Origin of the sequence: Skermania sp. ID1734 (genome assembly GCF_007489285.1) — a bacterium.
GTDB lineage: Bacteria > Actinomycetota > Actinomycetes > Mycobacteriales > Mycobacteriaceae > ID1734.
The window spans coordinates 1-56,211 of the sequence record NZ_VLIY01000023.1 but is presented as its reverse complement, the minus strand read 5'-3'; the positions used below and the strand labels follow the sequence as shown (position 1 = coordinate 56,211).

The following is a 56,211-nucleotide window of genomic DNA, read 5'->3' as shown; positions in this document are numbered from 1 at the left end:
ATGGTGATCGGTGTCTTCTTCCTGCGAGGACGCACATACCACGGCATGTGGGTGATGCTGCTCGTACCGGTGCTGGTCTTGATGTTCGTCGCGGGCACGCTGCTCTACGCCGACGCCGCCCCAGTCGTTCCAGCCTTGCAATCGTATTGGCTGCCAATACATGTCACCATCGTCAGCACCGGAAGCGGCATCTTCCTGGTCTCCGGTGTGGCGAGCCTGCTGTTCTTGCTGCGCCTGCGTCAGCCGGTCGACGAAGAGACCGGCGGTGTGATCGGGGCGATCGCGACTCGGCTGCCGGACGCGCAGACTCTGGATCGTCTCGCCTACCGCACCACGATCATCGGGTTCCCGTTGTTCGGGACCGGAGTGATCCTGGGGGCCATCTGGGCCGAGGCGGCCTGGGGCAGATTCTGGGGCTGGGATCCAAAGGAGACCACCTCGTTCATTGCCTGGCTGCTCTACGCCGCGTATCTGCACGCGCGCGCCACCACGGGCTGGCGCGAAACCAAAGCCGCCTGGATCAACGTGGTGGGGTTCGTGGCGATGCTGTTCAACCTCTTTATCGTCAACATCGTGGTGTCGGGTTTGCACTCCTACGCCGGATTGAACTAGGCCACACGCTCGCGTCTTCGCCTTTATATGTCTGTTATCGAGGCGTCTGCGCTTTCCGGTCGAGCAACAGTGCAACAGCGATAACATCAACTACTAACCGAATTAGTAGTTGACAGCGGGGTCGCGCGTCATGTCGCCCCGCCATCGCGGGCTCAGCGCCACCCGGGCAGGAGGTGTCCGACATGCGAGAGCCATTGCGCTCGACGCGCATGCACTCTCACCGCGGAAACGCGTCGGTCCTCGACGCGGGGCAGATCCGGCGCGTCCTTGGCTACTGTGCGGCCGCGGTGGCGCTGGGGCTGACCACAGCCTGCGGGGCATCGACGAACACGACGGGAACGACGGCCGCCCCGATGTCGGCGAGTCACGCCAACTCCGGGGTGTCGGCCGGACCCGAGATAGTGATCAGTTCCTATACGTTCAGTCAGCCCGCCACGGTTCAGGCGGGACGAACGCTGACGGTGGTCAACCAGGATCAGGTAGCGCACACGGTCACCGCGGACAGTGGCAACGCCTTCAACGTCGTGGTGGGGCCGGGACAAGAAGACACCTTCACCGCGCCGGCCCGCCCTGGACGCTATCCATTCCACTGCACCTACCATTCGAGGATGCACGGCGAATTGATCGTCAGCTGACGCCGCGGCAGCCGTGGACGCCGTTGCGCTGGAGCAATGAATGCTTCCCTCACCTGTCCGTGTGGACGTGTCGGAGCGGATACTATTTCGAATAGTAGGTTCGTGACCGCATTCCCATCTACTTCGTGCGTAGAAAGCACCGCTCCGACGGTCGGCGAGCAAGGCTGTTGGGACCCACAGAGGAGTGCGCCGCGGACGACTGTGTGGTGGTCAGGAGGCGCAGATGCACGGTTTGGGTGAGCTCGAAGCTCGTGTGATGGATGTGTTGTGGCGTTCCAGCGACGTCATTCGGGTGCGTGATGTGATCGATGACTTGGACGACGACCGCGACCTGGCCTATACGACCGTGATGACAGTTCTGGACAACCTGCACAAGAAGGGATGGGTGGATCGAGAACGCAACGGTCGCGCCTATTGGTATCGGGCAACGAAAAGCCGCGAAGAAGCCGCGGCCGAGGCGATGCGGGCGTTGCTGGATTCCACCGGTGATCCCAACGCCGTGTTGCTGCATTTTGCTCGCAACGCCTCTGACACGGAATCGAAGATGCTCGCGCGTGGGCTCCGTCAGCGGGGACTGAAGCGGTGAGCGCGGTACTGCTATGGGCCGTGGGCGGCGTGTTCGTCGCGGTCGTCGCGCCGAGCGCTTTGGCGGCGATGTTGCGCCGCGGCATCGACGCGCACGTCGGTCTCGTGCTCTGGGTCGCGCTTGTTGTCGGGACCATCACCAGTCTGGCCGTGCCGGCGGTGTTGAGTCTGCTGCCTCGACACGGCGGAGTTTCGGGAATTGCCGCTGTCGCACACCAATGTTGGGCGGCGCTGCATCGCAACACCCCGCCGCGGGTCGAACTTGCCATCGGTGTCGTCGGCGTGGTTGTCATTGTCACCGCCGCGATACGGCTGGCGTACTACGCGCGGTTTTCCGCCCGCCAGCGCCGACACATCCACGATCGGCATCTGGGTTTGATGCGGATCCTCGAGAGCGACGGTCCCGATGCCGCCGATACCAAGTCGACATTGTGGCTCCCGGTCGACACCCCGCTCGCCTACGCGGTGGCGGGGACTCCTCCGCTCATTGTGGCCAGCCACGGGCTTCGGGACCGGCTCGATCCCGCGGCGATGGCAGCGGTTTTCAGCCACGAACACGCCCACGTGCGCGGGCGCCACCATTTGCTGGTCGCCGTTGCAGAAGCACTTGCCTACGCGATGCCGTGGCTGCCCGTCATGCGACGCTCGCCGATGCTGGTGCGCACGATGGTCGAAATTCAAGCCGACAACCACGCCGTGGATGTGCACGGGCGAGACGCGGTGCGCCGCGCCCTGACCGGGCTGCGCTCCCACGCGGTCCCGGCCGCGACCCTCGGAGTGGCCTGCGACAGTGTGCAACTGCGCCTGCAGCGACTATCGACCGCCTCGCCGCCTCATCCCGGCGCGCTACGAACGGTTCGGGTAATGGCCGCTGGCACCGCCGCGGCGGTGTTACCGGCTGCGCCGGTGCTGGCGTTGCTTGCCGCGATGGCCTTCATGTCGTGCGCGCTGGTCTAGCCCGACCCAGCACCGATCTCCTCGTTGTTCACCCCGTATTCACGACCCGCATCGACTCGCGCAAGCCCGGCACGAGGCTACGCGCGCGGCCGCGCCCGCATGGTGATCAACGTGAATCCGGCCAATGCAATGACACCTGCGGTGGGATAGCCCACGAGCAGATCCTGCCACTGCGGCGACGGCAGGAAACGCCATGCTTCGAGGTGGGTGAGCACGTGAAAGGCCGCCATCGCCACGGCCGCTGACACCAGCAACCAGCCCAGGCCTTTGCGGCGCCGCTCACGCCGGTAGCTGTCGGTGTACATCGCCCTTTGCTTGGCGCGAGCGGTACTACGCTTGGTGGCCACCCGCCCTCCTTCCGCCGCCGTGAACTACTATCACGCATAGTAGTTCACGGCGGGAGGGAAGGCGGCGCCATGTCGCACAAGGCACAGACCGCTCGACGATGGTCGCTCGGCGTCCTCGCCACGGCGTTGTCTTTCACGCTCGCGGTCTCCGGTTGCGCCGGATCCGGTGCCCCAGTCGGCGGCGGCAACTTCGATTTCGTCTCTCCGGGCGGTAAAACCGACCTCTTCTACGATCCGCCCACTCAGCGCGGAACCGTCGGGCCGATGTCGGGGCCGGACTTGATGGTCGCGGGCAAGACGACGTCATTGTCGGACTTCGCCGGCGACGTAGTCGTGATCAACCTGTGGGGCCAGTGGTGCGGGCCGTGCCGGGCCGAGGCGCCACAGTTGGAGCAGGTGCTCGAGGCGACGCGCAGCAAAGGCGTCCGGTTCCTCGGAATCAACGTACGAGATCCGGAGAAGGACAAAGCTCGAGACTTCGTCTCTGCCTACAAAATATCCTACCCCTCGATCTGGGACCCCTCGATGCGAACGCTGATCGCGCTCGGTGGCCGTTACCCCACCAGCGTCATCCCCTCCACTCTCGTGCTGGACCGCCACCATCGAGTGGCCGCGGTATTTCTGCGCGCCCTGCTTGCGAACGATCTACAGCCAGTGGTGCAACGAGTGGCGGCCGAATGAACCTCGCATCTGTGGGGACGAGCTTCCAGCATCTGGCGGCGAACGGACCGCTTCTACTCGCGCTGGGGGCGGCGGCGGTGGCCGGGCTGGTATCGTTCGCCTCCCCGTGCTGTATCCCGCTGGTTCCCGGTTATCTGTCGTATCTGGCCGGTATCTCCGGTGCCGACGTGCCGGCGGTCACGGTGAACGCCGACACGGTGACCGCACAGCGGACCCGCCCCCGCGGGCGGTGGCGGGTGACCGGGGCGGCGGTGCTCTTCGTTGCCGGGTTCACCGTGGTGTTCGTGGCCGCCACGGCCTCGGTCTTCGGCCTGATCGGCGCACTGACGATCGATCGTGACCTACTCCAGCGCATCGGTGGGGCGGTCACGATCGTCATGGGGTTGACGTTCCTCGGCTGGATCCAACCCTTACAGCGCGACACCCGGTTCACCCCGCGCCGCATCTCCTCCGTAATGGGGGCGCCGTTGTTGGGCGCAGTCTTCGGGCTCGGATGGACCCCTTGCCTCGGCCCTACCTTGGCCGGGGTGCTGTCGGTGGCAGCGGGAACCCAGGGGACGACAGCAGCGCGGGGAGTCGTCCTCATCGTCGCCTACTGTGCCGGCCTGGGGCTGCCCTTCATCGTCTTGGCGTACGGCTCATCGGCCGCTGTGCACGGTGTGACGCTGCTGCGACGGCACAGTCGCGGCATTGAGGTCGCCGGTGCGCTGCTGTTGATCGCCGTCGGCATCGCCCTGGCGACGGGGGCGTGGTCAATTTTCGTCGCCTGGCTCCGCGACCGGTTCGTCAGCACTGTGGTGCTGCCGATATGACCGCCACAACGCAAGCGCCGTCGAGCCAATCGCGCCGAGTTCGCCGGGCGCCGCTGTGGCGGGGCGTCCTCGCGCCGGTGCGTAACATGTGGCGCCGGTTGACCTCGATGCGCACAGCGCTGGTACTGCTGTTTTTGCTCGCCGTGGCGGCGGTGCCCGGCGCGTTGCTACCCCAACGCAGCCTCAACGCTCAAAAGGTCGCCGACTACATCGCGATGCACCCGCGGCTGGGACCGCTGCTGGATCGGGCAGAAGCGTTCGACGTGTTCGCCAGTTTCTGGTTCACCGCGATCTACGTGCTGCTGTTCGTCTCACTGATCGGCTGCGTGATTCCGCGGTTGCGTGACCACGCCGCCGCATTGCGAGCCAGGCCGGTGCGAGCTCCCCGCAACCTTGCGCGGTTGCCCCATTTCCAAGCCGGCAAGATGACTGGGACCCCCACGCAGGTAGCCGACGTCATCGTCGACCGCCTCGCTCGGTGGCGGCGGTCGGTGCGGACCGAGCCCGACGGCGTCGTGACCGTCTCGGCGGAAAAAGGCTACCTCCGCGAGGCGGGCAACCTGGTCTTCCATTTCTCGCTCATCGGGTTGTTGGTGGCCGTGGCCGTAGGCAAGCTGTACGGCTACGAGGGATCGGTCATCGTCATCGCCGACGGCGGCCCCGGCTTCTGCAGCACTTCGCCGGCCGCTTTCGACTCTTTCCGCGCCGGAAACGCCACCAATGGAACGGGATTGCAACCACTCTGTATCGACGTCAAGGATTTCACCGCCGACTACCTGCCCAACGGGCAGGCACAGATGTTCACCTCGAACATCGCCTATCAAGCCGGCCCCGATCTCGGCACCGCCACCTGGCGCGACTATCGCCTGCGCGTCAACTCGCCGCTGCGTATCGAGGGACTAAGGGTCTATCTGACCGGGCACGGCTATGCACCGCAATTCTCCGTGATCTACCCGGGCGGACAGGTCCGCACCCAGGCCCTGCAGTTCCGCCCGGACGACGCCGCGACGTTCCTGTCCAGCGGCGCCTTGCGGTTCGACCCGCCACCGGGAACCTACCGTAACGAAAACGACCGCCGCCGAAACGAAGTCGCCATAGAAGGTCTGTTCGCACCGACCGCGCTCTTCGACGGAAACCTGCTCAGTTCGAGTTTTCCCGCGATGCGCGATCCCGCCGTTGCCGTCGACGTCTATCGCGGCGACACCGGCCTCGACAGCGGGCGGGCACAGTCGATCTTTGCCCTGGACCACACCATGATCGCCGAAGGCCGTCTGGTGAAGCAGGCCCGCGTGAATCTGCGACCCGGCCAGTCGACCACACTGTCCGACGGGACTCGGGTGCGGTTCGACGGCGCGAAAGAATTTTTGAACCTGCAAGTTTCGCACAACCCGGCTCAAGGGTGGGTGCTGATCTCGGCCATCAGCATGATGCTCGGATTGGTTGTGTCCCTGACGATTCGACGCCGCCGCATCTGGGCGCGCATCCGCACCGACAGCGCGGGCCGATCCGCCGTCGAGATTGCCGGATTGGCCCGCACCGACCATGCCGGATGGGGTCCTGAGTTCACTCGACTGTGCACGTACCTGTTCCACCCCCGATGATGTCGACGTCGTTACGGCTCGGTGCGCGGAGGTGCAACTCGACGGCGATGTCCCGAACACCATAAATCCGGTGACGTTGGCGAACCCGGGGCCTAGTCGCAGCCCACCGACGGTGCTCGATGGTGGCGAGCAAAGCCGCACCACCCCAACGGTGACTCGTCATCAGTGCGGCACGAGCCACAGAATATCGGCCGCCAGCACCGCTAGACAGATCACGACGGTTGCGATGCGGCCGACGCCGGTATGCGGATCGGACCGGAAGCCGAACAACCACTGGCGCACGATCGTGTAGGCGGCCACCGTGGCAACGAACAGTCCACCTCGATAGGGACTGGACACGGCGAAGGTCACAGCGAGGGAGGCCACAGCGATGAGCGCCGCGGCTGATGCTTCGATCAGCTGAACCGGTACCCGGCGAACCGCCACCCGGCGATCGCTGGCCCACAGTCCCCAGCGCGACGCGGTGGGGCGCCCGGCGCAGCATCCGGTGAGAAAACACCCGGGCCGCCCGATTGCCATACCCACGAACACCGCCGGTGCCGTCGCATCCAGTGTCGCCGCCAGATCCTGCCCCGTGAGCCACGCGCCGCCGGCCAGAACCGCGAAGGCGACAAGCAGAAATCCTTGGATACACGCGCCGCCCTGGTGCAATGTGCGAAGCGACCGCTTGTGTAGCAGCGCATACCAGAGCTTGCCGCCGGCGAAACCGAGCAGGCAACTCAGCACAGAAATGCCCACGACGACACCGGCATCGCCGCCGCCGCGCGCGACCAGCAGCGCTTGCAGAGCCAGGGCGACAACGGCGCCGATCCCGATCAGCGCCGGCCACGCCCACAGATGCACACCGGGCCCGTAAGCGAAAGGACCGAACTGGGTGCGGAGGTGCTCGTTGTGTGGCGGAACCCAGGTCGGTAACGCTGTCCCGTTGAGGGTGCTCGCGCGCACGTCCCAGCGGCCGGGGCTGAGGTGGTGAACTCGCGCGGTGATCGCCAACCGACCGGCGCCGCGCGGTATGGCGGGGGCCGTGGCCACCTGCTCGAAACGGTCGAGCTCTCCCGGCAGTCCACCCGGCTGATACCGGGTTCCGGTGAATCGCACCGAGACATCCGAAACCGGGTTTCCATCCAGCGGTGCCTCGATCCAGCAGGACGCGGCGAGCACCTGCGGGTCCATCGCAGCAACCTCGCCCGCACACCCGCCCGCGAGCGGTGGCCCCGTCGACGTATGTCCCGGTCGGGCATCGCTGACCTGCGCTGTTGTCGACAAACCCGACGCGTTGTCGATCGATAGTGAGGCTGGCTCGCTCCGTGATTGATCTGCGGTCTCAAGGAGTGAAAGCGAGGCCATGGCGGGTTCGTGATGATCCCGCCGCTCTCGCGTGGCGCGTGCAGCCGCGCGTCGACGGGTGCGACTTGCGCGAGCGGATGTCGCGCGTTGCCGCGCTCGAGCTCTGGCCTGACGCTGTTTCGCCATCCGCGTGCCTCCGTCATCCGCTCGCCCGAAGCAGACATCTACCGTCCTGCTCCTAGGTTCGACAGTACCGATTACATACTATGGCGCTTAGTAGGTAGAGGCTGAGGCGGACGCGTTATCGGAGGCGTGCACCGCGCACGATGATCCACCGAGCTGCTGCATCTGGCGGCGCGTGACCGTACCCAATTTCATTGCGCCACTACAGGTGAACCAGTAACAGAGTCGACAACTACACGGAGTCGGATTGCAGGCCTTTCGGCGAAAACGACGCGTCATCCCCTGCGTCAGTTACTAATTACATTAGTAGTTGGTGTGCGATGCTGTGCATCACGCGCAGTGTTGCCCGTGCCACACAGGGCGACTCCTTGCCAATCAGTGACTTTCCACATGACCTCGGCTCATCCAGGTGCGGCAGGATCCTCAACGACGACACTGCGCCCAGCAAGGGGTTGCCGGGGTAGGTCTCCGGTACGCATTCGCGCGCATTGCCGCGGTGCGCCTGGCAATGGTTCGGCACCATGCCCTCGATGCTGCCGGCGCGCTGTCTGGCCCAGAAAAAGGCCTGACCGGAACGGCGTCCAACGGTTCCGGTCAGGGTGTGCGGCCAATTCCGGATGAGAGAATCTATCGCACGGACACGACGGTACCGGACGACGACGCACGGCGTTATCCTCCGCGATCCTCCGCGCGATTCTCAGTAACCTCTCAAAACGACTGGGGCAGCTAAGATAACGGAGGAGAGGACGGTCGCCTTCTCCGCGGCGTCGTCTCCGCTGGGTCGACGATGGGACTTCCTGGCTCCACCGAACTACGCACAGCCCCTGGACGACATAGCCTCGCGAGCGATCCGATCAGGAGGCGGCCACAGCATGGCCCCGAGATCGGCAGACCTCAGGACTACTATCGGTGATTTGGCGCGAAGTTTGCTCGGTTACTTGTACTTGCGAGTCACGGTTCGATCCGGCATATCTCGGTTGCGCTGTTGCGGCCGGCGGCGCGGATTGTGCTGGGCCGTTCGATCCGGAGATCGCCGTCCTCGCTGAGATTGGGTAACCGTGGACGTTGGCGCTACATGGGATTCGGTCGCGTTTCTGTGAATCTCACTCGCTTACTACTAAGTCGGATAGTAGTCAGGTAGCGTGGCTGCCGTGCTCAGTCCCGCAACATCGCTTCGGCGCCGGATTACGGCGCCTGCGGCGTTCGGTGTGGTGGGACTGGCACTTTTGATGTTTTTTCACTGGGTGCCAAACACTGGGGATGCCACCGATTCGTTGCATCCGCATGACATAGCGATCTCTCTGTCAAGTGTGGTCGATGTGGCTGCGGCCGGGGGTGCGCTGCACGGCGAGTCGGTCGACCAGCAACACTCCCATCTCGGCTCCGCATCAGCTCAAGTGCCGCATCCCGAAGTGCTCCTCGCTGCGCCGGTGCGCTTGGACCTGGTACCGGCGCTGGGGATCGCGGGCTTCTTCGTCGCGCTGTTGGTGGGTGCGGCGCTGACCGGTGAATTGTCCGCGCGCGCTCCGCCGCGGGTTTTCGCTTCCGCTTGGTCAGGGCGGATGATCTTGAACGAGCTCTGTATCAGCAGGTGCTGATCGGCGCGAGACAGGCAATTGACCCCTGGGTCGACTGCCTCTCCCGCCCGTCCTTCACCAGCGTCGATGCCGAATAAGGCTTCGCGATACAGAGATCGGATTCATCTATGACTGCCGTTTCATTGTCCGCTGTCCACCCCTGCCCGGATGTGTTCGCGTCGAGCCGTCCGCTGACCGACGCCCCGTTTCCCGCCAGATCACCGCGCTCCTTGGTGGGGGATACGCCGGTGTTGTGGATCGATGAGCCGTTCGCCGACGGCGGGCGAGGGTTTTGGGCCAAGCTCGAGGGCGCCAATCCGGGCGGAATGAAAGACCGACCAGCGCTGCACATGGTTGAACGGGCCAAGATGCGCGGCGACCTGACGCCCGGTGCGACGATCGTCGAATCCACCAGCGGAACCTTGGGTTTGGGATTGGCGCTGGCCGGAATGATTCATGATCATCCGGTCACCTTGGTCACCGACCCCGGCATGGAGCCGATGATGGTGCGCCTGCTGAATGCCTATGGCGCGCACATCGATGTCGTGACTGCGCCTCATCCGCTCGGAGGGTGGCAGCAGGCCCGCAGGGATCGGGTCCAGCAACTGCTGCGTGCCGCACCGGGCTCCTGGTGCCCCGATCAGTACCACAACCCCGACAATGTGACCGCCTACGAGCAGTTGGCGATGGAGTTGCTCGATCAACTCGACCACATCGATGTTCTGGTGTGCTCGGTGGGAACTGGTGGGCACTCGGCCGGCGTAGCGCGCGTGCTGCGAAAATACTGCCCGAGCATGCGATTGGTGGGAGTGGACACCATCAATTCCACGATCTTCGGCCAGCCCGCCGGTCCGCGGTTGATGCGAGGGCTGGGCTCGAGCATCTACCCCCGCAATGTCGACTACGCCGCATTCGACGAAGTGCATTGGGTCGCACCGGGCGAGGCCGTGTGGGCATGCCGCACGCTCACCGCCAATTACCATGAGAGCGGCGGGTGGAGCGTGGGTGCGGTCGCACTCACCGCGGGCTGGGTAGCGCGCACGAGCCCCATCGGTACCTGCGTCGCCGCGATCTTTCCCGACGGGCCGCATCGCTATTTCGACACGGTGTACAACGACGACTACTGCCGTCAGCACAGCCTGCTCGGTGCCGTTCCGCCGCCAAACCCCGACACCATCGCCCATCCGACTGAACGTGTGGTGCAGTCTTGGACCCGCTGCACAGCACCGATCAACCCGCGTCCGATGTCGGCCTAGCAACCGTCAGAACGCGGCAGTGCTCGCGCCCGCCGATTCAACCTCGGTATCTGGCAGTACCGATCCGGTGCATGCTGCGTGGGTTTCTCAGCTCTCCTCCACGCAGCGATGACTTTCGGATGGAAGGGTTCGATCGTGCAACGGCGCGGGTGAAGCCGGCCCCCAGCCACTACCGCCCCCGGTCTGGGGGCCGGCGAAACCAACGTCGGTTGAACCACTTGTGCGGTAAATCAACCATCGAAAGAAATCACTCTTGTTCGTAATTCCGGAAACCGATGTGCTCCAGTGCGCCCAAGCCGGTGACCGCGCGGCGGTCTCGAATGTCATTGCAGCGGTGCGCGATTTCGCTGTGCCCTATTGCCGGGCTCGTCGGTCTGGCTGCTGGCAACGCGAGGGCGCCGACGAGTTGGCCCAGCGGGTATGTCGCGTCGTGATGGACCGGGTGGGCAGGTCCGACACCCTGACCCCACGGGCCTTTCTGCGGTTGCTCTATTCGACCACAGCTGCCGAGATCGCTCATCGACCGCGAAATAGTATGCACACCAACGCCATAGGTGGAGCACTGGGTTCTATGCCCGAACTGCAGCGACAAACCCTCGTGTTACGGATAGCGGTAGGCCTGTCCACCGCGGACACTGCGGCAGCGCTCGACCTTCCCCTGGCCTCGGTACAGATCTTCGGGCACCGGGCGCTGGATCGGCTGCGTGCGGCGGCGGCATGAGGGGTTCGAATCCGCGCGCGCCTCCACGGGAGCCGAAACGACTGCTGCCAGTTGGCAGGCCGCGTTACCCCCGGTCGAACCTTCCAGAAGAAAGTAGAACAATCATGAGACGAGACAACTCGACGACCCGCCGCCGGATTCTGCTCGTGGCCACGAGTCTTGCAGTGACACTCGCACCGGCGATCGCGGTGGTCACACCGGCGGTCGCTGATACCGTGCCCGGCGTCGTGCAGGTCGATCGCGGCAACTACGACGTGCCGGGGCAGGGCAGCCATGGCGATGACGTCAACCGGACCAAGCATCACCGGCACCATTCGCGCCCGAATACCAACTTCAACAACCAGTTTCAGAACCAGCGAGGACCGTTGGGTAGCCTCAACTCCGGTGTGATACCTCGGCTCGGAAGTAGCTGAGCACCGAAACGCGCCGAATGCTGGGTGCGGAGTCGAGCGCTCTGCGCCCAGCGCCGGATCACCTCAGTCAGCACCGGTGGTCACATGGGCCACATCGGGAACATGTGGTTCCACCAGGTGCGAAACATCGCCATCATCTGCGGCCACATCATCGCTGCTCACCTCCTCACGCACGAACCTGCCCGGCGATGATGGTTACCCGAATGGTCGGCCCCGACACCGCCCCCGCGGACCGGAGGCGAGCGCGAGCGGGTGTCGGTCCTATCAGTGCTCCAGTGCGGTTACCGCCGTCCCACGGCAACCCGAGCGACATTCACTCCGAGGGCGGTGCGCACGGCCGCGATCAGCAGCGCGATTCCTATCGCATAGATCACCGTTCCCGCGATCATCTCTGCGGGTCGCGTTCGGGCTGTGGCCTCGGCGGGCACGTACAGCTCGCGTGTCTGGGTGATTTGTTCGGCATGCCCTGCGTTCAACGGAATCCATGCTTCCAGCTGACGGTGAGTGGACTGGCGCAGTTCGACATAGACGAACCAGCGCCCGTTTGTCGGTACCTCGATGGTGCCGGTGTATGTGCATGACCTGACCGCGTGCAGCGGCGCAACGATCGTGTCGCCCGCGCGGCGCGCGACCACGTCGGCCGGTGCCAGCGTGTTGCAGCCGTGGGCGACGGTCGCGCGAATTGTCAACGTGCGTGCGACGTTCGACGCACCGGTCAACTGCACGCGCTGCACCGGTGCCCCCTGGCCGGGGTCATGTGCCCGCGCCGGTGGGGGAGGGACGCTCAAGGGCAGCACCGCCGCAGCCAGCAGTCCACCCGCCACCGTCGGCGCCCAGCGATCCCGGTACCCGGCGGCCACGACGACGATCGCCGCGACGGCGATGATCGGCGCGGCGGAGATCGCAATGGCGCCGGGAGCTTGGCTTGCCAGACCCGTGGCAGCTGCGAGCCAAGCTATCGCCGCGGTCGCACACGCCCCGGCCGCGTAGCGCTGAGCCAGGTGCGGCAGGGGAAGGTCAATCAGCGCCAGACCCAGCACGGCCAGCGGCAGGTCGGGAGTGCTTCGACCCAGTAGCAGCAGAGTCAGGCTGATTGCGATGCGTAACCCCGCGTAGCCGAGAACCATTGCGGCGACCGGAAAGCGAATCGACACGGATTCGCGCGCCACCCAGGCCACGAGCATCCCGGTGAGGATGAGGATCGGCAGGTAGAACGCCTCGGAGAACTGTGGCACACCGGTCTCGTACTCGAAGACGACCGCGGCGGCGTTACCGATCAACAGAACCGAGGCCGCCCAGCGCAGCGGGCGGTGGTGGTGTGGCGAACCGGTGAGGATTCCGATGATCAGCGCAGTCGAGGCAAAAACCAGCAGCATGTGGGGTGGACTCCACAACACGGCGTCGCGGCCGAATTGGGCATGCCAGGTGGCGTCGATCGGCGCGGCCGCCAACGCCCCGGCACCGCCGAGGGAGGCGACGGTCACCGGTCGGTAGCCCAGCGCTGAGCGCACCGACCGGGTCAGCCACAGCGTTCGAAAGCCCCACCCTGCCACCACGATTCCGACCACTGTTATCGCCCCGTACAGCAGCAGGTGCGGGGGAATCCAGGCCGAATCGCGACCGACGTCGGTATGCCAGGCGTCGTCCCAGTAGGTCGCGAAAAGCGCCAGCATTCCGGCCGGGACCGCGACCCACCAGGCTCCCACAGGAAGCGTGAGACGCTCTAGTTGCGATTCTGAGACTATCATGTCTCAACTATGCTGTTGTTATGTCGCAACGTCAAGAGCCGATCGTCGATCGAGCGCTGCTGGACGCCACGGCCGCCGCGGTGGCTCGGTGGGGTCTGGCGGAAGTCACGCTGGACCGGGTCGCCGTCGAAGCCGGCATGTCTCGGGCGACCATCTATCGGCGTGGGGTTACCCGTGAGGACCTCGTCGCGGCGCTGACAGCGGAGGCCGCCGACACCTACCGTCGCGCGATGCTGCCGGCGCTGGCCCGCTCCGGCAGCGCTGCGGAGCGTTTGCGTCATGCGCTCGAGGCGTTGTGCGATACCGCCGACGAACATTTGTACCTGCTAGCGGGGATGTTTTTGGCGCGCGGTGAGGTCTTTCATCAGCCGGGACCCGATTCTCTGACCCTGGAAGTCTTCGCCGAACCCTTCGAGCGGCTGCTGCGAGATGGGGCCGTGGACGGGACGTTGCGGCATCTTCCGCCGCAGACCACGGCCACGGTCTTGTTCAACCTCGTGGGTTGGGGCTACATCCACCTGCGTGCCGCCCACCAATGGGGTCAGTCGGCTGCCCGGTCGGCGATCCTGGATTTGGTGCTGCAGGGACTGCTCGGGCCCACCCCTTCCTCACCGGACACCGGCTAGCGCCGGCGTACCGAACGATGCGCGCCTCACCTAAGCGCTTGGTTTGCCGGCGAGTGCGGATATCGCGCGAGCAGCAGATGGACGGCGTGCTTCCTGCCACCGACCTGGCGGTCGCCTTCGAAGTCCAGCCCCGCCTGCCGCAGCTCGGCGCTGATCTCCCGAATCAGACGTCGCCCAGAACTGGTATTGGGAGTGCAGCCGACCGGCCGCGAAGTCCGCGCGAAACCGTGCTCGCGTGTCCGTGAGCCTGTTTTCCGACATCTCGAACCCGCAGACCATGCCGTCGTCGCGACCTTGTCGAGCAGCAACTCGAGTTCGATCGCGCCGCCGAAACCGATGTCGGCGGCGACCCGGCCGGGCCCGGTCCGGGCGGCGTCGACCGCCGCGCTGATCACGGCGCGATCGGTCCGGTTGAAGACGCGGCAGACTAACTTCGCGGTCGAGGGAGATGGCTGGCCGTGATCGCGAGCAGACGATCCGGAATCCACACGCCGCCGATCCAATCACGACCGACTCGCGCATCAGGGAATCCCCGGAGACCAGCTCCGCGCCTCAGTGGCAGCACCGACGGGCCGCTCGTCCCTCGGGTCCGATCCGGACGGGGGAGCTAGGGGTGGCCGCCGACGCGGCGGACAGCCCGGTCAGTGCACAGCTGATGATGCACCGCACTGTCATTCGAGTCAGCGGGTGGCGTGCGGCTCGCGCAACGGACATCGACATGGCACTCATGTTGCCTTCCCTTCCAACACCTATCCCGGCGAGAACGCAGTTCGCGTGTTGCAGATCTGCGCCGCACGAACCAGCAATCCGGGTGCGGTTAGGCGGCGTGCGAGGTGAATCGACGCAATCGCAGGCTGTTGCTGACGACGAACACCGACGAGAACGCCATCGCAGCGCCGGCGAGCATCGGGTTGAGCAGGCCTGCGGCGGCCAGGGGGAGTGCGGCGACGTTGTAGGCGAATGCCCAAAACAAGTTGCCTTTGATCGTGGCCAAGGTCTTGCGGGATAACCGGATGGCATCTGGGACCGCCCGCAGATCACCGCGTACCAGAGTGAGGTCGCTGGCTTCGATGGCGACGTCGGTCCCGGTGCCCATCGCCAGGCCGAGGTCGGCCTGAGCCAACGCGGCGGCGTCGTTGACGCCGTCACCGACCATGGCCACCACCTTGCCTTGCCGCTGAAGCCGCTTTACCGTGTCGACCTTGTCGCTCGGCATGACCTCGGCGATGACGGTGTCGATCCCGACCTGCGCGGCGATCGTGGATGCCGTCGCGACGTTGTCGCCGGTCAGCATGATCGGTGTCAACCCGAGCTCATGAAGCTGCTGGATGGCAACTGCCGATGTTGGTTTGACCGCGTCGGCCACGACCAGCACGGCCCGGGCCGTACCGTCCCATCCGACAGCGACCGCGGTTTTGCCTTCGGACTCGGCGTGCCGCATCGCTGCCTGGAGGTCTTCGGGCAACGGCTGCGCCCAATCGACCAGCAGCCGTTGCCGGCCGACGAGCACGGCGTGCCCATCGACGATGCCCTGGACACCGAGGCCCTCCATATTTCTGAAATCCTCGACGTCGGGCAAGTCGCCGACCTTGTCGCGCGCGCCGTCGGCGATCGCCTTGGCGATCGGATGTTCGGAGGAATCCTCTAGTGCCCCAGCGAGTCTGAGCACTTCATCGGGCTGTTCGGCCGCGGCGGTGATCACGTCGAGCAGGGTCATCGTACCGGTGGTGACGGTGCCGGTTTTGTCCAGCACGATCGTGTCGATACGCCGGGTGGACTCGAGCACCTCTGGGCCTTTGATGAGGATGCCCAGTTGCGCACCACGCCCGGTGCCGACCATCAGCGCAGTGGGGGTCGCCAACCCAAGTGCGCATGGGCACGCGATGATCAGCACAGCCACTGCCGCGGTGAACGCCGCCGCAATCGACCCTCCGGTTCCGATCCAGAAGCCCAGTGTCGCGACCGCCAATGCGATGACGATCGGGACGAAGACACCGGAGATCCGATCGGCCAGGCGCTGTGCCTGAGCCTTGCCGTTCTGCGCGTCTTCGACGAGCCGGGCCATCTGAGCCAGCTGCGTGTCGCCGCCGATCCTGCTGGCGCGCACAACGAGTCGGCCGCCGACGTTGACTGTCGCGCCCACCACCTGATCGTTCGCGCCGACTTCCACAGGTACCGATTCGCCGGTGAGCATCGACGCATCGACTGCCGAGGAACCCTCGATCACGACGCCGTCGGTGGCGATTTTCTCGCCGGGGCGGACCACGAATTCGTCACCGACCGCGAGCGCCTCGATGGGGATGCGGTGTTCGACTCCGTTCTTGCGGACTGCGACATCCTTGGCCCCGAGCTCGAGCAGGGCCTGCAGCGCGGCACCGGCGCGCCGCTTGGAGCGGGCCTCGAAGTAGCGACCGGCGAGTATGAACGTCGTCACACCCGCGGCGGCCTCGAGGTAGATGTTGCCGGTCCCGTCGGTGCGGGCGATGGTCAGCTCGAACGGGTGGGTCATGCCGGGCATACCGGCGGTGCCCCAGAACAGGGCATACAGCGACCATCCGAAGGCGGCGAGAGTGCCCATGGAGATCAGGGTGTCCATGGTGGCGGTGCCGTGGCGCAGGTTGGCCCAGGCAGCTTTGTGGAAAGGTAGCGCTGCCCACACGACCACAGGCGCAGCCAGGGTCAGCGACAGCCACTGCCAGTTGGTGAATTGCGCGGCCGGCACCATCGCCAGCACGATCACCGGCACCGTCAACGCGACAGAGATCAGTAAGCGTTGGCGCAAGGAGGCCGTCGGGTCGGTCTGTGCGGTGTCGCCTGCGTCGGGTTGACCGTCGAGTGCCGGGCCAGCAGGTAGGTGCGCGGTGTAGCCGGCATCTTGGACGGTGGCGACGAAGTCGTCGGGCGATATGTCGCCGACGTATTCGACGCGCGCCTTCTCGGTCGCGTAGTTCACGCTCGCGGTGACACCGTCGAGTTTGTTGAGCTTCTTCTCTATCCGCGCGGCACACGACGCACATGTCATCCCGCCGATGGCCAATTCTATTTGCTTTGTGGGGGTTTCGGTGACGGCGTTCATCCTCGGCTCCTCGTGTGTTTAGTGGCCGAGCCCGGCGGGATGTTCGCTCGTCGGATGACTTGTGGCGGTGACGGGCTGATTCGGTGTGTGTCTCGTGGTTTCGTTGCCGTGGGGCCCCAGCGTGGCGCCGACCCCTACGGCTACGCCGAAGATCACGGCCAGGCCGAGGGCGAACCCGGCGATTTTGGTTGCGGCGTTCATTCTGATCATTCCTGCCATGACGTCGGGAGCTAGTTCATTCGGCCAGTTGGTATCCGGCCTCCTCGATGGCCTCGGCGAGCGACGTGCGGTCGACGGGGGAGGAGCTATCGATGGTGACGCGGCCAGTGGCCAGATCGACGTTGACGCCCGTCACGCCCGGGATCTTGTGGATTTCTTCGCTGACAGACGCCGCACAGTGACTGCAGGTCATTCCTGTGACGGTCGCGGTGGTTGTTGTGGTCTCGCTCATCGCCGGCCTCGCTTCTTCCGTCGTTGCATGGTGGGAGGCGGTTCGACCCGGTCTCGCCACCTCCATATCTACCATACCCCCCTACCGTATTCAAGTGGTCTGGAGTTCGGTACGGTGTGGCTGGCTGCAATCACCTCGACACCGCCGCGTGGCGGCATCGTTGTCGCGGCGCAACTGTGTCCGACCGGCAGTCGCTTCTACTATCGGGCATAGTAGGTGGTATGTGTGTGGACTTGCTCGGCTGGAGTGGTAGCAGGGACGCATACCGGCCGTCAGCTGACGCGATCCGCTCTTTTGCCGACACGGAAGATTCAGCGTCGCGCGTCGCTCCGGTTCGGGGCCTTTCCGATTTTCGTGGTCAGGTCCACCGCACTGCTACCGTTGGGGCATTGTGAGGTCAGGCGTCGTACGCATCGGTTCGAGAGTGCCGCCTGTGCTGGCCATCGTGGTGGCGGTGTGGATGCTCGCGGCCGCGGTCGTTCAGTGCGGCGTGCTGTGGCCCGATCGCGCCGTTGCTCATCCTCCGCATGCGTTGTCGGTGGTGTCGGGTGCTGGGTCGGGCGATGTGGTGACCGATCATGCCCACGTCACGGGCGAGACGCGGCACATGGCCCACGGTTTCCTCACCGCGGTGTTGCCGCGTATCGACAGTTCGCTGGCGACGCTGCTCCTAGGTGGCGTCGCGTTGGCGGTGCTGAGTGGCCTGTTGCTGGTGGCTTCGGTGCGGCCGCTGCGCGGACCGCCGGGCGGTCTGCCGTTTTCCTGTGGCGGTAGCGCCATTCTGAATCATCTCTGTATCGCTCGACGCTGATCGGTTAGCGCCAGGCCGGTTGTTGCCGTGTGCACAACGGCCGGTGACCGCTTTTCGATTTCGCCGTCTCGCCGCAACTAGCGGCGCCGATACGGAAGTGACGATCACTGATGAACAACGTCTTGTTCGACGACACGCCTGACCTCGATTCGGGCCCACCGCGATCACTGGGCCGCTATCACCGCCCGAGCACACTGGTGGGCAATACCCCGGTGTTGTGGATTTCAATGCCGTTCGCCCCGGCAGAGCGAGGATTCTGGGCGAAGCTGGAAGGAACGAATCCCGGTGGCATGAAGGACCGCCCCGCGATGCACATGGTGCAGCGTGCGCGGCAGCGAGGCGATCTTGCGCCGGGCGCGCAGATCATCGAATCTACCAGCGGCACATTGGGGTTGGGGTTGGCTCTGGCCGGCACGGTGTACCAGCACCCGGTGACGCTGGTCACTGATCCGGGCCTGGAACCGATCGTTGCGCGTCTGCTCGCCGCCTACGGGGCCCGGGTCGAGATGGTCACCGCGCCGCATCCGGTCGGCGGCTGGCAGCAGGCCCGCCGCGAGCGAGTGCAGCAACTACTCGACGCGGATACATCGGCGTGGTGCCCGGACCAGTACAGCAATCCCGACAACGTCGCCGCCTATGCGCCGCTGGCGCACGAATTGCTCACGCAGTTAGGCCACGTCGATGTCCTGGTCTGCTCGGTCGGGACCGGCGGTCATTCGGCCGGCATCGCGCGGGTGCTGCGCCACCACAATCCCAGCCTGCGCCTGATCGGCGTGGACACGGTCGGGTCGACCATCTTCGGGCAAGCCGCCACCCCGCGGCTCATGCGCGGTCTCGGCTCGAGCATCTACCCGCCCAACGTCGACTACTCCGCATTCGACGAGGTGCACTGGGTGGCACCGGCCGAGGCGGTCGCGGCATGCCGGTCCTTGGCCGTCACCCACCACGCCAGCGGCGGCTGGAGTGTGGGCGCGGTAGCGCTGGTCGCCGGCTGGGCGGCACGGACCAGCGCGGCCGACACGACGATCGCGGCGGTGTTTCCCGACGGCCCGCAACGCTACTTCGACACCATCTACAACGACGACTATTGCCGCCACCATCACCTGCTCGATCAGCCAACACCGGCCGAGCCGACGACCATTGCTCATCCACGCGATGCGGTGGTGCGTTCCTGGACCCGCTGCGTCAACGTCATCGATCCCCGGGAGGCCAGCCGATGAGAAGCTTCGTGTCGCGGTTCGCCAGCTTCGACGGACCGAGCCGAATGTTGATGATCAACCAATTCGGCATCAACATCGGCTTCTACATGCTGATGCCCTACCTTGCTGGCTATCTGGCCGGACCACTCGGGTTGGCGGCGTGGGCGGTCGGCCTGGTGCTGGGAGTGCGGAACTTCTCCCAACAGGGCATGTTCGTTCTCGGTGGCACACTCGCCGACCGCCTCGGATACAAACCGATGATCGTCGCCGGCTGCCTGCTCCGTACCGGCGGCTTCGCGCTGCTCGTCGTCGCGCAGTCGCTGCCCGCGGTGTTGATTGCCTCGGCGGCCACCGGCTTCGCTGGTGCGCTGTTCAACCCCGCGGTTCGTGCCTACCTCGCCGCCGACGCCGCAGAGCGCCGGGTCGAGGCGTTCGCCATGTTCAACATCTTCTACCAGGCCGGAATCCTGCTCGGCCCGCTGGTCGGACTCGGGTTGGTCGCCTTCGATTTCCGGGTGACCGCCCTCGGCGCGGCGGTGGTGTTCGCGGTCTTGACGGTGGCCCAGCTGCTGGCGTTGCCCCCGCATGCGGCCGAACCGGCGACCGAGAAGACCTCGGTGCTCGAGGACTGGCGAGCCATCATCGCGAACCGGCCGTTCGTGCTGTTCGCGATCGCGATGATCGGCTCCTACGTGCTGTCGTTTCAGATCTATCTCGCGCTGCCGTTGCAGGCCGGTTTCCTGGTGGGCCCACAGTCGCAGACGACGCTGGTCTCCGCGCTGTTCGTGGTGTCCGGATTGATCGCGGTGGCCGGACAGCTCAAGATCACTCGGTGGTTCGCGGACCGTTGGGGATCCGGTCACAGCCTGGTCGTGGGAATGAGCATTCTCGCGGCATCGTTTGTCCCGCTGATCGTGGTACCCGACGCCGAGCGGTTCGGCACCGCGACCGCCGTTGCCGCCTTGGTGGTCTCGGCGGCTCTGCTGGCCGTCGGTACCGCGGCCACCTTCCCGTTCGAAATGAACACCGTTGTCTCCCTTGCCGGTGGCCGACTCGTGGCCACCCACTACGGCTTCTACAACACCGTCATCGGCGTCGGCATCCTGGCCGGCAACCTGGCGACCGGTTCGATCGTCGGCGCCGCGCGACACCTCGGATCCGGGGAACTGGTATGGCTCGGGCTGATCCTCATAGGTGCAGCAGCAGCGTTCGGACTACACCGCCTCGACAAGCGCCGGATGCTCGAACCTGCCGTAGCGGTCGAGGTTTGAATTCGCAACGGTATTCGATCTTGTCACCGAGTCCGGCCACGACCTCCGAAGCCGCATAGTAGGTTGGCGACCGTGCGCTGGGGTGAGATGCGATGAGTAGCCTCAATCTCGGCGTCGCCGCCGCAGCTGTAGTCGCAGGGCTTGCCGGGATCTACGGTGTCGGATTGCTGCTGCGATGCGGCACAGCCATGCGCGAGGTGTCACCGTTCCTGACGGGGTCGGCGCCGAGGGAACATGCGTTTTCGCGGTATCACGTGCGCTGGTACACGGTCACGATGGTGTTTTTGGCCTTCGACATGGAAATGGTGTTCATGTATCCGTGGGCGCTCGTGGTGGCCGAGATCGGGGCCACCGCGGTCGCCGAGATGTTCGTGTTTCTCGCAATACTGATGGCCGGTGTCGTTTATGCGTGGCGTGAGGGCGCGTTGCGGTGGACGTGAGGAATTGGTTGCGCCACCGGATCCAGCCCTGCGTGCTGTCGATGACCGCGCCAGCCGGTACTGCGGAGCGTTTGGCCGTGGAAAAGGCTGTGCGCGAACGAGGCTGGCCGATGGCGTTGAGTCCTGCCGAAGCGAACATACTGATCGTCGCCGGCGCGGACCTGGAATCGATTCGGCTCGCTGTCGAGTCGGTGTGGGCGGCGATGCCGCACCCGCGAGCGCGCGCCGACCTCCGGCACGCCAACGATGTCGCAGCGATGCTCGATGCCGCCGTGAGCCAGCTCGCCGGGGACACACCGGACGCGCCGAGAACTACACCACCGGCAGCCGAGCCCCTATACACCGGCCACCACGAGCGCGCACTCCTCGGCGGCGGCCATGAACACCGCGGCCCCCGCGGCACCACATCCGACAACGGTCACGCCGTCGGCCACGGCGAATCCGGGCACGACATGCATTCCGAGCACGCTGGCGACGAGCACGGTGGCGACGAGCACGGTGGCGACGAGCACGGTGGCCACCATGGCCACAACATGGCGGGGATGCAGATGCCCGGTGGCATCGCGATGGCTGAACGCGCCTTAGACCGCGATGGCCTGAAATTGGATGTGCTCAATGTGCCCCTCGGGCCGGCCACACCGCTATGGCCGACGGGTCTGCTGGTCACCGCCACGATGCAAGGTGACGTCATCACCGCGGTCGATGTCGCCACGCTGTCCGCGGCCGCAGGTGACGGCCCGTTCTGGTCGCATCTGGCCGACCAGATCGGGCCGGAGCGCGCGACGAGCGCGTGGCGGCTGGATTCGTGCAGCCGCCTGCTGGCTTTGACGGGGTGGGACGACACCGCCATCACCGCCCGGCGCTTACGCGATGACATCCTCGCCGGGCCTGTGGGACTCGCTACGCGCCGGCAAGTGCGGGCCTGGAGCGCCCGCGTGCGCCGGTCACGAATGCTGCGGTGGTCGCTGTCGGGGCTGGGACCGGTTCCCGGCGATGAGCACCTAGCAGAGGAATACACCGGTGATGCATATGACCGTCTCCTGCGCTGGGTTCATGGCATCGAGACCGCGGCACTCGGTGGCCCAGCCGGGCTTGAGTCACCTGTGTGGACCCAGTGGTTACTCGATGCATTGCCGGGACTGCTGGTTGGCGCCGAGGTGGCGCAGGCGCGTCTGATCGTGGCGAGCTTCGATCCCTATCTCGCGCTCGTGGCGCAGCCCGGTCATCACGGGGAAGAAGCTCATCGTGATTGAGACGTTCCCATCCTGGAGTGCGGCGTTGTTGCCGGTGGCTGTCGTCGTATTCGTGTGGATGGCAGTAACTTTTGAAGCTGTCGTGCGGGCAGCGCCGGCTCGGGCACCGCTGACTGCCGCGATGGCTGAACCGCTGCGCTCAGCAGCGTTCTTGTTGGTGCAGCAACGTCGAGTCCTGGTGGGGTCGGATCGGCTGCTGTGGCGTGCCGGTGCCATGGCGCTGATGTTGGCCGCGGTTCTGGCCGCCGCTGTAGTGCCGTTCGGTAACCGCGTGGTGGCCGATTCCGCAGTGAGCCTCGTCTGGTTCAACGCGATGGAGGTCGTGGCGTGGGCGGCGGTGTGGCTCGCGGGCTGGGGCCCGAACTCGACGTTCAGCCTGGTCGGTGGCTACCGGTTCGTCGCGCAAGGGCTCGCCTATGAACTGCCGCACATGTTCGCGCTCATCACCGTCGCTGTCGGAGCCGGGTCGTTACGCGTCGCCGATGTCGTTGCTGCACAACAGGGCTTGTGGTTCGTGGTGTGGATGCCCGCAGCGTTTGTGGTGTATCTGCTCTCGGTATTGGCGATGTCGTTCATGCCGCCTTTTCGGCAGGCGGTCTCCAGCGACATCGCCGGCGGGGTCCTCGCGGAGCTGTCGGGTGTCGATCGGTTGGTGTTCCTCACCGGACGCTGGAGCCTGTTCGTCGCGGGGGCGGCGATGGCGGTGCCGTTGTTTCTCGGCGGTGGTTCGGGTCCACTGCTGCCGGCGTGGCTGTGGTCGGTGATCAAGACCGTGATCGTCGTGGTTGTGCTGGTGTGGGCGGGCCGGCGCGTCCCGACCATGCGCATGGAACGGTTCGAAGAGTTTTCCTGGGTCGTTCTGCTGCCGGTGATGCTGGTGCAGACGTTGATCGTGTCGATCCTCGCGGTGGCGTAACGCCGGAAGGGAAGGTGAAAGACTTTGTCACAGATCGCTTTCTGGGTGTGCGCCACGGGCGCCGTCGTCACTGGGATTGCAGTATTTCGGGTGAGCTCGATGGCTAGAGCCACCTTCGCGCTGCTGCTGTCGTTCGTTTTCTCCGCCGTCACGGTTTTGCTGGTGCAGCTGACCTATCTCGGAGTGTTGGTCATCCTCATGATGATCATGGAGATGGTCGTCATGGTGGTGTTCATGATCATGTACATGATGAACCCGGCCGGGCTCATGCCGATGACAATGGTGCACAACCGAAAAGGAGCCCTGGCGATCTCTTTCGGCGTTTTCGCCGCACTGACCGCGGGCGCGCTTCTTGTTCCGTGGCCGCGATCCGCCTCACCGGTACCTCCGCGGCCGACGAAGACTCTCGGAGAAGCGCTGATGGGACCCGACATGCTGGTTATGATCGTCGTGGGCATGGGGTTGTTCGCGACGATGGTGTCAACCGTCGTGTTGGCGACTCATCGCGGCCGCTACGACCGCTTCGGTGACGACCTCCAACGACGTCGACCGATCGATCCGCTGCCGGGAGTGCGGCGGTGAATTTGCCGGAGTATCTGGTCCTCGCCGCGGCCTTGGTTAGCGTCGGCCTCTACGGTGTGTTGTCGCAGCAGTCCATTGTCATGGTGATGATGGGACTCGAGTTGATGATCAACGCGGTCATCGTCGGTACGGCGGCGTTCTGGTACTTCACCGCTCCGCAGCGCCCCGATGGCCAGGTGTTGGTCCTGGTCGCGGTGACGGTCATGGCCGTCGAGATGGCCGCTGGTTTCGCGGTGACCACCGCGATCTTTCGTGCCCGTGACGTCGACATGGTCGACATGGCCGCAGATCTCAAGGACTGACCGGTGCTGTGGTCGCTGATTGCCGTGCCGGCGATCGTTGGTGGCACCCTGCTGTTGGCGGGCCGCCGCGCCGATCGATGCGCCGCCGGCATTGCCCTCGGCGCCGCAGCGGCCACATTGGCTCTGTCGATCGTGAATGCTGCGCAGCGACCGACGGTTTCGGCGCCGTTTCTGGCGGGTGTCGCGGTGGTCCTGCGGGTCGACGGGCTGTCGGTGGTCATGATCGTGACAGTTGCGGTCGTCGTGGTGGCCGTGCTGGTTTTCGCTGCGGGTGATCTGGGACGGGATGCCGCGCGCGCGAGATTTTTCGGGTTGATGCTGATTTTCGCCGCGGCGATGTTGGCGACGGTCACGGCGGCGACGTTGGTCGAGCTGTTGATGGCGTGGGAACTCATGGGCGCGGCGTCGTATGCGTTGATCGGGTTCCGCTGGGCCGACGCCGACCGAGCAGCGTCTGGACTGGCGGCCTTCCTGACCACCCGAACCGGCGATGTCGGGCTGTATCTCGCTGCCGGGGCTGCTGTGGCCGGCGGCGCAGGGTCGCTGCGTCTGGTCGACTTGCCCGGGCTGGAAGGGCGGTGGCGGGATGTCGCGGCCGCCGGCATCGTAGTTGCCGCCCTGGGGAAGTCCGCGCAGCTCCCGTTCAGCTTCTGGCTGTCCCGGGCAATGGCCGGACCGAGCCCGGTGTCGGCCTTGCTGCACTCGGCGACGATGGTGGCCGCGGGTGCTTATCTGCTTCTTCGGTTGCAGCCGGTGCTGGCGGCGACCGATTGGGCCGCCACTCTCGTGGCTTGGGTCGGGGTCGCCACGGCGGTGGCATTGGGTGCGGTCGCGGTATGCCAGCACGATCTGAAACAGTTGTTGGCCGCCTCGACCTGTTCGCAGGTAGGCTACATGGTCCTGGCCGCAGGTGTCGGTGATGTCGCAGGGGGGACCGGCCAGCTGGTTGCACACGCAGCGACCAAGAGTCTGTTGTTCTTGGCCGCTGGCGCGTGGTTGACCGCACTGGGCACCAAGAACCTGTCGAGCCTGCGTGGTGCGGCGCGGCGCTATCCGGTGGTGGGGTGGACCTTCAGTGTCGGTGCCCTGAGTTTGGCGGGTGTGCCGCCGCTGTCGTTGTGGGTGAGCAAGGATGGGGTGCTCGCCGCTGCGGCGCAGCAATCGCAGCCACTGTATGTGATCGGGTTTGCCGCCGCGGTTCTGGGCGCGGTGTATGCGGGGCGGGCACTGGTGTTGGTGTGGTTGCCCGAAGCCTCCGACGCCGCATCGGGATTCGACGTCGAGGAAAAAGGGACGCGGCGGGTGAAGGCACGGCAGTGGCTGCCGCTGGTCGCATTGGCCGCGTCCGCGGCCGGTCTGGGTGCGCTGGCGCTACCTGCGGTGCATTTCTCGGTCGTCGGTGGCGCGGCGGCGACCGGGGCCACACGAGGCGAGTTGGCGCTGTCGGGGCTCGTCGCTGTGGCCGCGGTTGCGGTGACCGCAGTCGTCGTGCGGCGATGGGGCGATGTTCCGTCGGTGTCGGTGTCGGTGTTGGCTGGGTGGCTCGGGCTCCAACACGGCGTGCGGATTCTGATCGTGGCGCCCACGCTGCGGACAGCGGCAGCGTTGGCACGCTTCGATGATGCGGTGCTCGATCGTGGGGTGTGGGCGCTGGCACAGGAGGGCATCACCGCCGCTCGCTGGACCGCCCGCGTTGAGCCCGTCATCGACGGGCTAGTGATCGCAGTCGCTGCAGGTGCGCGCGACCTGGCCGGATGGGCGCGCCGACCGCAGACCGGGCAGGTGCACCAGTACTACGCGCAGGCAGTGGTGGTGATGGTGGTTTTGGCGGTGCTGGTGGTGGTGCTGACGTGAGCGGCGCAACGATCCATGACGACAGGACGAGGTGAGTGTGCTCAGCATCGTGGTGTTCCTGCCCGTGGTCGCGGCGGTGGCGTTGTTTGTGCCGCGGCTGTCCGACCGCCTCATCCGCTGGCTCTGGGTGGCCGCCAGTGCGGTGGAGGTCGCGCTCGTCGCCGGGATGTGGGCGCGCTATCGGGGCCACGGCGCACCGCGGCGTGGCGGGTTCGCGTTCGAAGTCCGGTGGCCCTGGATCCCGAGCATCGGTTCGGATTATCACATCGGAGTCGATGGATTGAGCCTGCCGATGGTAGCGGTGACGGCCGTACTGTTCTTGGCCTGTGCGGTCTATTCGTTGCGTGAAACGCGCAGGGTACGGGCGTATGCGGCGCTGTTTTTGTTCTTGGAGACGGTGTGTCTGGGGGTTTTCGTTTCCCTGGATCTGGTGCTGTTCTTCGTGTTTTTCGATCTGTCGATCGTCGGGATGTATTTCGTCATCAACGGTTGGGGTCACGGCGGAGCGCGTCGCGCGGCGTTGCAATTCTTCCTGTACACCTTCATCGGATCTCTAGCGTTGCTGGTGGGCTTCATCATCGTCTATCTGGCGGGGACACCACACACCTTCGACATCGTCGATGTGGTCGAAGTGAACCCGTTGGCCGGCAAGGGCGCGATCGCGGCCGCGGCGCTGGCCGCGATCGCGGTCGGCTTGGCGATCAAAACTCCGACCGTGCCTTTTCATACGTGGTTGCCGCCCGCGCACACCGAGGCACCGGCGGCAGGATCGGCGATCCTGGCCGGTGTGCTGCTGAAACTGGGCACCTATGGCTTCGTGCGTATCGCGATGCCGCTGCTGCCCGAACCGTGGCGGCGCTTTGCCGTCGTCTTTGTCGTCGTCGGTGTCGTCAGCGTGCTCTACGGTGCGCTGGTTGCATTGGCGCAGAACAACTTCAAACGCATGATCGCCTACACGTCGGTAAACCACATGGGTTACATCGTCTTAGCGCTCGGTGCCGCCGGAATCGTGGCTGACACAACGGTGCAGGCACGTCAGCTCGCAGTCGCTGGCGCGGTCACTCAGATGGTCAGCCACGCTCTGATCACCGGTGCGCTGTTTCTGCTTGCCGGTGTTCTTTACGACCGGGGCCGCAGCTACGACATCAACGCCTATGGTGGATTGGCTTCCTGTGCCCCGGTTTTCGCTGCGACCACCGCGGTTGCTGCCTTCGCCTCGCTGGGATTACCGGGTTTTTCAGGCTTCATCGCGGAGTTTCAAATATTCACCGGCTCACTGCAGCCCGCACCCGTGGCCACAGTCGCGGCGATGTTCGGAATCCTGCTCACCGCGGCTCTGTTGCTTCGCGCGTATCAGCGTATCTTTCTCGGCAAGGCCCAGCACGGGCATTCGTCGATCACCGATTTCACCGCATCCGAGGCGATCTCGATCGTGCCGCTGATGGCGGCCTCGGTAGCCATCGGGTTGTTCCCGCGGTTCTTGCTCGACGTGATCGAGCCAGCATCGCGGACACTTGTGCTGCTGGTGGAGCGCTGACATGCAGGACATGTCCGCCACAATGGTCGAGGATCTGGCCACGCTGGCGCCGGAAGCAGTCCTGGCCGCAGGTGGCGTAATCGGTTTACTTGTCGGCGCATTCCTGCCACGCCACCGCCAATGGATGGTTCGACTGGGCTGCGCGGTCGCCGCCGGTGCCGCGTTGATCCTTACCCTGATCGCCTGGGGGCGCGCCCCGACCGGGGCGTTTGAGGGCAGCTACGCCGTAGACTCCGCAACCAACGCGACGCGGATCGTCGTCACCGCGTCGATCCTGCTCGTCCTTGCGCTGGCCGTGTCCGAGACACGGTCGCACTCACGCGAGTCGGAGTTCTGTGTGCTAGTGGTGCTCGGCGGGCTCGGCGCGGTGTTGCTCGGCGGCGCCACCGATTTGCTGATGATCGTTGCGGCGTATCTGCTTGCCAGTGTTCCTCTTTACGCGTTGACCGGATTCGGCAAGGACTCAACGGGCACCGAAGCCGCGATGAAATACTATCTTTTGGGTGCGCTGTTCGGCGCCATCATGCTGGTTGGCGTCACCATCTTGTTCGGCGTCGGGGGCGCGACGGGATACGTGGCGCTGGCGGCGGCGGTGCCGACCGCGCCGACGGTCGCAGTGGCGGTCGGCGCGGTCGCCTTGATCACTGGCCTGTTGTTCAAAGCCGGGGCCGTACCGGCACACTTTTGGATTCCCGATGTCACCCAAGGTGCGCGGCCATCGGTGGCGGCATTTGTCACGACTGTCCCTAAAGTCGGTGCCGTGGTGGCCATTTTGCGGCTCTCCGTCGATGTCCTCGATCACGCGACACTGAACTGGCCGTCGATAATCGCCGTAATTGCGGCGGCCACGATGACATTGGGCAACCTAGGTGCATTCTTCCAGGCCAATACGCGACGGCTGCTCGGATACTCGACGATAAGCCAAGTAGGGTACCTGTTCATCGGTGTCGCCGCCGCACCGACCGAGTTAGCCCGGCCCGCAACGCTTTTCTATCTCGCTGCCTACGCACTGTCGAACCTAGGTGCATTCGCGGTGATATGCGCGCTACCGAACCTAGTCACCGTCAGCGATTTCCGTGGCCTGGTTCGTCGACACCCCGCGCTGGTTGCCTCGCTCCTCGTATCGCTGCTCGGGCTTGTCGGCACACCGCCCACGGCGGTCTTCGTCGGGAAACTGACAATCTTCGCCGCGGGGTTCGACGCCGGCCTCGGCTGGCTCGTCGTGCTCGCCGCCGTCAACACCGTGGCCAGCCTCTTCTACTACCTGCGCTGGATTGTGCCGGCGCTCGCCGGTGAGTCCGATCCCGTCACGGTGACCGTGCGTCCGGCAGCAACGGTGGCATACCTCGCCGCTATCGCGACTTTGGTCGTCGGAGTGGCCAGCGGCGCAATCTTGGCACTACTCGACTAATCCACGCCCTCGACGAGTGGACGTCCACAAAGCCTCAAACGCGTGGTCGTGACGAATGGTTCTGGCGTGCTTGGGACCCACTTCACGTGTAGCGGTAGCGGTCGACGGAGCTGCAGGTGAGGCAGCTGGCTTTATAGCGAGATCGCGCAGCAAGAGGTCGTAGATCGGGGTGTCGCTCATACTTCACCAAAACTGACCGGACACATACAGACCTCACAACTGAGCACCTAAGCATAAACTACTAAGCACGATAGTAGCTGGCGGTAGCGATAACTTGAAGCGGGAGGGTGTCTGTGTCCCCTGCATCGGCGGCGACGAGGCGCCGCACCCGCACGGTATCAGTGCACATCGGGCGGTCTCCGATTTCACCGGCGTCCGCTAGGTTTCGTTTGCAGTGTGCGGCGGCGAGGTATTCGGGCAACCAGTCGGCGATTGTTTCGTCCGCAGCTGTGACGTGATGGGCAATCGCTCGAGAGGATGTAGTGGGGATGACGGTTTGTGTCGACGTCCGAGCCGAGCGTGAGCGCCTGTCACGCCGGTATCGCCTGGGGCGGCCGTTGCCCGATTTCGTCTACAGCAGCGATGAGGATGCGCTGTGGGCGCGCGTTTTTGGGGCGCTCAGCGACATGCACGAACAGCTGAGCTGCGAGCATTACCAGTCTGCCGGGCGACGTGTCGCGCTACCCGCCGACCGGGTCCCGCAGCTGAGTGAGGTGTCGAGCACGCTTGGGTCTCTGACCGGTTTCGAGCTTGCGCCGGCGATGGGCGCCCTCTCCGGTCGGCTGTTTTTTGCGCCGCTGGCCGACGGCATCCTGCAGTCGACCCCCGACGTGCGACCGGTGACGGAGCAGTTGTTTTCGCCGCAGCCCGACGTAATCCACGAATTGGTCGGACACGCAGTGATGCTTGCCGATCCAGAATTCGCAGATATGTATCGATGGTTCGGACGCGCCGCCAAACACGCCACCTCCGACGATGTCAGCAAGGCGATCGGACGGTTGTTCTGGTTCACCATGGAAGTCGGCGTCGTGGCCGAGAAGGGGCGACCCCGAGCGTGCGGTGCGGCGATACTGTCCTCGATGACCGAAATGGAAAACATGGCCAACGCCGAGTTACGGGAGTTCCGCGCCGAGGATGTCATCGCCTGCGACATCGATGACAGCGTGTGTCAGCCGGTCTTGTTCGTCGCTGATTCGGTCGGCCACATGATGAACGAGGTACGGCGTTTCGTCCGAACACTCGTCAGCGCGGACTAATGGGCACGGTCGCGCGAGGTCCAGGGCGGCATTCTGCTGCGATCGCCGCAGCTGTGTCGGTCGCTTCGACAATCCTGCTGGCCGCACGTCGATCACGATTGTTCGGGCTGCGGCTGCCGCGTTCGGTGCTGGCGGCCATCGCGGCAATCAGTTCGGCCGTCGCCGTCAATGAGTCCATCGGCAAACCGGTCATTGTTTTGCGATGGTCGTTTCTGCGGTTCCTGTTCGGACTTCGCCACATGGGTGCCACTTGGCAGGTCGGCGACGGCCGAGAACAAGCCCTCGCCGATTACGTGTGCGCACATGCTCGCAGAAATGACATCGACGACGCGATCAGAGCGATCGACGAGTTCTGTTACGCCAAGAAGTACCTCATCAACGTCGGTGACGAGAAGGGCGAGATCCTCGATCGCGCCGTCGTCGCCGCGCACCCTCGGCGCCTGCTGGAACTGGGCACCTACTGCGGGTACAGCGCATTGCGGATTGCGCGGGCCATGCCCGCCGATGCTGTTCTGTACTCGATCGAGTTCAATCCGGCCAACGCCGTAGTCGCCCGGCGGATCTGGGACCATGCCGGGATCGGCGAGCGCGTCGTCGTGATCGTCGGAACGTTCGGCGACCAGGGAAAGACCCTCGGCACACTTCGTGAGGAATACGACTTCGCACCCGGCACAGTCGATTTCGTTTTCCTCGACCACGACAAGGCAGAATATCTGCCCGATCTGCACCGGATCCTCGACGAGAAATGGCTGCACGCAGGTTCGGTTGTGGTGGCAGACAACATCAAATACCCTGGCGTACCGCAGTATCGAGAATTTATGCGCCGCCGAGAGGGCGTCGACTGGCACACCCGCGAACACCAATCGCACGCCGAATATCAAAGGCTAATAAAGGACCTCGTGCTCGAATCGACCTACCTCGGCTGATCCGAACAGCGCTATCACCGCGATTCCCAGCTTCGCTGGATTGCACCACGCCTGATCTCACCACCCAGGTCCGCGCGTATGCCCTTGCGTCACAGCGGCGCATCACACGCCACGGCACTGTTGCTCGTCGGGTTCAGCTGCAGTGCGATTACATTCGCGATGATGCTGGCCAGCCTGCTCATGGCCATGCATGGCATCACACATTCCACCACCGTGTACGACAAGTTCATCTGTCCATCCATCGGCTCGCGGCATTCGCCCCCCGTGCCGAGCAAACTGCTGACAGTCGATGGCCGGGGTACAGCGGCACCGAATAACGCCGGCCTCCAACGAGGCTGACACGCCAACCATCGAAGACGACATGCCCGACGGCGCGCGTATCACGGGTGGAGATTGCCCTCACCGACCGCTGCGCCACCAGCCTCGTTATGGGCCGGATACGCATGCACCAGAACGTAATCGAGCTTGGACACTGCATGGGTAAGCGCGTGTTCGGCGTCGTGAGCGATGCGGTGGCCCTCGCCGAGACTGACCTGAGGATCGATGTCGAGTTCGGCGTCGGCGCGCAACCGGTGGCCGATCCAGCGCATCCGGACGCTACGCACACCGACTACGCCCGGTTGAGCGGCAAGCACGTTTTCGGCCGTGTCGACCAATTCCGGTTCGACACCGTCCATCAAACGACGAAACACATCCCGTGCGGCGGTCCGCAACACCATGAGGATGGCGACGGTGATCAGTAGCCCGACGATCGGGTCGGCAATCGGATAGCCGAGCGCGACACCGCCGGCACCGAAAACGACTGCCAGTGAGGTGAACCCGTCAGTGCGGGCATGCAGGCCATCGGCGACCAGCGCGGCCGAACCGATCTGGCGCCCGACCCTGATGCGGAAGAGCGCGACGAGTTCGTTGCCGATAAACCCGACAAAACCGGCTGCAGCGACCCAGCCGAGGTCATCGATCGCAACCGGGTGGATCAATCTCCGCAGCGACTCGTAGCCGGCGATGATCGACGACATCGTGATCATCGCTAACACGAACAGTCCGGCGAGGTCTTCGGCCCGGCCGTAGCCGTAGGTGTAGCGGCGACTTGCCGGACGGCGGCCCAGCGCGAAAGCGATCCACAACGGAATCGCTGTGAGCGCATCAGAGAAGTTGTGGATGGTGTCGGCGGCCAGGGCCACCGACCCGGACAAGACGACGATCGCCACCTGCACGAGGGCAGTGACCCCCAGTCCGACCAGGCTGATCTTGACCGCGCGGATGCCGACGGCGCTCGATTCCAGAGCATCGTCGACACTGTCGGCAGCGTCATGGCTGTGCGGAGCAAAAATTTCCTTGATCACCCCGACCATGCCTGACCTGTGCCCGTGGTCGTGGTCGTGGTCGTGGTCGTGCCCGTGCCCGTGCCCGTGCCCGATCGGGGACTGGCGATGAGTAGCATTGCGACTCATAGGTTTTCAACCTTTCGAGCTACTGGTGCGCGGTCATGCAACTCGGCAAGGTCGCGACTGCTTCGATGATGCGCAGGAATACCCGGACCTGCGTGTTCAGCGTTGTAGACGGCATCGGTGACCAGCTGGCGGACATGATCGTTTTCGTGGCTGTAGAAGATCGTCGTCCCGTCACGTCGGGTACGGACCAACCGGGCCATCCGCAGTTTCGCCAAATGCTGCGACACCGACGCGGCCGGTTTACCGACATGATCGGCCAACTCGTTGACCGACATCTCCCGATTCGCCAATGCCCACAACATCTGCACCCGCGTCGGGTCCGCCAACATCCGAAACACCTCGACCACAAGACGGACCTGGTCGTCGGCAAGAACCCGCTGACACGATCCACCGGTATCTGCATTCATACGCAAATAATAAGGGATGGAACCCATCGACAAACTTCATTCAAAGCTATCCATGCCTTTAGGGTGTCGAAGGGACCTACCCATCAGGCAACGAACGTCCAACTGACGATGGCCGGAAACTGGCGAGAAGGACCGACCGAGGCGCGGCGGACGACGGATCATTGCTCATCTGGGCGAACCGGCAAACCAACCACCGCAGCCAGCGCGATCACGACCAACCCGCCGCCGACGATCCACCGGAGGATTCGAGTGGTGCAGCCGCCCGATCGCTCCACTCACGAGGCCGACCACGGTAAGACATGCCGGAGAACACTCACGACTCGATCGATGCGAGCATGTTTCCTGGGTGATTGCGGCACCTGGCTCTACCGCGAGGCCGGTCGCGATACCGGCCTTGTGTGCGTTGACGGGGTTCTCTATCTTCGTGGCCTCGCGCCGTAGTGCTGGAGCGCTGGTGAGCAGGCAGTCGTCGCACAGGAAGATGTTCCACACGGGTTCTGCCATCGGGCCATGAATCATGTGCTCCACTTTTTGTCACCGTGACGCTACGAGGAAGGCCGGGTACGACCCGAAATGTCGGGGTGGTGGCTTACCGTAAGGCCATGACCGATAATCGGGAGTTCGCACGAGAGATGCTTCCGTTCGGCGCCACGCGTGCAAGCCGGCGCCTCTGACACCGATATTGCCGCAGCGACCCGACACCGACACGTAAACCCGCCGCGACGGCACAGTCGAACCTTCCGCCACAGCGACGTCGTTGATCAACTCGCCATCTTCTGATCACTTTATACCGATAACAGATATTATGTCAATGTAACCACTGCATGATGCATCAGGCTGTCGAACCTTGGAGTCGGTACATCGATCACCGAGAAGCGTCCGATCGCTCCACCGCTAGTTCCACCACGACACCGGTCTCTATATAGGGGCTAGTGCGCGGGTCATGCGAAAACCACTTCGGGCTGCGTTCGACGCGACGCAGGGTCTGGGTGCCTGCCACGGGTTGCCAAATCCCGGCAACGTTTCGGTATTCGATGGTTTGCAACAGCACGCCAACGACGCTGCCGGTCGTGGGCGCGACTTCACCCAGGTCCGGTCCGCCGTGAAGCGTTCCCCAGAAGTACCCACGCGCCTTCTCTGGTGCGATCTTCTGGGCATTGGGCCAGAAGGCGTTGATGCCGCCAGCTGTGACCACTCGTGTGGTTGGTTCCCAACGTGCGCCGTTCAGGAGGCGACCGCTAAAAGGTTGACTCCGCCTCTCTGAATCCGAGCGTCCAAGTAGCGGCAAATCCAGTGACCGGCGGGGTGCCGCAACATTCGATCTCCCAGTTCTCCACGAACACGGAGATGATGTCGACGCTAGAAGGGACCGGAGTGGGCTCCGTGAACCTGTGCACGCGAAACCCCGAGTACTAGGAGAACCGCGGCTCGACGACTGCGGACTCGGGGGCACCTCACCAAACCATGGCAAGTGCGACCGCAGCAGTCAAGCTCTCAGGCGAATATGACCGAATCGAATATGCAACGGTACCGGTAGTAAATTGGTTATTCGCAGAATCTGCGAATACCTCCACTCCTCGCACGAAAACGGGTATCGCCAAGCCGTTCCGAACCGGCTACCGCACCCCAAAACAGACACCATTGGCACCATCGCTCCACAGGCTCGAACTCATTCGTTCGGTGATCGAAGCCGACCACGTAATCCTGCCCACGCGCATGGCCGCGCTGATCCTACTGCTCTACGGCATCCCGATCCGTCGGATCGCCGAGCCGACGATCGGCGACATTGAAGTCAGACCCGCTGGAACACCGACCGCTCGTATTGCTTGCAATTGCAAGCAATACGAGCCTAGGGTCATTAAAAGGGACGAAACGAGGTATGGAGACGGGGGCGAGATGATCATCAACTTGGTCGCCGTGGTCACCGCTTCGGTCGCCGTCGTCGGCGTCAGCGCGGTCGCCACCATTGCCGGGGTGTTCTGGTGGGAAGCACGCGCCTACGACCGGACCAGGCGCCGATCCGCGGTCTCGTCGGATCGCTCTCTTCGCGGCGACCGGCGCTAGGCTAGCTGCCCCGCATCGTCGCGGTCCGTTGTTGGCGATCGCTTCCCGTACGTGGCGAGCCGAACCGAGGTATTTCTTTATGTCGCCCGGGCGCACACCGACACCACCCTGGCGGTGACATCGACCGTGGTCAGGGGTGGTCGCGGGGCTGCGGTTGAGCGCGTTGCCACCAGTCGATGGTGTCGCCGGTGCGGGCCATGTCCTCGATGAGGTGAGCGGTGGATTCGGCGTGGGCGCCGGTTTGCTGGCAGAAGCTCCAGAGCCGTTGGGCGGCACGGTGGTAGTGGTGAATTTCTTGGTCGACCTCGAAGGCGTCGAGTTCGCCGACGCGGTAGCGGTCGATCGCGGCAGCGACGTGTTCGAGCAGTTCACCGAGGCATCTCTGGTGGTAGGCGGCGACAAGGTCGCGGGCCGCTCGACGTTCGGCCTTGGATCCCACCAGGTGCACGCTACCGAACCCGCCGCACCCAGTGCAGGTGGCTGTCGCCGGATCGGGGTCACCCCCAGAAAATGCAGGTCGGATCACGCTCGATTTCGTCGAGCAGGGCCTCGACGTGGGCCGAGGCAGGGTGCAGGTCGTAGAGGTGGAAGCGAAGGTGGCGGTCTCGCCAGTACAGCGTCCAGGTTTTGGTGGCGGCGGTGAAGCGCAGGCGGGCGATGGGGAAGCTGGTCCAGTCCGGTCCGAAGTCTTGGTGCCACGGTGCTCGCCTCTCGACAATGGTCAGATGCCTTGCGGCGACATCACATTCGACGCGCACTTGATGTAAGGCATGATCGGGCACCCGCGTTCGGCACCATCGCTGCACGCGTGCGACATCGAGTTCGGGCACGGCCATCGGGTTAGCATCGCAGAAGCCATACCGACCAAGCAGGTGACGCACGTTCACGAACTGCCGCAGCGGCGTTCTTGGAGGTCTATGAGCGCGACGTCGATACGGGGTCGTTGTCGGGGGCTTGAGAAAGACCCCTCAGCCCCGACGGCGTAGGGCGTCGAGCGTGAGGTCGACGAGTCGGTCGATTTCGGCGTCGGTGGTCAGCACGGTTGCGGCGGTGAGGGCGTTGAGGCAATAGTTCGCCAGTTCGGCCGGCGAGATGTCAGCGCGGACCCGCCCGGCGGCCGCGTCGTCGGCGATTAGTCGCTCGACGATGGCCCGCAGCCGCTGCTGGGCGTCGAGGACCTGCTGCTCGGGGTGCAGGAACTTGATCATTTCGGTGTCGTGGCTGCGCGCGGTCGCGGCGATCCGCGCATAGGCGGTCAGCACCGCAGCCAGTCGCTGCCCGGGATCGCCTGGGGCATCGCTGGTTTCGGTAAGCAACCGCAGATGTGCGTCGATCTGGCGGGCGTGCCAGGCGTGCAGGATCGCGTCCATATCGGGGAAATACTTGTACAGCGTCGCCCGGCCGATCCCGGTATGTTCGGCGACCTGCGACATGGTCACCGCGCGCAGTCCGTGTTCGAACACCAGGGCCGCGGTCGTGTCGAGGATCGCGTCGCGCACCTCGCGGCGATGTGCGTCGATCGTCTCGTTCCACAACTTCGGCACCACTCGACAATACACGACGACCAGCATCGATACATTACCTCTTGACCATAGACACGATGTATCGATAAATTCTGTCGCGGCGCGTAGAGAGGAGAAACCGATGCCCCAACCCGCCCACTCGCTCGATCCACGGCACCCCGCGACCAGCCCGCACGACCTCTACATGACCAAACCGCCGTGGGACATCGACCGGCCCCAGGCTGCGTTCACCAGCCTCGCCGCCGCCGGCAACCTCCAGGGTCGAGTCCTTGACGCCGGCTGCGGGACCGGCGAACATGCACTACTGGCCGCCGGCCTCGGCTGCGACGCCGTCGGTGTCGACCTGTCCGCCGACGCCCTCGACACCGCGCAGCGCAAGGCGCGCGAACGCGGACTCGTGGCCCGGTTCGTCCGCCACGACGCGTGCGCGCTTCCGGAGCTGGGCGAACAGTTCGACACCGTGCTCGACAGCGGGCTGTTCCACATCTTCACCGGCACCGACCGCACCCGCTACACCGACAGCCTGCACGCCGTCATCCGGCCGGGCGGAGGCTACTTCTTGCTCGGCTTCAGCGACGCCGAAACCCGCCAGTGGGGGCCGCACCGGCTTTCCCGCGACGAGATCACCGCCGCCTTCGCCACCGGCTGGCAGATCGACGCCATCGAGCCGTCGGTCATCGAGATCAACGGCGATCCCGGCAGCGTCGCGGCGTGGCTGGTCGCGCTCACCAGGAAGTGACCGCCGTGGCGATCCTCGAAGCCCAGGTCCAGACCGACCGGCCGCGCCGGTATCTGACCCAGTTCTGCAAACACGCCGCCGCCATGGGCGGCAGCCGCGGCCACCGCTTCCGCGCACACAGTGGCACCGCGGTCACCCGCGGCGAGATCCGGCTGGACGCGTCCCGGACCGACACCACCGGCACCGTCACCTTCGACCCGTGGGGCCGATGCGACCTCGAAGCCGACGACACGGCCCTGCGCATCCGAATCGAAGCCGACGATCAGGCGGCCCTGCACCGCATTCGCGACATCGTCGACAACGACATCCGCCGCTTCAGCCGCGACGAACTCCGCCTCGAATGGCATCCCGTCGACACCAAAAACCCCACGCGCGCAAACGAAACACGGCCATGAACGCGCGGCACTCGATCCGTGCACTGCCCACCACATCCGCCCTTGTCATGATCGCTGTCCTCGCCATGGTCACTGTCCACGTGGGCGCGGCCGCATTTCTGATTCGTCATTGGGGCTGGTCGCTGGCCCTCCCCGCCGGATTGGTCGCCGCGAAACTACTCGTCCTCGGCGCGACGTACGTGATTAGGCGCAGGAGGCGCCGCGCGAGGACGTAAACTCACCGCTGCGCGGGCCGCGACACAGCATGACGGCCGTCTGCAGCCGCTGACCGCCTGTCCAGGATCAACGCGCGAGGACAGACCTCCGGCGACCGCCGCAATGCCAACAGCGGCCCCGGCTCTGAGCGCCGCGAGCGCAACGGCCGATTGACGGCCTGGCCGCGGCCCGCAGCGCCGGGCGCATTGGGGCCGCCCACCAAGATCGATGCCGACAAACTCGCCGCGCCCAAGGCGCGCCGGGCCCGGGGCGAATCGCTGCCCCAGCCGCCGGAAAGCGCCCGGCGCCCCGTGATCGGCGGACTCGGCCCAGCGCAGCGACGTGCAGCGCCAACTGGTGCTGCGCCGCTGGCGGGTCCTGGCCCCGCATCTCGAGCACGGCCACCGCGTCCAACTCGAAACCGCGTGCGCTCTGCTGTCCACGACCGGATTCCTCGCCCGCGACCGCGACGACGACAGCGACCGCGTTGCGCTACCACCCGCGCCGCTCACCCGCACGGCACGCCACCTCGACACCGCCGCGTGGCGGCGCACCACTACCGCCGGCGGCGAGTGAAACCATCCGAACCGAATCGCCGCCAAGCTCGCCGACGACGCAGAGCTGCTGCGAACACTCGCCAACCAGCGACCAGGCGGCGGACAACGCCCCATCCTGAAATCCATACCAAACTGAGTGGGGGCGCTCACAGCCCTGCCGGCGCGCGCCCAAGTCCGACATCCAAGTGATGACAAGACCGTCCGGCTGTCGGCCACCGCCAGCTACGGCATGCAATTCAGAGCTGCCGCGGCAAACAAGCCTCCCGCGCAAACGCAGCTCCCGCAGGCTCACCACCCGGCGCAGTCGACTCCCACCCATCACCACCGACCGCCCCTGCCGCCGCGGTCGGGTCGAGTTCGCCGCGAGCAGCGAGCCCGCGCAGCAGCACCAGCATCACGTCCATCGGCGATGCCTGGAAAACTGGTGTGGCACTGGTCATGACCGCCACTATGCCCCAGTCCACCGACACGCAGTCCGCGGCCGGTGTTCGGCGCTGACGCGGTGGCCCCGCCTGCGGCGGTGCGGGCTCGGCACGCTCACCGCACAAATGAAGCACCGCCCCGACGAGGGGCGGCGCTGCTGTGAAAAGCAGTGTGTTGCTTGCCCTTCTGGCCTCCGATTATGGCCGGTGGACCGCTGCGCGCAACCGGTGACCTCCCGGCCCTGACGGGTCGCGCAACTTTTCCCGCCACCCGCACTCGCCTGCGGCGCGCGGCGGGAAAACTTGCGCGCTCACCAGTTGCACTCCGCGGCCCTTTCCCGGCCCAAATCTTCGCTGCCAGAAGGGCAAAACAACAGGCGGGACCGAGCGCAGGGACCGCCCCGGAGAAACTGGGAGCACGCCATGCACACCACGGCAAAAACATTGCGAGCCAGCGGATACCGCATCACCATCGACACCCGGCCCGCGCTCATCGTCGGCTACATTCACGCCTTCCCCCACCACCCCGACCGCGGTTCGGCCCTGATCCGCTTCCACGCAGCGCGGTCAGCGGACGAACTCGGCCTGCATGATCCGGCGCTGTTCGGTCTGGTGTCGGTCACCTGGGCAACCCCCATCCTCCACATCGACCCCACGACCGGCCACCGCGTCACCAGCTACCACTTCGGTGGCCTCGGCCGCCCGACCGGCACCACCTGGTACCTGCACCCCGCGATCAGCGACCCCGCCACCGGCGAATACACGCTGCGCCCGAACGCCTACGCCGCCGGAAACCACCGCGCCGCGCTACCCGCCGAGGTCGCCGACACCCTCGGAGCCCCGGCCACCGTCAAGGTCCACGACTACCACCTGCACTGAAACACGCCGCCTCGAAACCGGAAGGAGCGCACCATGATCTCGACACCCCACCCACCGAAGCCAGCGCCGCCGAACGCTACCTACACGCCAGCCGCGCCCGATACCTCCACGGGCACAGCGGCCACAGCCCGCGCGTAGCCGAAACCATCGCCACCGCAATCGGGTTCGCCCTCGACCACGCCCGCACCGCCAGCGACGGACACACCCCCACCATCGCCACCATTTGCGCGGCGCTGCGCCACACCGCCGCTGCTGCGACCGCTTCCGCCGCCGCCCACCGCGCCGACACCGAACACACCCCCGACACCGCAGGCAACACCATCGCGATCAGCGCCTACCTCGCCGCCACAGCCGCGACCACCGGCGCCGAACTACGCGCCCTGCTACGCGCCGTCGAAACCCACTTCGCCGCCGAACCCCGGTAAGCGAAAACACCGGACAGTCCCTAGCTGCCCGGTGTCTCACCAACTAGTACACCACGACAAGGAGACACCCCGATGACCAACAACAACACCACCACCACCAGCAACGCGATCGGCGTCGAGTTGCTGCACATCGACCCGGCAGTGCTCGATATCGACGCCAATGTGCGCGATCACGTCGACACCGACAGCCCCGACTGGGCGGCACTGGTGACCAGCATCGCCACCCACGGCGTGCTGCAAGCCGTCTCCGCCACCCGCTACAGCGACGGATCGATCCGGGTCACCGACGGCCAGCGCCGCACCCTGGCCGCCCGTGATGCCGGTGCCGCGTCGATCCCGGTCATGGTCACCACCGACACCACCACCAGCGACAAAGAACGCGGCTTCGCGCGCATCGTCACCCAGATCGAGGCCAACGACCGCCGTACCGGACTCACCGAAGGCCAACGCGCCAAAGCCATCGCCGACATGCTCGACCTTGGTGTGTCCCAGACCAAGATCAAAAAGGCCTTGCAGGTCAACCCGGATCAACTCAAGAAGGCCGCGAAGGTCGGCAAATCCGCCACCGCCCGCGAGGCGCTGGATGCCGGGCAGCTCGACCTCGAGGCTGCCGCGGTGGTCGCCGCCTTCGAGGTAGAGGGTGACGAGGCGGCGGTGGCCGAACTGCTGGCCGCGCCCCGCTACAGCTTCGCCTACACCGCCGCCCGCCTCGCCGCCGCCCGCGCCGAAGCGGGCCCAAGCTGGGCCGAGCAGGGATATACGGTGCTGGCCACCGACCCCGAAACCAGCGGTGACGACCAGGGCTGGATGCATCTGGAATCGCTGACCACCACCGACGGCGAGCCTGCCACCGTGGGCGAGCACGTCGAAACCGACCCGGGCAGGTGGGCGGTGTGGCTCGTGTTCGAAGAAGGCGGGCAGGTCACTCTCAAAGACACCGGCGAGTCGGTCGATCCCGACCGGGTGGACTGGTCCACCCAGGACGACGACGCTACCGAGCCCGCCGAGGGCTACTACCACGTCAACCAGGTCGAAGTGGCCGACGCCTGGATCCCGGAGTTCTACACCCGCGCACCCGACGCGCTGGGACTACGCCGCGCCGAGCGCGTCACCGCGACCAGCGGTGACAGCGAGGACGCCGCAGAGGCGGCGGCGCAGCGCGACGCCGAACGCAAAGAAGCCGAACGCGCACAGCGTCGCCGCGTGATCGCGTTCAACAAACTCGGCGCGGCCGCACTCGCCACACGGCGGGAATGGTTGAAAACCGCCCTGCTAGCGCGGAAAACCCCGCCCACCGAAGCCGCCGGGTTCGTCGCGGAATCCCTGGCTGCGGAACCGGGACTGCTCACCGGCAACAAGGCCATCGACACCGCCGCCGAACTGCTCGGCATCGACACCGCCCGGCTGTCGCGGTCGCAGGTCGGTGACTACCTGGCCGGGGCGACCCCGGCGCGCGCCCAAGTGGTCACCCTGGCCCTCGTACTCGCCGCGTTCGAATCGCGAACCGGAAAAGACTGCTGGCGCACCGATACCGGCCTCGGCTTCTACTACCAGGCGCAAACCGGCAGGTACCTGCACTTCCTGCAATCGCTGGGCTACAACCTCTCGCCCATCGAGCAGGTCGCCACCGGTGACCTGACCGCCGACGACCTGCACGACACCAGTACCGACAGCTAATCCAGTGGACCGGTTGCGGGCCAGTACCACACCTGGCCCGCAACCGGTATCGCGCGAGAAGGAAACCCATGTCATGAGCATCGACTACGGGCTGCTGCACCCGTGCCACTTCCATCGCGTGTGCGGCAACCTCACCGTCCCCGGCGAAACCGTCTGCACCACCTGCTGCGCCGAGTTCGGTCCATTCCTCACCACCACCGCCAACCGTCCGGGCGTAACCGGCCCTGTACTCCCTGCAGGCACCGCCGACCCCCACCTTGAGCAGCATCAGCGCCGCCGCGACCAACACGACGGGCTGGCCCCGAAACCCAACCAAACCTGCTGGCTGTGCGAAGAGCGGCGCACCTGCATGCGCATCGACGGCAGATGGGAATGCATGCGATGCCGCGCCGTGTCGTGAGCCGCCAGTTTTTTTCCTTACCGCGGCCCGGCCACCCGTCCCGGCAGTGCCACCGCACCCAGCGGGCGGGCCGGGTGTCCGGGCCGCGGGCGTCACCTGGCGGTGCCGGGCTCGGCGCGCTCGCCCGGCAATGGGAGCACCGCACCCGCCGGGCGCGGTGCTGCTGTCAAAGACCTCGATTCCCTTTTTGCCTTCTGGCCTTTCGATTCTGGCCGGCGGCGGACTACGCGCAACCGGATGACCTACGGCCCCTGCGGGGTGCGAAGAACTTTTCCACCCGCACTCGCCTGACGGCTCGCAGAAAACTTCTCCGCCTCACCGGTTGCACTCCGCCCGCCTCATACCGGCCGACATCTCCCACGCCAGAAGGGCAAAAAAGCGGGCGGCACACCCCAAGCCCGCACGACCAGGAGGTAGCAGCCATGTTCGGACCCGTCCGTCTCACCACCCGCACCGACATTCTTACCGCGGTGCCCTTCCTGCTCGGATTCATCCCGTCCGATTCAGTCGTGGCGATCCTGCTCGACGACAAGCGCGTGCTCGCCGGTGCCCGCCTCGACGCCGACGCCGACACCGACAGCCTGGCCCCGATAGTGGACCTGGCCGTGCGCGAGCACGCCACCGCCGCGATCCTCGCCGTCATCACCGACCATGAGCGCGCCGGTCACGCGATCGGTTTGACCGAATACCTCACCGGCCAGTTCACCGATGCCGGGATCGACACCCGTCACGTCCTCTACGCACCGGCCCTGACCGCCGGAGCCACCTGGATCGACGTGCACACCCTCGACAACGGAACTCTCACCGACCCCGCCAACAGCGCCGCCGCAACCGCGTTTGCAGTAAACGGCCAAGTCACCGCCACCAGCCGCGCCGACCTGCAAGCCCGCTACCGCCGCGCCACGCCCGTCGACATGACCGGCGCGCTCGCCGCCGCAAACGCGGACAATGACCGATTCATCACCGACACGCTGGCCGACCTGTTCGCCACCGTGCGCGAACACCGGCCCGTCACCGACCGCCTCGCCGGCGCTGTCAACGTGCTCGCCGCCGTGCCCGCCACCCGTGACGCCATGCTCGCCGCCGCACTCATCGACCCGCGCGCCGCCGCCGAAGCGTTCACCCGCATCGCCGCAGTCAGCACCACCGAGGCCCGCGCGCATACCCTCACCCTCGCCGGACTGTTCGCCCACGCCGCCGGACATGGCGCCGCCGCACAGTGCGCCTACACCGCCGCCGAAGCACACGCCACAGCAACCGGCACCGACAATCCGACTCTGCTCGAGCTGGCCCGCACCGCCATCGACCGCGCCTTGACCCCGGAAAACATCACCGCAATGCTGCGCACCGCCACCGCCAACACCGCCGACCGGTTCGGCGTCGAACTGCCCGACTAACCACTGCGCGAGGGCCGGTCAAACCCAACCGGCCCTCGCGCAGCGTCACAGCAGATCGGAAACCTCCGGATCGACCCAAAACCAATCCGACCGCGACGTCGCGCGTGCACGGCCAGTGAACACCTCGCGGCACGCCCGCACCGAGCAATCCGCCGCCACCGCCGAAGCACGCGCCAATGCCCGCTCAACCCGCGAAACACCATCCATACCCGACAGTCTCACAGCAGCCGCCGACAAACACGGTGCGTGGCGGCCGGCCACCCGTCCCGGCAGCGCCACCGCACCCAGCGGGCGGGCCGGGTGTCCGGGCCGCGGGCGGCACACCCCAAGCCCGCACGACCAGGAGGTAGCAGCCATGCAGGTTATCGACCCCATCAAGGCCGCCCAAATCGCCTACAACACCGTGCGATGCGGCACCGACCCGCACTGGGCCGACCTCGACCACACCACCCGCGCGGTCTTGATCGAACTCGCCCTCAACGATCCCGCCGCCGTTGCTGCCGCCACGTTCACCCTCACCGCCGCCGAGCTCGGCGACTGAGCACAACGCCGCCGCCGACGAAGAAAGGACCCACGTCATGACCCGCACCGAATCACTCACCGACCAACAGCGCCAGCGCCGCGCCGCCGCGCGCGAACTGCAAGCCGCGCAGCTGCGCGAGGAACTGCAAACCAAAGTCGCCGAACTCGCCAACAGCGAAACATGGTTGCAGTTCCTGCAATTCAGCGCTCGCGGCTTCCACACGTACTCACTGTCGAATCTGCTGCTGATCCTGTCTCAACACCCCACCGCCACCCAGGTCGCCGGCTACCGGCAATGGCAGGCCCGCGGCCGCCAGGTCCGCAAAGGCGAAAAAGCAATAAAGATCTACGGCTACAGCACCAAAAAGATCACCGACACCGACGAGAGCACCGGGCAGGAAACCACCCGCACCCTGGCCCACTACCCGATCCTGTCGGTATTCGCCCACGATCAAACCGACCCGATCCCCGACCACCCCGCCGCCGCGGCCGACCACCCCGCGCAACGACTCACCGGCGAGGACACCCACGGCATCTATACCCGAATCAGCACTGTCCTGGGCGAACGCGGCTGGACCGTCACGCGCCAACCCATTCCCGGCGCGGCCAACGGCTACACAACCCTCGATGGGACCCGTCGCGTCGTCGTCGACACCGCCCTGTCTGCGGTAATGGCCGCGAAAACCGGCCTCCACGAGGCAGCCCACGTCGTACTCCACGCCGAACACGACCCCGACGACACCACCGCCGCAGCCGCGATCAGCCACGCCGGGATCCGCGAAACCGAAGCCGAATCCGTCGCCTACATCCTGGCCGGACTGCTCGGCCTGGACACCAGCGCCTACAGCGTCGGCTACATCGCGGAATGGGCCGAGGCCGACACCGACCTCATCCGCTCCACCGCCACCCGCGTCCTGGCCGCCGTGCGCGAACTGGTCGACGCCCTCGACCACACCGAGCACCCCGCCACAAGCGAGCCCGCCGACACCGCCTGACAAACCCTCCCGGCCCGTGTAGGTGACAGAACGAAACGTATTAGCTGGCACCTATACGCGGCCCGTCCGCCGGCCAACTCAGCAACTCCCGGACCGTAGCCCACGGCAACGGCCGCCGGCCGGGCCGCGCACTCGCCACCTGGCGGTGTCGGGCTCGGCACGCTCGCCGGCTGAGGAAGCACCGCCCCCCTGCGGGCGCGGTGCCGAGCGAAAAGAATTTTCTCGAATTCCCTCCCTTTTCTGGCAGTCCATTCTGACCGGTGGCATGCTCCACGCAAATCCGGCTCGCGACGCTCGGCCCGGGCGGAGGAAACAATTTGTTCAACCCACGCTCGCTGACGCTCGCTGAAAATTGTTTCACTGGCGCCGGCTCCTCGGATTTGCATTCCGCCGCCCTTACCCCCTCCCGAAAAGAATTGCCAGAAGGGCACAGAAAATGGCGGGGACCACAGACACACAATGCACGGCCCCCGTCGAGGCGAAAGGAGCGGAACCTCATGAGCAGCATCGTCAAAGGCAACATCGCCAACATCAGCCCGCTGCGCGCGTTCGACAACGGCGAGGCGATGGTGACTCTCACCATCATTGACAACCACCGCAGCAAAGGCGAAACCGGCGACCGCCACGGCCAACCGGTGCCCTACATCAAAGCCCGCGGCACCGACATCGGCCTATCGTCCGCTACAAGTCACTGCCCCGCTGAACACCCCAGCACTGCCGTGGTCCGGTGCGGTGACCGGCCTCCCGGGCCGCGGCAGCCACCAACCCGACACCGTCGACCGGAAGAACTTGCACGAAAACACAAAACCGGTACCGGAAATTTGTTGTAAACAATTCGGTGAACACTCGATGAGATGGGCTCGAAAGAATTCATAGGAATAGCGTTCGAACCATTGTGCAAAGAACGTCTATTAGCTACGATAAAAGCAACGATAGACAATTTCGTGAAAGGGGATGACCGTGTCCGTAACTGTTTAAACCCAGCCCGGCTGCGTGGGCTGCAAAGCCACCTTCCGGGCATTAGACCGCCGAGGCATCGCCTATGCGGTGGTCGATCTCTCCGAGGACGCGGACGCCCGCGGCTACGTGCGAGCACTCGGGTACCTGCAAGCCCCCGTCGTGGTCACCGACACCGACGCGTGGAGTGGGCATCGACCCGAACGTCTGGCCGCGCTTGCGGCCGCCTGATTCGCGAAAGGACCTACTTCCGTGATGTCTGCTCGAGTCAGAGCCGCAGCCAACCTCGCCGGCGGCGAGCACCTACCACCGGTCGCGGCCGTGCCCACCATCATCAACGCACAGCCGATGCCCGCGCACCGGTTGTGCGAGCAACGCGCCCCCGACGACAAGGGGTGGTACCAGTGAGCGCCCCTGCCCGCAGGCCGCTACCGCGGACGGAGCCTGTGCTCGCGGTCGTCCCCGATCGCCCGCACGTCGCCACCGGCCCCGAGGTGCTCGAGGAGGTGACCGACCTCACCTACCGCCCCGATCTCGACCCGGAAGCCCAAGCCCTATCCGCACTGCTGTGGGCGTCGGCCGACATCGCCTGCGCCGTCACCGCGCACCTGCGAGCGGCCGACTTCCACAGGCCCGTCTATGCCCGGTTGTTCACTGTCGTGGCCCGACTTGTCGGAGCCGGCCAGCCGCACACCGCGCCGCTGGTGCTGGCCGAACTCGAGCGCGCCGGCCGCGTCCACGGCCAGCTCTCGGCCGCGCTGCTCGACGTCACCACCGCCGACGCCCGCGGCCACGACGCCCCGCATCTGGCGCTGGCAGTCATGCGTGCCTCGTACCGCCGCGGCTACGCCGCCGCCGCCGTCGCGCTCGAGCAGATCGCCGCCGAAGCGCACACCGAAGACCTCTACGAACTGATGTGCCAACTCGGCCGCGACCGCCGGGAGGCGGCTGCTCGGCTCACCGCCGCCACCGAAGCGCTCGGATGAACGCGGCCGGAGACACGATGAACGCTCACGACGACACCGAACTGCTCGCCGATGCCCGCTACGCCGGCCAGTCCCGCGACCGTGGCCTGGCGTGGGGTGTGATCGCGGCCGAACTGGGCTGCACCACCGACCACGCCCGACGCCTCGCCCGCCACTGGGACCAGCACTGCACCCTCCGCGCCGCCGCCGAGCAGCTGACCCTGTTCTGACACGCGGACGCAGAAAGATAGCGACTACACCTGAACGAGAAAGTGGCACCAGATGACCGATCCAGCCGACCTCGACCAGCAGGCCTGGGACGCCCGCGACCAGCTGCAGCAGGTGCGCCGCGCCGTGGTGGAACTGACCCGCGACTACGCACGGCTAGACCCCTCTATCGTCGATGTCGACGAGCTCGGCGAACCTGCCGACGCCGCGGCCGTGGTGGAATCCGTGCGGGCGGGTCTGCTCGACCTCACCAACGCGCTGACAATGGCAGATGACGCCTTCGATGTCGTCACTCGCTACGGTAGCCGCCTCAAACGCCGCAACACCTAGGCCCGAACCGCCAGGACGAGGACCGACATGGAATTGCTGATCGCTACCAACCCGGACCCCGATTCGAAGCTTCCCTACCTGCTGCGCGTGCCGTGGTCGAACGGCTGGTGTTCCGCACCGCCGGCACCTGGCCCCGCCACAAAGCGCTCTACTGCCACCCCGTGCCCACCGAGGAATGGCCCGCGCAACCCGTGATCGTCGAACGGGTCGCCCTCCGCTCGTGCGTGCGGTGCGGCGCAGCGATCGACCTGGTGCTCGACCGGGGCCGCGAAAACCGCTCCCAGCTGGTGTTCACCACCGCCCGCGGTCGCGACATGGTGTTCTGGCAGTCCCCGCGCACCCGCAAACAAGCCCGCCCGAACGTGCGCACCCCCACCGCCCGCGCCGCCGGTATCGACTCCCTGCACATCGTGGTCGACACCCGCGAGCAATACGCCTACCGGTTCGCCGGACAACACGTCACCATCGTGCAACGCGCGTTGCCGTGCGGGGACTACGCCGTCCTGGTCGACGGCCGCCTCGGCGCGAGCGTCGAACGCAAATCCCTGCAAGACTTGGTCGCCAGCATCCTCAACGGCACCTTGCGCTACGCGCTGGCCGAGCTGGCGGCGCTGCCGCGGGCCGCCGTCGTCGTCGAGGATCGCTACTCGGGAGTGTTCAAACTCGACCGCGTCCGGCCTGCCGTCGTCGCCGACGCCGTGGCCGAACTACAGATCCGCTGGCCGGGCGTGCCCATCGTCTTCGCCGAGAACCGGAAGCTCGCCGAAGAATGGACCTACCGCTACCTCGCCGCCGCTCACACCTGGGCACATGCCGAAGCGGCCACCGTGGCACGCATCGCGCCCGCGCTCGACCCGGGCACCGCCAGTGATCTGCGCACCGCCCCACCGCAACCGGAACCGGCCGCCGCCGAACTCCGTCGCTGGGCGCGCGCCAACAACCTGATCGTTCCCGACCGCGGCCGGGTCCCCGCCGAGATCCGCGAGGCCTGGCGCGCCGCGCACCACATGCCCTGACCCACACCGAATCACAGCCGGGTCGGCGCCAGGCTGCTGCGCGGGCGGGCACGGTTCGACCTCATGCACCCGTTCGACCCACACCGGGCCGACACGGTGCTCACCCAAAAAAAGGGGAGTGTTGTTGCCCGAAAGATGACACGGTGCGTGTTCAGCCGGCGCGCAGCACCGCCAGCTCGGGGGCGCACAGAAACTGCGCGGGCGGGCGCAGCCAGTAGCTGGCATAGACGGCGACGATCGCGGCGGCAGGGCCGTGCACGTGCACCGAGTCCGCGCCGCCGGCGAAGTACACATCGACCCGCTCGGCTGGCAGGTCGATGCGCAACCCGGTCGCCGCATCCCACCACCAGCGGACCGGAGATCCGTCGGTCAAGATCAGCACCAGCGCACGCGTGGTGAGCGCGACTTCGGTCATGACCGCCCCGCGTCCCGACAGCGACACCGGTGCACCGAAGCGGGCCTGTACCCGTTCGCCCGGGGCGAGGATCAGCACGCCCGGTGGCTGCTCGTACAGCACCGCATCCCGCGCCAGTGCCGCATACAGTGCCCGCGCATCGTCGAAGGCGCGCCGCATCAGCTCTGTGTGCTCGGTGACCGCGGCGGAATGCGCCGCCAGCATCCGCCACTGAGTGCGGGCGGCCGTGGCCGAACGTGCCATGACCACTCCACCGGAGAACAGTGCCACCGCACCCAGCACACCGACCACGGGCAGGATTGGCGCGAGCAGGGACACGGCCAGCAGCACCACCGCCGCCCCGGTTCTCGCCTGGTATCGGCGCGACCACCGTCGCCGCTCGGGGTCGGCGGGTGTCATGAACCCGGTCCCGCCTCGTGTGCCGCCGCGACCGCGGGTTCCTTCCCGCCCGCGCCCGACGCACCTTTCGCCGGCGCGCCCTTCGGCGCGGCGGCAGTGTCGGTGCTCATGGCGTCGGGAGCAGAACCCTGACTTGCGGCAGGGCTGTCACCGTCGTCGGGTGCCGAGGCGATCAGGGCTCGCAGCTGCCGCTGGGGCAGGCCGGTCAGCTCCGTGAGCGCAGCCACGGTCTGGCCGTTGGCCCGCAGCCGGGCCAACGCGTCCGCGCGCCGCGCGGTCACCGCCTCGGTGGCGCGGGCGTAGTCGTCGTTGGCCTTGGCGATCGCAGCGTCGCGCTGCGCGGCCGCCGCGCTGATCGCAGCGTCGGTGTCGAAGAACACCGCCAGGTCCGCCTCGATGGCCTGTTCGCGTTTACGCTGGGCGGCCAGGTGCGCGCTGAGTTTCGCGCGGGCGAGCTGGCGGGCTTTGACGGTGGCGTCCTTACGTGGCACCGGCGGTGCCTCCTCTCGAATACGGGGCGTCGTCTTCGTCGATGCTGGTTATGTCGTTCGACGGGGGTGCTCACCGGTCGTGGTGACCGACCATGCGTCGGCTCATCCCAGCCGATGGCGAGGATCACAGTCACGCACCGCCGCCGTAGCTTCCGCCGCAGCCGCGGCCCTGCCGGTCGCGTTCGGCGGCGGGACCGGGGTGATGCTGGCCGCGTCTTCACCGGGCAGCACATCTGGTAGCGCCCACCACGGCGCCAGCGCTTGTGCGCGGTGCGGCGGCGCGAACCACGCTCCACCATCAGGATGTGGCCACGCCGGGACCGCGACAGTCGCGGTGGAATGCGGCCCGCGTAGGCCAGCAGTGTTCATGGCCTCGACCCTAATGCCGCCCACCGACAAAATCGCCGCGCCACCACCGCTCCGATCAACCGGCCACGAATCCGGCAAGTCCCACTGATTCTCCTCGACCCTGCCCGTAACAGCTTCGCCCCAACAACGACGCTTCGAACGCCACGGCATTCGGCGCAACTAGAGTGTGGCAGCCTTATCTGGTGCGCCTCCCGTCACGACAAAAAGGCTGCCACACCTCATGCACCCTCGGTGCCGCGCGCTAGGATAGCTGTGTGATGACCGTTCACCGCCTGCACGCCGGGGACGGTTACACGTATCTGACCCGCCAGGTCGCCACCGCCGACCGCGAACGCGAGCCCGGCGAAAAAATCGTCGACTACTACACCGCGCACGGCACCCCACCGGGTCACTGGTGGGGTCACGGTGCCAGCGAGATGGGCGTGGAAGGCCAGCAGGTGAGCGAGGAGCAGATGCTGGCGCTGTTCGGCGAAGGCCTGCACCCCGACGCCGACGCCATCATCGCGCGCGAACTCGCGGCCGGAAAACCCGTCAAAGACGCCGTCGCGGCGGCCAAACTTGGGGCCAGTTTCGCCCACTACGACACCGGATCGAGCGCGATCGCGACCCGGCTAGCGGCCAAGATCTCCGCGTTCACCGCCACCCACCGGCGCCTACCCACCCAGGTCGAGCGGGCCGTGCTGCGCACCGACGCCGCACGCGAATACCTCCAGCACACCACGGATATGCGCCCGTCGGCTGAAGCGATCAACGACGCCCTGGCCGAAGAAAAACGCCACGGCCGTGCCGCCGTGGCCGGGTTCGATTGCGTGTTCACCCCACAGAAATCGATCTCGCTGCTGTGGGGACTCGGTTCGGTCCAGGTCCGCGAAACCATCGAACGCTGCCACGCCGAGGCCGTGCGCGAGTCGCTGGAGCTGATGCAGAAAGAGGTCGCCAAAACCCGCCGCGGCAAGGCCGGGGTCAAACAGATCGACGCCACCGGGCTGGCGGTGACGTTGTTCGACCACTACGACAACCGCGCCGGGGACCCCAACCTGCACACCCACGCCGCGGTGTCGAACAAGGTCCGCGGCGTCGACGGCAAATGGACCGCACTCGACGGCCGCGTGCTCTACCAGTACAACGTGGCGCTGTCGTGCCACTACAACACCGCGATCACCGACAAGGTCGCCCGCGAACTCGGGGTGCGGTTCACCCCCCGCGACACCGGTCCCGGTAAACAACCCGTGCTCGAAGTCGACGGCATCACGCCCGCGATGATCGCGGAATTCTCCCGCCACGGCGACATCGTGGCCCGCACCCGCGACCTCGCCGAGAACTACCGCGCCACGCACGGGCACTCCCCCAGCAAGCCCGCGCTGTACAAACTGGCCCAGCAAGCCACCCTCGACACCCGCGACGGCAAACCACCCGCCCGCCCATTGGGTGAGATGCGCACCGACTGGGCCACACGGTTCACCAAACGATTCGGCACCACCGGTCGCAGCGCGGCGCAGTTCGTGGACGACCTCATCACGGGCCACCGCCGCCAAGCGGGCGAGGTACGGGTGTATCGACCCGGCCGCGACCACGACACCGTCGCCAGCGAAGTGCTCGCCGCGGCCGCCCAGCGCCGCGCTACCTGGGGCGAATCACACCTGCGCTCACACGCCGAAACGATCCTGGCCGGCTACCGGTTCGACTCCGACACCGCCCGCAACGCCGCCGCCGACGAGGTCATCGACACCGCCCGCGCCCGCTGCCTACGCCTGTCCGTCGACCCGGGCGGGCTCGCACCGGAAACAGCGCGCCGCGCCGACGGGGCCTCGATCTACACCGTGCACGGCACCACCCGCTACACCACCGACACAGTCCTGGAAACCGAGAACCGGCTGCGCGAAGCCGCCCACACCCCCACCGCGCTGTTCGCCACCGGCAGCCAGGTCGACGTCGCGATCGCCGCGGTCGAAAAGGAAACCGGACGCACCCTCAACCCCGGCCAGCGCGACATGGTGCGACACCTGTGCTGCTCGGGTCAGCTGCTCACCGTCGCGGTCGGACCCGCCGGCTCCGGCAAAACCACCGCCCTGCGCGCCGCCAAACAAGCGTGGGCACACACCAGCGGCGACGTGGTCGCCCTCGCTCCGTCGGCCGCAGCCGCACGAGTCCTCGGCGACGAACTCGGCCTCACCGGATACACCCTCGACAAGGTGCTCACCCTCGCCGCCGCCGGCGGGCAGCATCCGATCACTCCGGGGGCTTTGGTGATCGTCGACGAAGCCGGCATGGCCGCCACCACCAAACTCGACCAGCTCCTGACCCTGGCCCGCCAGGTGGGCGCGAACATCGCCTGGGTCGGCGACCCCTACCAGCTCGGCGCCGTCGAATCCGGCGGTGCCATGCGCCTGATCGCCCGCGACACACGCGCCCCCGAACTTGCCCACGTGGTGCGCTTCCGCGACGCCGACGAAGCCGACGCCAGCCTCGCCGTCCGCGACGGTGACGCCGAGAAAGCGTGGGCGTTCTACACCGACCGTGACCGGGTCCGCGCCGGGCTCGGCGAGCACATGCGCGACCAAATCCTCGCCGACCACCTCACCGACCTCGACGCTGGCCGCGTGTCGGTGATGCTCGCCGCCACCGTCGACGACGTCCGCGCGCTCAACGAAGCTGCCCAAGCCGCCCATACCCTCTCTGGGAACCTCGACCCGCACGGACCCGCGGTGACACTGGTCGACGGCCTGTCCGCCCGCGCCGGCGATCAGATCGTCACCCGCAAAAACAACTCCCGCTGCCGCATCCTCGGCGGCAAGCGCGCCGGAACCGGCATCGACAACGGCGACCTGTGGACGGTCGAGAAAGTGCACGACGACGGGTCGGTCACCGCCCGCGGCCGCAGCCACCGCGGCACCGTGCACCTGCCCACCGACTACCTGTCCGCGCATACCGAACTCGGCTACGCCGCCACCATCCACCGTGCCCAAGGCCTCACCGTCGATGTCGCCCGCGTCCTCATCGCCGACCACCTGGGTCGGTCGCTGGCCTACGTCGGGCTAACCCGTGGCGCACACGCCAACGTCATGTACCTGGCCACCGACACCTTGACCGAACTGCTCGACGAACAACCCCCCGCTCCCGACACCCCCGCCGACCCGCAGCGTCTGTTCACCCAAGTCCTCGCCCGCGACGACGGCAACCTCACCGCCACCGAAACCCTGCGCGCCGAACTCGCCCACACCGACGATCCCGCCCGGCTGCGCGCCATCCACCACGACCTGCACACCCAACTCGCCACAGGCCGCGCCCGCTACCTGCTCGACCGGGCACTACCAGTCGCCGTGATCGCCGGTATCACAGTCTCACCCCACCAACACGACCTGCTGGCTACCATCGCCGCCGTCGGGCACGCCGGCCTGGACACCGGGATGCTCGTCGCCGACATCACCAGCCGGCCCGCCGACGCCTTCCCCGGCTCCAGCCTCCTCGACAGCCGTGACCCTGCCGCCGTCCTGCGCGCCCGCGCCGACAACTGGATCGCCACCGCGGTCGGCCGTGACCCGGAAAACTTCCGGGCCCTGCGCGACCTACCCACACCCGACCTACCGCCCGCGCCGCCGCGCTGGCCCGGCACCGGAACCGACGCCCACGACTACACCGACCGCCTCGCCGTCCGCATCCGCGACCTCGAACACGCCGCCAGCGATCCGGCCCGCGCCTTCGTTGATGCCGTCCACCGCGACCCTGCCCTGGCCGATGCCGTCGATCACACCGCCGCCGCGCTGCGGGCGGACGGGCTCGACCCCGCCCGCTGCTGCGACAATCCCGCCGGGATCCTCACCGGCGCCGGCGGGCACTGGACCACGGTGCTGGCCAATCTGCGCCGGGCCCAAGACAGCGTGCAGAACGCGCGCGCCCAGCTGGACGCCGCCCGCGCGGCTCACAGCACCGCCGCCGAGGACTACCGCCGCGCCCTGACCGACCAGCTCACCGGACCCGCCGCACGGCGGGCCGAGCCCGCCGCCGCCGGATACATCGCGCGGCTGCGCGCGGCTCTCGACAGTGCCCGCGCCCAGCTCGGCGCGGCCGAACACGCCCACCGCGCGGCCACCGCCACCGCCGCCGATGCGCTGCGCGCCGCCGCCCACCAGCCGACAGTCATCACACCCGCAGGCACCGGAACCGACGCGACCCTGGCCGAGCTGGTTACCGTCTACATCCAGGCCCGGAACCTGGCCGAACAGGCACGCCTGGCCCGCGACGTCACCGCCACCGCAGGCTCACAGCTAGCCGCCCGCCTCACCGACGACAGGGTATGGCCTCGGCTGCGCGAACACCTCCACCAGGCCGAAATCCGCGGACTGGCCGTTCCCGACGTGCTCGCCCCAGTCCTGCACGACACCGCCGGGAACGAAATTGCGGCGGCCACGATCACGGAAAAGATCGAACAACGCCTCGACCGTGATGCTCTCGCCGCCAGCGCGTGGGCACAAACCCACCGCGCCACCATCCGGGAGCAGCTCGGCGACGACCTCGCCGACGACCCAGCCCGGTGGGAACGCCTCGCGATCGCGCTGCGCCGCCTCGACCGGGACGGCCACGACATCGACGAGCAAATCGCCCGGCTGCACCGCCAGCAACAGCTACGCCACCTCGACTCCGACGCGACCCTTACCCGGGCCGAAAACACCGCCTACCGCAGCGCCCCACCACCCGGGGCGCCGGTCTGGATCGACCCGCCCATACCGGGCCGCGGCCACGACGACCCGGACCTCGCCGCCTGGATCGATCAGCAGTACCAGCACATTCACGCCCGCGCCGCCGAAGTAGCACGGCAAGCTCGAGACACCCAGGCCGACTGGACCGCGCTACTCGGAAACCGTCCCGTCGACCCGCTCAGTGGCGCCCGCTGGGACCACACCCTCACCCAAATCGCCGCCTACCGCGACGAATTCGCCGTCACCGACCCCGCCAGCCTGCTCGGTCCCGAACCTGCACCCGATCATCCCGCCGCCGCACCGTACAGGCAGCTGCGCGAACTCGCCGACACCCTCGCCGGCGACCTCACCAGAGACCTCGCGCGTATGGCCGCCGACACACCAGCCCCCGACACCCCCGGGCACGATCAGCCCCGGCCAGAACCGCACCGACCGCCGCCGCCGGTCCCGCACATCGACCACCCGCGGGACCGGCCAGGCATCGACGCGCCAGGCTGGTAGTCGCCACCGAATCGGCTGGTGAGCACAATCAAAGATCAGAACCGAGCACTTACTTTCAATGAGCATCATCAGCATGAACCCGGACTCTCTGCCCATCGGCGATTTTCGCCTCCCTGCCGACCGTCGGCGCCAACATCCGCAACGCATCAGCCGAGGCAACCCTCGACGGGACTGTCCAGCAATTGGTGTAAATCGTTGTCTCTCTGTTATTTTCGTCCAGCGGATACGCGGCCGTCGAAGGTGACGTCGAAGGCGTTGAGAGCCTTCAACCAGCGGTTGGTCCAGCGCTTGCGGCCGGTGCCGGCGGGATCGAGGCTCATTACGGCCAGGTAGATGCATTTGAGCGCGGCCTGCTCGTTGGGGAAATGGCCACGGGCACGCACCGCTCTTCGAATTCGTGCGTTTATGCTTTCGATCGCATTTGTCGTGCAGACGACGGATCTTATTTCGGTGTCGTAGGCCAAGA

The 56,211-nt window shown here is 66.3% G+C and carries 64 protein-coding genes and 1 pseudogene (1 of these 65 only partly in view); 44 read left to right on the top strand and 21 right to left on the bottom strand.

Going from position 1 to position 56,211, the window contains the following annotated elements:
• The 4 genes from ccsB to FOS14_RS22345 all read left to right on the top strand — a co-directional run.
• Positions 1-612, top strand: partial view of a c-type cytochrome biogenesis protein CcsB gene (gene ccsB, locus FOS14_RS22360; protein ID WP_143773066.1) — the 3' portion only. Its footprint begins 372 nt before the window's first position; 612 of the gene's 984 nt are visible here — the last part of the coding sequence; its start codon lies off the left edge, out of view; it ends in the stop codon at positions 610-612.
• Between the two features lie 182 nt (positions 613-794).
• Complete coding sequence (locus FOS14_RS25035; protein ID WP_221936753.1) at positions 795-1,247, top strand: cupredoxin domain-containing protein; 453 nt, start codon at positions 795-797, stop codon at positions 1,245-1,247.
• Positions 1,248-1,470: 223 nt separating this feature from the next.
• A complete protein-coding gene (locus tag FOS14_RS22350; protein ID WP_143773065.1) occupies positions 1,471-1,833 on the top strand; it encodes a BlaI/MecI/CopY family transcriptional regulator in 363 nt (120 codons plus the stop codon).
• Entirely contained in the window at positions 1,830-2,789 is a 960-nt protein-coding gene (locus FOS14_RS22345) for a M56 family metallopeptidase (RefSeq protein WP_143773064.1), read from the top strand. The genes FOS14_RS22350 and FOS14_RS22345 overlap by 4 nt, the downstream gene beginning before the upstream one ends.
• Before the next feature lie 77 nt (positions 2,790-2,866).
• Here FOS14_RS22345 and FOS14_RS22340 read toward each other — a convergent pair whose 3' ends face one another.
• Positions 2,867-3,136 carry a hypothetical protein gene (locus FOS14_RS22340; protein WP_255450525.1) on the bottom strand — a complete coding sequence of 90 codons (270 nt, stop codon included), beginning with the start codon at positions 3,134-3,136 and terminating at the stop codon, positions 2,867-2,869.
• Between the two features lie 69 nt (positions 3,137-3,205).
• Between FOS14_RS22340 and FOS14_RS22335 the strand changes: the two genes are divergently transcribed.
• Genes FOS14_RS22335 through FOS14_RS22325 form a run of 3 tightly spaced genes read left to right on the top strand, consistent with a single transcriptional unit; the run spans position 3,206 to position 6,230 of the window.
• A complete protein-coding gene (locus FOS14_RS22335; RefSeq protein WP_143773063.1) occupies positions 3,206-3,817 on the top strand; it encodes a TlpA disulfide reductase family protein in 612 nt (203 codons plus the stop codon).
• Positions 3,814-4,629 (top strand): cytochrome c biogenesis CcdA family protein, encoded by an 816-nt coding sequence (locus FOS14_RS22330; protein WP_143773062.1) that lies wholly within the window; start codon positions 3,814-3,816, stop codon positions 4,627-4,629. Before FOS14_RS22335 ends, FOS14_RS22330 begins: the two co-directional genes overlap by 4 nt.
• A complete protein-coding gene (locus tag FOS14_RS22325; RefSeq protein WP_185981896.1) occupies positions 4,626-6,230 on the top strand; it encodes a cytochrome c biogenesis protein ResB in 1,605 nt (534 codons plus the stop codon). Before FOS14_RS22330 ends, FOS14_RS22325 begins: the two co-directional genes overlap by 4 nt.
• Positions 6,231-6,392: 162 nt before the next feature.
• Here the strand turns inward: FOS14_RS22325 and FOS14_RS22320 are convergent, their stop codons facing one another.
• Positions 6,393-7,403 carry a prolipoprotein diacylglyceryl transferase family protein gene (locus FOS14_RS22320; protein WP_143773061.1) on the bottom strand — a complete coding sequence of 337 codons (1,011 nt, stop codon included), beginning with the start codon at positions 7,401-7,403 and terminating at the stop codon, positions 6,393-6,395.
• A 1,616-nt stretch (positions 7,404-9,019) separates the two neighbouring features.
• On the opposite strand from FOS14_RS22320, the gene FOS14_RS22315 reads away from it, so the two are divergent.
• From FOS14_RS22315 to FOS14_RS22300, 4 genes are all read left to right on the top strand, one after another.
• Positions 9,020-9,298, top strand: coding sequence for a hypothetical protein (locus FOS14_RS22315; RefSeq protein WP_143773060.1), 279 nt, complete (start codon positions 9,020-9,022; stop codon positions 9,296-9,298).
• 107 nt (positions 9,299-9,405) lie between these two features.
• Complete coding sequence (locus FOS14_RS22310) at positions 9,406-10,533, top strand: PLP-dependent cysteine synthase family protein (RefSeq protein WP_143773059.1); 1,128 nt, start codon at positions 9,406-9,408, stop codon at positions 10,531-10,533.
• 334 nt (positions 10,534-10,867) lie between these two features.
• The gene (locus FOS14_RS22305; protein WP_143773058.1) at positions 10,868-11,254 is read left to right on the top strand and encodes a sigma factor-like helix-turn-helix DNA-binding protein; all 387 of its coding nucleotides are present in this window, start codon (positions 10,868-10,870) and stop codon (positions 11,252-11,254) included.
• Positions 11,255-11,358: 104 nt separating this feature from the next.
• The gene (locus tag FOS14_RS22300) at positions 11,359-11,667 is read left to right on the top strand and encodes a hypothetical protein (protein WP_143773057.1); all 309 of its coding nucleotides are present in this window, start codon (positions 11,359-11,361) and stop codon (positions 11,665-11,667) included.
• A 281-nt stretch (positions 11,668-11,948) separates the two neighbouring features.
• Here the strand turns inward: FOS14_RS22300 and FOS14_RS22295 are convergent, their stop codons facing one another.
• A complete protein-coding gene (locus FOS14_RS22295) occupies positions 11,949-13,373 on the bottom strand; it encodes a hypothetical protein (RefSeq protein ID WP_185981895.1) in 1,425 nt (474 codons plus the stop codon).
• Positions 13,374-13,435: 62 nt separating this feature from the next.
• Here FOS14_RS22295 and FOS14_RS22290 point away from each other — a divergent pair, with 62 nt between their 5' ends.
• Positions 13,436-14,041: a TetR/AcrR family transcriptional regulator gene (locus FOS14_RS22290; RefSeq protein ID WP_143773055.1), complete on the top strand. Its 606-nt coding sequence runs from the start codon at positions 13,436-13,438 to the stop codon at positions 14,039-14,041.
• A gap of 26 nt (positions 14,042-14,067) precedes the next feature.
• Here FOS14_RS22290 and FOS14_RS22285 read toward each other — a convergent pair whose 3' ends face one another.
• The 4 genes from FOS14_RS22285 to FOS14_RS22270 form a co-directional block, all read right to left on the bottom strand.
• Entirely contained in the window at positions 14,068-14,436 is a 369-nt protein-coding gene (locus tag FOS14_RS22285) for a hypothetical protein (RefSeq protein WP_143773054.1), read from the bottom strand.
• A gap of 422 nt (positions 14,437-14,858) precedes the next feature.
• Positions 14,859-17,117: a cation-translocating P-type ATPase gene (locus tag FOS14_RS22280; RefSeq protein ID WP_143773053.1), complete on the bottom strand. Its 2,259-nt coding sequence runs from the start codon at positions 17,115-17,117 to the stop codon at positions 14,859-14,861.
• An 18-nt stretch (positions 17,118-17,135) separates the two neighbouring features.
• Positions 17,136-17,318 (bottom strand): hypothetical protein, encoded by a 183-nt coding sequence (locus FOS14_RS22275; RefSeq protein WP_143773052.1) that lies wholly within the window; start codon positions 17,316-17,318, stop codon positions 17,136-17,138.
• 34 nt (positions 17,319-17,352) lie between these two features.
• Positions 17,353-17,568, bottom strand: a complete 216-nt coding sequence (locus tag FOS14_RS22270) for a heavy-metal-associated domain-containing protein (protein ID WP_143773051.1) — start codon at positions 17,566-17,568, stop codon at positions 17,353-17,355.
• A gap of 433 nt (positions 17,569-18,001) precedes the next feature.
• Between FOS14_RS22270 and FOS14_RS22265 the strand changes: the two genes are divergently transcribed.
• The 13 genes from FOS14_RS22265 (at position 18,002) to FOS14_RS22205 (ending at position 31,326) form a co-directional block, all read left to right on the top strand.
• The gene (locus FOS14_RS22265) at positions 18,002-18,379 is read left to right on the top strand and encodes a hypothetical protein (protein WP_143773050.1); all 378 of its coding nucleotides are present in this window, start codon (positions 18,002-18,004) and stop codon (positions 18,377-18,379) included.
• 110 nt (positions 18,380-18,489) lie between these two features.
• Positions 18,490-19,599: a PLP-dependent cysteine synthase family protein gene (locus FOS14_RS22260; protein WP_143773049.1), complete on the top strand. Its 1,110-nt coding sequence runs from the start codon at positions 18,490-18,492 to the stop codon at positions 19,597-19,599.
• On the top strand, positions 19,596-20,849 hold the full coding sequence (locus FOS14_RS22255; protein ID WP_143773048.1) for an MFS transporter: 1,254 nt from the start codon (positions 19,596-19,598) through the stop codon (positions 20,847-20,849). Before FOS14_RS22260 ends, FOS14_RS22255 begins: the two co-directional genes overlap by 4 nt.
• Positions 20,850-20,941: 92 nt before the next feature.
• The gene (locus FOS14_RS22250) at positions 20,942-21,289 is read left to right on the top strand and encodes an NADH-quinone oxidoreductase subunit A (protein ID WP_143773047.1); all 348 of its coding nucleotides are present in this window, start codon (positions 20,942-20,944) and stop codon (positions 21,287-21,289) included.
• Between the two features lie 41 nt (positions 21,290-21,330).
• Complete coding sequence (locus FOS14_RS22245; protein WP_143773046.1) at positions 21,331-22,542, top strand: hypothetical protein; 1,212 nt, start codon at positions 21,331-21,333, stop codon at positions 22,540-22,542.
• Positions 22,535-23,458 (top strand): NADH-quinone oxidoreductase subunit H, encoded by a 924-nt coding sequence (locus tag FOS14_RS22240; protein WP_255450524.1) that lies wholly within the window; start codon positions 22,535-22,537, stop codon positions 23,456-23,458. Before FOS14_RS22245 ends, FOS14_RS22240 begins: the two co-directional genes overlap by 8 nt.
• Before the next feature lie 24 nt (positions 23,459-23,482).
• Positions 23,483-24,040 (top strand): NADH-quinone oxidoreductase subunit J, encoded by a 558-nt coding sequence (locus tag FOS14_RS22235; protein ID WP_255450523.1) that lies wholly within the window; start codon positions 23,483-23,485, stop codon positions 24,038-24,040.
• Complete coding sequence (gene nuoK, locus FOS14_RS22230; protein WP_143773044.1) at positions 24,037-24,342, top strand: NADH-quinone oxidoreductase subunit NuoK; 306 nt, start codon at positions 24,037-24,039, stop codon at positions 24,340-24,342. The genes FOS14_RS22235 and nuoK overlap by 4 nt, the downstream gene beginning before the upstream one ends.
• Positions 24,343-24,345: 3 nt before the next feature.
• Entirely contained in the window at positions 24,346-26,196 is a 1,851-nt protein-coding gene (locus tag FOS14_RS22225; RefSeq protein ID WP_143773043.1) for an NADH-quinone oxidoreductase subunit L, read from the top strand.
• Positions 26,197-26,233: 37 nt separating this feature from the next.
• Positions 26,234-27,733, top strand: a complete 1,500-nt coding sequence (locus FOS14_RS22220) for a NuoM family protein (protein WP_143773079.1) — start codon at positions 26,234-26,236, stop codon at positions 27,731-27,733.
• 1 nt (position 27,734) lies between these two features.
• The gene (locus FOS14_RS22215) at positions 27,735-29,144 is read left to right on the top strand and encodes an NADH-quinone oxidoreductase subunit N (RefSeq protein ID WP_255450522.1); all 1,410 of its coding nucleotides are present in this window, start codon (positions 27,735-27,737) and stop codon (positions 29,142-29,144) included.
• A gap of 488 nt (positions 29,145-29,632) precedes the next feature.
• A complete protein-coding gene (locus tag FOS14_RS22210; RefSeq protein WP_143773042.1) occupies positions 29,633-30,400 on the top strand; it encodes an amino acid hydroxylase in 768 nt (255 codons plus the stop codon).
• Positions 30,401-30,576: 176 nt separating this feature from the next.
• Positions 30,577-31,326 carry an O-methyltransferase gene (locus FOS14_RS22205; protein WP_370512281.1) on the top strand — a complete coding sequence of 250 codons (750 nt, stop codon included), beginning with the start codon at positions 30,577-30,579 and terminating at the stop codon, positions 31,324-31,326.
• 89 nt (positions 31,327-31,415) lie between these two features.
• On the opposite strand, the gene FOS14_RS24875 is transcribed toward FOS14_RS22205, so the two are convergent.
• The 5 genes from FOS14_RS24875 to FOS14_RS25580 form a co-directional block, all read right to left on the bottom strand.
• Positions 31,416-31,556, bottom strand: a complete 141-nt coding sequence (locus tag FOS14_RS24875; protein WP_185981894.1) for a hypothetical protein — start codon at positions 31,554-31,556, stop codon at positions 31,416-31,418.
• Positions 31,557-31,706: 150 nt separating this feature from the next.
• Positions 31,707-32,780 (bottom strand): cation diffusion facilitator family transporter, encoded by a 1,074-nt coding sequence (locus FOS14_RS22200; protein ID WP_143773041.1) that lies wholly within the window; start codon positions 32,778-32,780, stop codon positions 31,707-31,709.
• Positions 32,777-33,187, bottom strand: a complete 411-nt coding sequence (locus FOS14_RS22195) for a metalloregulator ArsR/SmtB family transcription factor (protein WP_143773040.1) — start codon at positions 33,185-33,187, stop codon at positions 32,777-32,779. The genes FOS14_RS22200 and FOS14_RS22195 overlap by 4 nt, the downstream gene beginning before the upstream one ends.
• Before the next feature lie 865 nt (positions 33,188-34,052).
• Positions 34,053-34,382, bottom strand: coding sequence for a hypothetical protein (locus FOS14_RS25335; protein ID WP_255450521.1), 330 nt, complete (start codon positions 34,380-34,382; stop codon positions 34,053-34,055).
• Between the two features lie 43 nt (positions 34,383-34,425).
• Positions 34,426-34,524, bottom strand: a complete 99-nt coding sequence (locus FOS14_RS25580; protein ID WP_370512280.1) for a hypothetical protein — start codon at positions 34,522-34,524, stop codon at positions 34,426-34,428.
• A gap of 343 nt (positions 34,525-34,867) precedes the next feature.
• On the opposite strand from FOS14_RS25580, the gene FOS14_RS25030 reads away from it, so the two are divergent.
• Positions 34,868-35,251 (top strand): hypothetical protein, encoded by a 384-nt coding sequence (locus FOS14_RS25030; protein WP_143773038.1) that lies wholly within the window; start codon positions 34,868-34,870, stop codon positions 35,249-35,251.
• A 130-nt stretch (positions 35,252-35,381) separates the two neighbouring features.
• On the opposite strand, the gene FOS14_RS22175 is transcribed toward FOS14_RS25030, so the two are convergent.
• The 3 genes from FOS14_RS22175 to FOS14_RS22165 form a co-directional block, all read right to left on the bottom strand.
• Entirely contained in the window at positions 35,382-35,690 is a 309-nt protein-coding gene (locus tag FOS14_RS22175; RefSeq protein ID WP_143773037.1) for a hypothetical protein, read from the bottom strand.
• A 58-nt stretch (positions 35,691-35,748) separates the two neighbouring features.
• The gene (locus FOS14_RS22170) at positions 35,749-36,087 is read right to left on the bottom strand and encodes a DUF3024 domain-containing protein (RefSeq protein WP_143773036.1); all 339 of its coding nucleotides are present in this window, start codon (positions 36,085-36,087) and stop codon (positions 35,749-35,751) included.
• 132 nt (positions 36,088-36,219) lie between these two features.
• Positions 36,220-36,822, bottom strand: a complete 603-nt coding sequence (locus tag FOS14_RS22165) for a TetR/AcrR family transcriptional regulator (RefSeq protein WP_143773035.1) — start codon at positions 36,820-36,822, stop codon at positions 36,220-36,222.
• Positions 36,823-36,895: 73 nt separating this feature from the next.
• On the opposite strand from FOS14_RS22165, the gene FOS14_RS22160 reads away from it, so the two are divergent.
• The 4 genes from FOS14_RS22160 to FOS14_RS22145 all read left to right on the top strand — a co-directional run bounded on the left by FOS14_RS22160 (position 36,896) and on the right by FOS14_RS22145 (position 38,679).
• Complete coding sequence (locus FOS14_RS22160; protein WP_143773034.1) at positions 36,896-37,513, top strand: class I SAM-dependent methyltransferase; 618 nt, start codon at positions 36,896-36,898, stop codon at positions 37,511-37,513.
• The gene (locus tag FOS14_RS22155; RefSeq protein WP_185981892.1) at positions 37,486-37,908 is read left to right on the top strand and encodes a DUF2218 domain-containing protein; all 423 of its coding nucleotides are present in this window, start codon (positions 37,486-37,488) and stop codon (positions 37,906-37,908) included. Before FOS14_RS22160 ends, FOS14_RS22155 begins: the two co-directional genes overlap by 28 nt.
• Positions 37,905-38,123: a hypothetical protein gene (locus FOS14_RS22150; protein ID WP_143773032.1), complete on the top strand. Its 219-nt coding sequence runs from the start codon at positions 37,905-37,907 to the stop codon at positions 38,121-38,123. Before FOS14_RS22155 ends, FOS14_RS22150 begins: the two co-directional genes overlap by 4 nt.
• A 322-nt stretch (positions 38,124-38,445) precedes the next feature.
• Positions 38,446-38,679 carry a hypothetical protein gene (locus FOS14_RS22145; RefSeq protein WP_143773031.1) on the top strand — a complete coding sequence of 78 codons (234 nt, stop codon included), beginning with the start codon at positions 38,446-38,448 and terminating at the stop codon, positions 38,677-38,679.
• 217 nt (positions 38,680-38,896) lie between these two features.
• On the opposite strand, the gene FOS14_RS22140 is transcribed toward FOS14_RS22145, so the two are convergent.
• Positions 38,897-39,100, bottom strand: a complete 204-nt coding sequence (locus FOS14_RS22140) for a hypothetical protein (protein WP_143773030.1) — start codon at positions 39,098-39,100, stop codon at positions 38,897-38,899.
• Positions 39,101-39,505: 405 nt separating this feature from the next.
• Here FOS14_RS22140 and FOS14_RS22135 point away from each other — a divergent pair, with 405 nt between their 5' ends.
• Positions 39,506-39,961, top strand: a complete 456-nt coding sequence (locus tag FOS14_RS22135) for a hypothetical protein (RefSeq protein ID WP_143773029.1) — start codon at positions 39,506-39,508, stop codon at positions 39,959-39,961.
• 76 nt (positions 39,962-40,037) lie between these two features.
• Here the strand turns inward: FOS14_RS22135 and FOS14_RS24865 are convergent, their stop codons facing one another.
• Positions 40,038-40,283: a hypothetical protein gene (locus FOS14_RS24865; protein WP_185981891.1), complete on the bottom strand. Its 246-nt coding sequence runs from the start codon at positions 40,281-40,283 to the stop codon at positions 40,038-40,040.
• Positions 40,284-40,458: 175 nt separating this feature from the next.
• Here FOS14_RS24865 and FOS14_RS22130 point away from each other — a divergent pair, with 175 nt between their 5' ends.
• The 12 genes and pseudogenes from FOS14_RS22130 to FOS14_RS22080 all read left to right on the top strand — a co-directional run bounded on the left by FOS14_RS22130 (position 40,459) and on the right by FOS14_RS22080 (position 48,873).
• Positions 40,459-42,063 (top strand): ParB N-terminal domain-containing protein, encoded by a 1,605-nt coding sequence (locus FOS14_RS22130; RefSeq protein WP_143773028.1) that lies wholly within the window; start codon positions 40,459-40,461, stop codon positions 42,061-42,063.
• 73 nt (positions 42,064-42,136) lie between these two features.
• Entirely contained in the window at positions 42,137-42,463 is a 327-nt protein-coding gene (locus tag FOS14_RS22125) for a hypothetical protein (protein ID WP_143773027.1), read from the top strand.
• 422 nt (positions 42,464-42,885) lie between these two features.
• Positions 42,886-43,860, top strand: coding sequence for a DUF4192 family protein (locus FOS14_RS22120; protein ID WP_185981890.1), 975 nt, complete (start codon positions 42,886-42,888; stop codon positions 43,858-43,860).
• A gap of 115 nt (positions 43,861-43,975) precedes the next feature.
• Positions 43,976-44,401: a hypothetical protein gene (locus FOS14_RS22115; RefSeq protein WP_143773025.1), complete on the top strand. Its 426-nt coding sequence runs from the start codon at positions 43,976-43,978 to the stop codon at positions 44,399-44,401.
• A 37-nt stretch (positions 44,402-44,438) separates the two neighbouring features.
• Complete coding sequence (locus FOS14_RS22110; RefSeq protein ID WP_143773024.1) at positions 44,439-45,377, top strand: ArdC family protein; 939 nt, start codon at positions 44,439-44,441, stop codon at positions 45,375-45,377.
• A 497-nt stretch (positions 45,378-45,874) separates the two neighbouring features.
• On the top strand, positions 45,875-46,207 hold the full coding sequence (locus FOS14_RS22105) for a hypothetical protein (protein WP_143773023.1): 333 nt from the start codon (positions 45,875-45,877) through the stop codon (positions 46,205-46,207).
• Between the two features lie 163 nt (positions 46,208-46,370).
• A complete protein-coding gene (locus FOS14_RS22100) occupies positions 46,371-46,565 on the top strand; it encodes a glutaredoxin domain-containing protein (protein WP_255450520.1) in 195 nt (64 codons plus the stop codon).
• A gap of 24 nt (positions 46,566-46,589) precedes the next feature.
• Positions 46,590-46,742 (top strand): hypothetical protein, encoded by a 153-nt coding sequence (locus tag FOS14_RS24860; RefSeq protein ID WP_185981889.1) that lies wholly within the window; start codon positions 46,590-46,592, stop codon positions 46,740-46,742.
• Positions 46,739-47,320: a DnaB-like helicase N-terminal domain-containing protein gene (locus tag FOS14_RS22095; RefSeq protein ID WP_255450519.1), complete on the top strand. Its 582-nt coding sequence runs from the start codon at positions 46,739-46,741 to the stop codon at positions 47,318-47,320. Before FOS14_RS24860 ends, FOS14_RS22095 begins: the two co-directional genes overlap by 4 nt.
• Before the next feature lie 17 nt (positions 47,321-47,337).
• Positions 47,338-47,529, top strand: coding sequence for a hypothetical protein (locus FOS14_RS22090; protein WP_143773022.1), 192 nt, complete (start codon positions 47,338-47,340; stop codon positions 47,527-47,529).
• Positions 47,530-47,581: 52 nt separating this feature from the next.
• Positions 47,582-47,857, top strand: a complete 276-nt coding sequence (locus FOS14_RS22085; protein ID WP_143773021.1) for a hypothetical protein — start codon at positions 47,582-47,584, stop codon at positions 47,855-47,857.
• Positions 47,858-47,884: 27 nt separating this feature from the next.
• Positions 47,885-48,873, top strand: a pseudogene (locus tag FOS14_RS22080) (ERCC4 domain-containing protein).
• Between the two features lie 151 nt (positions 48,874-49,024).
• On the opposite strand, the gene FOS14_RS22075 reads toward FOS14_RS22080, so the two are convergent.
• From FOS14_RS22075 to FOS14_RS22065, 3 genes are all read right to left on the bottom strand, one after another.
• The gene (locus FOS14_RS22075; protein WP_143773020.1) at positions 49,025-49,687 is read right to left on the bottom strand and encodes a hypothetical protein; all 663 of its coding nucleotides are present in this window, start codon (positions 49,685-49,687) and stop codon (positions 49,025-49,027) included.
• Positions 49,684-50,178, bottom strand: coding sequence for a hypothetical protein (locus FOS14_RS22070; RefSeq protein ID WP_143773019.1), 495 nt, complete (start codon positions 50,176-50,178; stop codon positions 49,684-49,686). The genes FOS14_RS22075 and FOS14_RS22070 overlap by 4 nt, the downstream gene beginning before the upstream one ends.
• A 102-nt stretch (positions 50,179-50,280) precedes the next feature.
• Positions 50,281-50,547, bottom strand: a complete 267-nt coding sequence (locus FOS14_RS22065) for a hypothetical protein (RefSeq protein ID WP_143773018.1) — start codon at positions 50,545-50,547, stop codon at positions 50,281-50,283.
• A gap of 257 nt (positions 50,548-50,804) precedes the next feature.
• On the opposite strand from FOS14_RS22065, the gene mobF reads away from it, so the two are divergent.
• Positions 50,805-55,745 carry a MobF family relaxase gene (mobF, locus tag FOS14_RS22060; RefSeq protein ID WP_143773017.1) on the top strand — a complete coding sequence of 1,647 codons (4,941 nt, stop codon included), beginning with the start codon at positions 50,805-50,807 and terminating at the stop codon, positions 55,743-55,745.
• Positions 55,746-55,951: 206 nt separating this feature from the next.
• Here mobF and FOS14_RS22055 read toward each other — a convergent pair.
• On the bottom strand, positions 55,952-56,211 hold a 260-nt coding region (locus FOS14_RS22055), incomplete at its 5' end, for a transposase (RefSeq protein WP_143773016.1).

Bases quoted from the DNA above. Each gene is read 5' to 3' on its own strand.
- FOS14_RS25035 (WP_221936753.1), top strand. From the start codon at position 795: ATGCGAGAGCCATTGCGCTCGACGCGCATGCACTCTCACCGCGGAAAC.
- FOS14_RS22350 (WP_143773065.1), top strand. From the start codon at position 1,471: ATGCACGGTTTGGGTGAGCTCGAAGCTCGTGTGATGGATGTGTTGTGG.
- FOS14_RS22335 (WP_143773063.1), top strand. From the start codon at position 3,206: ATGTCGCACAAGGCACAGACCGCTCGACGATGGTCGCTCGGCGTCCTC.
- FOS14_RS22330 (WP_143773062.1), top strand. From the start codon at position 3,814: ATGAACCTCGCATCTGTGGGGACGAGCTTCCAGCATCTGGCGGCGAAC.
- FOS14_RS22325 (WP_185981896.1), top strand. From the start codon at position 4,626: ATGACCGCCACAACGCAAGCGCCGTCGAGCCAATCGCGCCGAGTTCGC.
- FOS14_RS22320 (WP_143773061.1), bottom strand. From the start codon at position 7,403: ATGGACCCGCAGGTGCTCGCCGCGTCCTGCTGGATCGAGGCACCGCTG.
- FOS14_RS22310 (WP_143773059.1), top strand. From the start codon at position 9,406: ATGACTGCCGTTTCATTGTCCGCTGTCCACCCCTGCCCGGATGTGTTC.
- FOS14_RS22300 (WP_143773057.1), top strand. From the start codon at position 11,359: ATGAGACGAGACAACTCGACGACCCGCCGCCGGATTCTGCTCGTGGCC.
- FOS14_RS22290 (WP_143773055.1), top strand. From the start codon at position 13,436: ATGTCGCAACGTCAAGAGCCGATCGTCGATCGAGCGCTGCTGGACGCC.
- FOS14_RS22280 (WP_143773053.1), bottom strand. From the start codon at position 17,117: ATGAACGCCGTCACCGAAACCCCCACAAAGCAAATAGAATTGGCCATC.
- FOS14_RS22275 (WP_143773052.1), bottom strand. From the start codon at position 17,318: ATGAACGCCGCAACCAAAATCGCCGGGTTCGCCCTCGGCCTGGCCGTG.
- FOS14_RS22270 (WP_143773051.1), bottom strand. From the start codon at position 17,568: ATGAGCGAGACCACAACAACCACCGCGACCGTCACAGGAATGACCTGC.
- FOS14_RS22260 (WP_143773049.1), top strand. From the start codon at position 18,490: ATGAACAACGTCTTGTTCGACGACACGCCTGACCTCGATTCGGGCCCA.
- FOS14_RS22255 (WP_143773048.1), top strand. From the start codon at position 19,596: ATGAGAAGCTTCGTGTCGCGGTTCGCCAGCTTCGACGGACCGAGCCGA.
- FOS14_RS22250 (WP_143773047.1), top strand. From the start codon at position 20,942: ATGAGTAGCCTCAATCTCGGCGTCGCCGCCGCAGCTGTAGTCGCAGGG.
- FOS14_RS22245 (WP_143773046.1), top strand. From the start codon at position 21,331: ATGACCGCGCCAGCCGGTACTGCGGAGCGTTTGGCCGTGGAAAAGGCT.
- FOS14_RS22215 (WP_255450522.1), top strand. From the start codon at position 27,735: ATGCAGGACATGTCCGCCACAATGGTCGAGGATCTGGCCACGCTGGCG.
- FOS14_RS22210 (WP_143773042.1), top strand. From the start codon at position 29,633: ATGACGGTTTGTGTCGACGTCCGAGCCGAGCGTGAGCGCCTGTCACGC.
- FOS14_RS24875 (WP_185981894.1), bottom strand. From the start codon at position 31,556: ATGAACTTGTCGTACACGGTGGTGGAATGTGTGATGCCATGCATGGCC.
- FOS14_RS22200 (WP_143773041.1), bottom strand. From the start codon at position 32,780: ATGAGTCGCAATGCTACTCATCGCCAGTCCCCGATCGGGCACGGGCAC.
- FOS14_RS22195 (WP_143773040.1), bottom strand. From the start codon at position 33,187: ATGAATGCAGATACCGGTGGATCGTGTCAGCGGGTTCTTGCCGACGAC.
- FOS14_RS22170 (WP_143773036.1), bottom strand. From the start codon at position 36,087: ATGGCCGTGCCCGAACTCGATGTCGCACGCGTGCAGCGATGGTGCCGA.
- FOS14_RS22165 (WP_143773035.1), bottom strand. From the start codon at position 36,822: ATGCTGGTCGTCGTGTATTGTCGAGTGGTGCCGAAGTTGTGGAACGAG.
- FOS14_RS22160 (WP_143773034.1), top strand. From the start codon at position 36,896: ATGCCCCAACCCGCCCACTCGCTCGATCCACGGCACCCCGCGACCAGC.
- FOS14_RS22150 (WP_143773032.1), top strand. From the start codon at position 37,905: ATGAACGCGCGGCACTCGATCCGTGCACTGCCCACCACATCCGCCCTT.
- FOS14_RS22140 (WP_143773030.1), bottom strand. From the start codon at position 39,100: ATGACCAGTGCCACACCAGTTTTCCAGGCATCGCCGATGGACGTGATG.
- FOS14_RS22135 (WP_143773029.1), top strand. From the start codon at position 39,506: ATGCACACCACGGCAAAAACATTGCGAGCCAGCGGATACCGCATCACC.
- FOS14_RS24865 (WP_185981891.1), bottom strand. From the start codon at position 40,283: ATGGTGTTGCCTGCGGTGTCGGGGGTGTGTTCGGTGTCGGCGCGGTGG.
- FOS14_RS22130 (WP_143773028.1), top strand. From the start codon at position 40,459: ATGACCAACAACAACACCACCACCACCAGCAACGCGATCGGCGTCGAG.
- FOS14_RS22125 (WP_143773027.1), top strand. From the start codon at position 42,137: ATGAGCATCGACTACGGGCTGCTGCACCCGTGCCACTTCCATCGCGTG.
- FOS14_RS22120 (WP_185981890.1), top strand. From the start codon at position 42,886: ATGTTCGGACCCGTCCGTCTCACCACCCGCACCGACATTCTTACCGCG.
- FOS14_RS22110 (WP_143773024.1), top strand. From the start codon at position 44,439: ATGACCCGCACCGAATCACTCACCGACCAACAGCGCCAGCGCCGCGCC.
- FOS14_RS22105 (WP_143773023.1), top strand. From the start codon at position 45,875: ATGAGCAGCATCGTCAAAGGCAACATCGCCAACATCAGCCCGCTGCGC.
- FOS14_RS24860 (WP_185981889.1), top strand. From the start codon at position 46,590: ATGTCTGCTCGAGTCAGAGCCGCAGCCAACCTCGCCGGCGGCGAGCAC.
- FOS14_RS22090 (WP_143773022.1), top strand. From the start codon at position 47,338: ATGAACGCTCACGACGACACCGAACTGCTCGCCGATGCCCGCTACGCC.
- FOS14_RS22085 (WP_143773021.1), top strand. From the start codon at position 47,582: ATGACCGATCCAGCCGACCTCGACCAGCAGGCCTGGGACGCCCGCGAC.
- FOS14_RS22075 (WP_143773020.1), bottom strand. From the start codon at position 49,687: ATGACACCCGCCGACCCCGAGCGGCGACGGTGGTCGCGCCGATACCAG.
- FOS14_RS22065 (WP_143773018.1), bottom strand. From the start codon at position 50,547: ATGAACACTGCTGGCCTACGCGGGCCGCATTCCACCGCGACTGTCGCG.
- mobF (WP_143773017.1), top strand. From the start codon at position 50,805: ATGACCGTTCACCGCCTGCACGCCGGGGACGGTTACACGTATCTGACC.